Here is a 53,325-nt window from a genome sequence, read left to right on the forward strand (position 1 = left end):
TCCAAGGCTTCACCCGATTGCCCTGGAAGGCGGCCCCACTTCGGTTGACACGGCTCCAGGAGGCCCGGCGATGTCCATTTCCTCGATCATGGCGACCGCGCGCAGCGGCCTGATGAGCACCCAAAGCGCGATTGCGGTGACCTCCACCAATATCGCCAACGCCGATACCGAGGGGTATTCGGCCAAGACCGCGCGTCTTGCGACCACGATCGTGGGCGGTCGGGCCACCGGCGTGACCGTGGTCGGGATCTCCACCACGGTCAACGAGGCCGTGTTCGCGCAATCGGTCAAGGCCACCTCGCGCGCCGCCGAGGCCGAAACCACCGCCGCCTACCTGGAAACCGTGTCGGCGTCCCTTGGATCCAGCGAGGACGGGGCCGCGCTTGAGGACGCGATGACCAGCCTGATGAGCGCCCTCGACGACGCGATTGCCGCCGGCGGCGACAGCACCTCGTCGCAGTCGCTGGAAGAGGCCCTGGAAACCTGGACCGATACCCTGGCCTCGGCCTCGGCCTCGGTGCAGGCGGCCCGCACCGCCGCCGACGAGGCGATCACCGACGCGGTCGAGGACATCAACGCCCTGTTGACCACGCTGGACGATCTGAACGACCAGATCGCGCGCGCCTCCGCCCAGGGCTCTTCCACCGCCGACCTGCAAGACAGCCAGCGCGTCGCGCTCGATGCCCTGGCCGGGCTGGTCGACATCACCACCTTCACCACCTCCAGCGGCGAAATCCGGGTGTACACCACCGGGGGCCAGCCCCTGCTGACCTCGACCGCGCACACCCTTTCCTATACCCCGGCCGGACGCCTGAGCGCCGACAGTACCTATGACGCCAGCGGCGGCGGCGCGATCGGGGGCATCGTGGTCGATGGCGCCGACGCGACCGCCAAGCTGACCGGTGGCAGCCTGGGCGCCCTGGTCGAGGCCCGCGACGAAACCCTGCCCCAGGTGCAAGCCGCCCTGGATGGCCTGGCCGTTGACGTCGCCAACGCCGTCAACGAAGCCGCCAGCACCGCCTCGCCGGTGCCCGCCCCCGCCACCTTGAGCGGGACCACAAGCGTTGATGCCTCCGCTCCCTTCAGCGGCTCGGGCACGCTTTACGTTCTCGCCGTGAACGAAGACGGGACGGTGGGCGAAAGCACGGCCCTGGACCTGTCCACCTTTTCCACCTACGGCGACCTCGTGACGGCCCTGAATGGCGCCGCCGGCGTTTCGGCCACCTTGGACGCCAGCGGGAACCTTGTCTTGCAGGCCACCAACAGCGGCCAGGGCGTGGTGTTGAGTGGCGATACCTCGGTGGGGGCCGACGGGTTCAATCTGGCCCACGCCCTGGGGATCAACTGCCTTCTGGAAGGCGACGGCGCCGACACCATGAGCCTGAGTTCCACCCTGGAAAGCCAGGGGGTGCCCGTGACCGTCGCCGCCGCCACCACCGTGGGCGAAACCGCCCTGGTCGAAGGGGCCAGCGACGGCTTGCGGGCCGTTTGGAGCGCGCTCGATTCCCCGATCGCGTTCGATGCCGCCGGCGGCCTGCCGGCGGCCGAGCGCTCGGCCCAGGCGCGCATCGCCGCCCTGATCGACGACGTGGCCGACCGCGCCGGACACGCCACCGACGCCGCCGACCTGGCCGGCGACACCCGCGACAGCCTGGCGGCCCAGTTTTCCAATTCAAGCGGGGTCAACGCCGACGAGGAAAGCGCCAAGTTGGTGGCGCTGGAACAGTCCTACCAGGCCATGACCCAGATCGTCAGCACCGCCCAAACCATGTTCAACAGCCTGATGACGATGATGGGCTGAGCGGTTTTCCTGGATCGCGGGCCGGAGCGCATTCCGATCGAAACGAATCAGCGAATGCGCTCTAACTGTTTGATTTTTCGCATTTTCGGACCGCCGAAACGGTGCCATTCCGGCTGAAAATGCTCTATTATCGCGGGAGTTCCTGCCATGCGTGTCGCCACCCACACCATGAACACCATGCTGCGCACCCAGGCCCTGACGGTGCAAGGCTCCTACACGAATGCCCTGATCCAGCAGGGAACGGGCTTGAAAAGCGCCACGCTGTCGGGGCTTGACGGCGCCGCCGGCACCGTGATCAGCCTGCAAGGCGACCTGAAGGCCTCGGCCAATCTGGCGACCCGGGCCTCGGCCGCGCGCTCGCAGGTGGAAGTCGCCTACGGCGCCGTCGCCAACATCGCCGACGTGGTCGAAAAGGCCCGGGTGGCGATCACGGCCGCGATTTCCGGATCCGTCACCGACACGTCCACGCTGGCGGCCTCGGCGCAAGGCTGGCTGGAGGACGTGGCCAGTCAGCTCAACACCGACATGGGGGGCCTGCCCGTGTTTGGTGGCACCAGCGCCGGGGGCAACCCCGTGGACCTGGAGGCGGCCGGGTACACCCCCGTGAGCACGCCCAGCACCGCCGACACCGGCTATTACCAGGGCTCGGGCGCGGCGCGGGTGTTGATGGTCGATGGCTCGGACGGGCTGACCTATGGCGTGCAGGCCGACGACGAGGGGTTTGAAAAAACCCTGCGCGCGCTGGCGGAACTGGCGTCCATGACCACCTCGCCCCCCGACACCGAAACCCTGCAAGCCGCCTACGACCTGCTGGGCGAAGGCCTGACCCGGCTGGGCAAGGTTCAAGAAAACCTTTCGGACCAGGCCCAGACCCTGGACGGCCTGATTGACTCCCAGACCGAGTTCCAGCTGTACGCCGAAAGCGCGCTGGAAAGCGTGCGCTCGGTCGATGTCGCCGAGGCCACCAGCCGCGCCGCCCAGCTGGAAGTGGTTCTCCAGGCGTCGTTTTCGGCCCTGTCGTCGCTCAGCCGCCTGTCCCTGGCCGAGTACCTGCGATAGGGCATTCTCGATCGGTGGGACCGACGACGGGGGCCGCCCGCTTCACGCTGAAACCGGCAGACCTTGCATGCCTTTGTTTGAGCCTGTTTGTCGGGGAAAAGCGGTGCTCCCTTTTTCCCGACAGCCTCTACTCCGCAAGGGGCGGAAACCAACCGCGCTCCGAGCCGAAGTTATAAGCGGCGATCACCGTGGTACCCACCACGACGAGAGCGCCATACACCCCGGGAAGCTCGGGAATGAAATCCAAAATCAGAAAATAATGCTCGGCAAAAAGCCGCCCCTCGGCGGCAAGGCTCAAGGCGGCTCCCGCCACGTTGGCCATGAGAACATACTTCGAGAACAGGGACATGATCCCCGCCACGAATACAAAATGAAAAACACCAAACAGCATGAAAAATAAATTATCCAGACGCCACCCGAAATAAATATTCCCGGCATTTGCCGCAACATATAGAAACGCGACCCCCATCAGAAACGAAAAACCAATGAACTGGAAAAGTCCAGCCCGGGGCGCCGACCCGGAGAACGCCGCAAATAATAAATGAATCGAAACATAAGCTTCAGCCACAACAAGAAAAACGAAAGACCACCCACCTGACGACACCGCATATAGCGGTTGAAACATGTCAAAAGATTCCACAAGAAAAACACTTTTATCCACAGCAAAACAAGCGAATAGAGCCGTACCGACCGCGATGAAAATATCTTTTTGCATATTTTTGCGAACGACCGGGCTTTCTGCGGCATAGCGCATGACGCTCGACAAAATCATATACGGCATAAGAATAATAACCAAGATTAACGCAATCATCATGCCCCCCTGGATCTTGAACAAGACGACTTCGTTTGGCGATGGGCCGCGACTGAACCACACAACCCGTTGCGATACTATTCTTAATAGAGCTGCTCTTCAGAGTCTGCCTGCTTCACAGGAGAACAGACAGACTCTGTACTGATTTTTTCTACTTCATCGCTCCCGGAAAAGAGAGGCGCTCTTTTCCGGGAGCGACTCTCGTGTGTCGCATTCCCCTGGACCGAGAAAAATTCCTGACCAGCGCCCCCAAGGATACCGGAACAGTAGCCCGAAGGCACGAATCAAGGACACCTGCCCGAAAAATCAGCCCAAGGTTGCTTTCATGCGCTCGACATCCAGTTCCTTTTCCCAGCGCGAGACCACCACGGTGGCCACCCCGTTGCCGATGAAATTGGTCAAGGCACGGGCTTCCGACATGAAGCGGTCGATGCCCAGGATCAGCGCGAGGCCGGCAACCGGCACCGAGGGCACCACGGCCAGGGTCGCGGCCAGGGTGATGAACCCGGCTCCGGTCACGCCCGACGCGCCCTTGGACGTCAGGATGGCCACGCCCAGCAAGGTCAATTCCTGGCCCAGGGTCAGATCGATATCCAGCGCCTGGGCCACGAACAAGGCGGCCATGGTCAGATAGATGTTCGTTCCGTCCAGATTAAAGGAGTACCCCGAGGGAACCACCAGGCCGACCACCGACTTGGAACACCCCAGCCGCTCCAGCTTGCCCATCAGGGGGACCAGGGCCGACTCGGACGACGACGTTCCCAGCACCGTCAGCAGCTCTTCCTTGATGTAGACGATAAAGCGGAAAATGCTGAACCCGGTCATCAGGGCGATGGCGCCCAACACCAGCACGATGAACAAAATACAGGTCAGGTAAAAACTGCCCATCAGGGTGGCCAGGGGCGCCAGGGCCCCCACCCCGTACTTGCCGATGGTGAACGCCATCGCCCCGCCGGCACCGATCGGGGCCAGTTTCATGATCACGTTCATCATCGAAAAAAAGATGTGCGAACATTCCTCGATGAAGCGGTGCACCGCCTGACCCGCCGGCCCCAGGCGCATCATCGCGTAGCCAAACAACACCGAGACCAGCAAGACCTGCAACAGATCCCCGTTGCCGGTGAAGGCATCGGTAAAAGTCCGGGGGATGATGTGCAAAATGAAATCGGCCGTTGATTGTTCACTGGCCGCCTTGGCGTATTTGGCGACCGCCTGCGCGTCCAGCTGAGCCGGATCGGCATGGAATCCCGATCCCGGCTTGATCAGGTGCATCACCACCAGGCCGATCAGCAAGGACAAGGAGGAGACGATCTCGAAGTACAACAAGGCCTTGCCGCCCACCCGGCCGACTTTTTTCATGTCGCCGGCCCCCGCGATTCCCAACACCACCGTGCAGAAAATTACCGGGGCAATCAGCATTTTAATCAACGAGATAAAACCGTCTCCCAGGGGTTTGAGGCTGACCCCGAGATCTGGTTGAAGATAGCCCAGAAACCCGCCGGAGAAGATGGCGAGAACAACCCAAAAGTACAAATGACCGGTAAGGCGTCTCATTTATGGACCTCAATGGCACGCATGCAACAAGAAGAACCGGGGCGCCATCCGGTAAAACCGGACCATGGCACCGCAAGAATCCAGCCCGTTGAGGGAGGGAGAGACGCGCATCCTGTCCGATCACAACACGGGTTTCTAGTTGCTTTCCCGTGCGGAAAGTCAGATTTTTTGCAAATACTGCGAAATAGTGAAGCCCAGGCGAGCAAATAATCGCGTGATCCGCAATTCAGGTGGAGCCTTGCCCGCCCCTGTTGCAACGCAACATGCCAGGGCGAGACAACGCGAGACCAAAGGAGTCCGCGGCGCTCCCTCCCTCGTTCTTCAGTCGAAAAGCGCGGCGCCCCCCTCGTCGATGAAAGGGGCGGCAAGGTCCAGCAGCCGGTCATACACCGCGCTGGCCTGATCGCGGCTCACCCAGGCCGGACGCACCCGCCGGAACGCGCACCCCAGCGCCAGAACCCGACGCACCACGGGAATGGTCCGCGCCGAAACCGTGTGCGGAAAGGCGAGCACGGCTTCCATCACCTCCCACGCCTCGGCGGGAGAAAGGCTCCCGATCAAGGGAGCCAGATCCTCGGCCAGGGCCTGGGCCATGCGGGGATCGCACGCCCGCCCGGGCACGGTTTGATACCCCACCAACACCTCTTCCACGAAGGCACCCGGGGCCTGCCACAGCAAGCCACGTTGGGCCGGCCCGTCCTCGCCCTTGTAACGCGCGGGAAAAAGCGTTTCCCCACACAAGGCGCGCCGGGTCACCAGGGTACTGAGCAAGAAGGGGGAATGGACCAGCGAAAGCCAGGCCATGTCCACCGGCGCGAGCCGGGGCCGCCGTTCGGCCAGGATCTGGCCGCCGGCGCCTAGCATCCGGTACCACGAGCCCACGCACCCCAGCGCCGGCTCGGCTTCCAGCACCCGCACCTGGTGTTCGATCCGGTGGGGCACACAGGTGTCGTCGGCATCGAGAAAGGCCACGTAGGGAGCCCGGGCCTGGGCAAGGGCCTTGTTGCGGGCCACGCCCGGGCCCTGGTTGCGCGCCATCCCGATCAGGGTCAGGGCAATCCCGGGATGACGCCGTTGCCAGGCGCGGACCACACCGGCCGAGTCGTCGGACGACGCATCGTCGACCACCAGGATTTCAAGCTGGGGCGCCAGGGTTTGGGCGGCCAGGGCATCCAGCGCCCGACCCACGCAGGCCGCGCCCTGGTACACCGGCACGATAACAGAAACCAGGGGAAGGGCGCCCGCCGCCGTCATGGGACCCAGGTCCGGAGGCGGCGCATGCCCCGGGGCCCGCTAGAGCATTCCCGGCCGAAACGGGTACCGTTTCGGGGGTTCGAAAATGCGACGCTTCAAGAAGAGAGAACGCATTCACGAATCCTTTTTAACCGGAATGCGCTCTAAAGTCTGTCCGTTTCAGGTAGAAGCAGGCAGACTCCGCATCCCTTTACTTGAGTTTGCCGGGGAAAAGCGGTGTCCACTTTTCCCTGACAAACTCTAATCGCGCGGTTTCTGGGCCACCGAGCGCACCAGTTCGGTGAAGGTCACGCCGATCTTGTCCCCATCGGTGATGATCACCTCGCCGCGCGCGATCAGCACGTCGTTGGCATATATTTCAACCGGCTCGCTAATTTTTTGTTCCAGCTCGACCACGGCGCCACGGCCCAGCTTCAAAAGCTGGTTGACCCGCAGCACCGCCTTGCCCAGCACCACCGAGATCTCCACCGGCACGGAGTAAACCGCTTCCCGGGGAAGGCGCTTGTCGTCCTGATCGTCGGCCATCGCGGGTTCCTGAAGTCAAGCCAAGGGAAAAACGGGACCTTCGGACATCATGCCAGCCTTGGGTTAAATTTTCATCCCTTCGCGCGGGGGGATTCATGTCCCACGCCGGGATCCAGGGCCGCCGCCAGCAGGGCCTGGGTATAGGGATGGGCCGGGTTCTCGAAGACGGTCGCCGCCGGCCCGGCTTCCACCACCTGGCCCGCCTTCATCACCATGATGTCGCATGCCAGGGCCCGCACCACCCGCAGGTCGTGGCTCACGAACACGTAGGCCAGGCCGTGACGCTCCTGCAAGGCGCGCAACAGGTCCACGATCTGGGCTTGCACCGTGACATCCAGGGCGCTGGTCGGCTCGTCGAGCACGATCAGGGCGGGCTTGAGCACCAGGGCCCGCGCGATCGAAACCCGCTGGCGCTGCCCGCCCGAGAATTCGTGCGGGTAGCGGTCCTGGTGCGCGGGATCCAGCCCGACCTCGGCCAGAACCTGGGAAACCAGCGCGCGGCGCTCGGCCCGGGTGGAGGCCAGGCCATGAAGCGCCAGCCCCTCGCCCACGATCTCGCCGATCGACAGGCGTGGCGACAGCGACCCGAACGGGTCCTGGAACACGATCTGCATGCGCTGACGCAAGGGACGCAGGGCCCCCGCCTTCAGGCCGTCCACGCGCTGGCCCTGGAACACCACCAGCCCCTCGGCCCGCACCAGGCGCAGCAGCGCCAGCCCCAAGGTGGTCTTGCCCGATCCGCTTTCCCCGACCACGCCCAGGGTCTCGCCGGCGCGCACCCGCACCGACACGCCATCGACGGCACGGACCACCGCGCGCGGCCGCCCAAGAAAATCGCGCCCCAGCGGAAAATGCACGCGCAGGTCCCGGGCCTCGATCACCACCGGCGCGTCGGGACGACGGGCGGGCGGCGTGCCCCGGGGCGTGCTGGCCAGGAGTGTTTGCGTGTAGGGATGGGCGGGCGCGGCGAACAGGGGCGCCGTCGCCCCGCTTTCAACGATCCGCCCGTCCTTCATCACCGCGACCCGATCGGCCAGCCGGCGCACGATGCCCAGGTCATGGGTGATGAACAACAGCGCCATGCCAAAGCGCCGGCGCAGATCGTCCAGCAAGGTCAGGATCTGCGCCTGGATGGTCACGTCAAGGGCGGTGGTCGGTTCGTCGGCAATCAGCACGTCGGGTTCGTTGGCCAGCGCCATGGCGATCATCACCCGCTGGCGCTGCCCGCCCGAGAGTTCGTGCGGCAGGGCGTTCAAGCGCCCGGTCAAGTCATCCAGCCCCACCAGATGCATCAGCTCGATGACCCGCCCGCGCCGGGCCCGCCCCTCCAGCCCCTTGTGCAGGCTCAAGGTTTCGCCGATCTGGCGTTCGATCCCATGCAGCGGGTTGAGCGAGGTCATCGGCTCTTGGAAGATCATCGCCACCCGGTCGCCCCGGATCTGGCGCAGCCTTCGTTCCGACGCCTCCATCAGGTTCTCGCCCTCCAGCCACACCGCGCCACCGGGATGGCTGGCCTGGGGATAGGGCAGCAGGCGGGGAATCGACAAGGCCGTGGCTGATTTGCCCGAGCCGCTTTCGCCCACCAGAGCCAGGGTCTCCCCCCGGTCCAGGGTGAACGACACCTCGCGCACCGCGTCCACGGCCCCCGCCCCGGAGCCAAAGCGCACCGAAAGCGACTCGACCGCAAGCAGGGGCCGGCTCATCACAAGCCCCCCTTGCGCGGATTGAAGGCGTCGCGCACCGCCTCGCCAATGAACACCAGCAGCGTCAGCATGGTGGCCAGAACCAGGAAACCGGTGATCCCCAGCCAGGGGGCTTGCAGGTTTTCCTTGCCCACCCGCAACAGCTCGCCCAGCGACGGAGAGCCGGGCGGCAGGCCCAGCCCCAGGAAATCCAGCGACGTCAGGGCGGTGACCGAGCCCGACAGCAAGAAGGGCGCGAAGGTCAAGGTGGCGACCATGGCATTGGGCAGGATGTGGCGGGTCATGATCCGCCCATCCGACAGCCCCAGCGCGCGGGCGGCGCGGACGTAATCAAAGTTGCGCGTGCGCAGCACCTCGGCGCGCACCAGCCCGACCAGCGCGGTCCACGAAAACATCAGCATGATCCCCAGCAAGCTCCAAAAGCCGGGTTCGATCAGGCTCGCCAGGATGATCAGCACGAAAAGCTGCGGCAGCCCGCCCCAGATTTCCATGAAGCGCTGGGCCAGCAGATCGATCAGCCCGCCGAAATAGCCCTGGACCACCCCCGCCGCCACGCCCACCACCGACGAACTGATGGTCAGCATCAGGCCGAACAGCACCGACAGGCGAAAGCCGTACAGAAGACGCGCGAACACGTCGCGGCCCTGGTCGTCGGTGCCCAGCGGGTTTTCCCAACTGGGGGGCGCGGGAAACGGCCTGGTGGAATCGCGGTTGACGGTGTCGTCGGCGTAGCGCACCAGCGGCCACACCATCCAGCCCCTGGCGGTGATGGCTTCTTCAACGAACGGGTCGCGGTAATCGGCCGGGGTGGGGAACAGGCCGCCAAAGGTGGTTTCGGGATAATCGCGCAGCACCGGCATGTAGAAGGCGCCATCGTAGCGCACCAGCAAGGGCCGGTCGTTGGCCACGAACTCGGCCCCCAGGCTGACCGCGAACAAGACCAGGAACAGGCGCAGCGACCACACCCCGCGCCGGTTGGCGTTGAACACGGCCAGGCGGCGGCGCGATAGCGGGGAAAGCGTCAAGGCCGGCAAGCGGCCTCGCACGGCGGCGAACGGGGAAGGCAGCGGCATCGGTCACGTGTCCCGGCGCTCGAAGTCGATCCGGGGATCGACCAGGTGGTAGGTGAGATCACTGGCCACGGCCAGCAGAAGGCCGATCAGGCCGAAAATGTACAAGGTGCCGAACATCACCGGATAATCGCGGCGCATGGTGCTTTCAAAGCCCAGAAGCCCCAGGCCATCCAGGCTGAAGATCACCTCGATCAACACCGATCCCGTGAACAGCATCGACACCAGGACGGCCGGAAAGCCGGCGATGATCAGCAGCATGGCATTGCGAAACACATGGGTGCGCAGCAAGTGCCCCTCGCTCAGGCCCTTGGCGCGCGCGGTCACCACGTATTGTTTGTGAATTTCCTCAAGGAAGCTGTTCTTGGTCAGCAAGGTGAGGCTGGCGAAGCCGCCAATCACCATGGCGCTGACCGGCAGCACCATGTGCCAGAGATAATCCGCGATCCGCTGGGGCCAGGTCAGGCTCTCCCAGTTGGCCGAGGTCAGGCCCTGCAACGGAAACCAGTCCAGATACCGCCCCCCCGCGAACACGACGATCAGCAAGACGGCGAACAGGAAGGCAGGCACCGCGTAGCCGATGACCACGGCCCAGCTGGTGAGAATGTCAAAGCGCGACCCGTCGCGCACCGCCTTCCAGATCCCCAGCGGAATCGAAACCCCGTAGATGATCAGGGTGCTCCACAATCCCAGGGAAATCGAAACCGGCAGTTTTTCCAAGATCAGATCCAGGACCGACTGACCGCGAAAAAAAGACTCTCCCAGATCAAAGGTCGCGTAGTCGGCGATCATGGTCAAAAAGCGCTCGACCGGGGGGCGATCAAAGTGAAACTGCGCCTCCAGGCGGGCGATATAGGCCGGATCCAGGCCGCGCGCGCCGCGATACAGGCTTTCCTGGCGGGTGGGATCACTGCCGCGCGTGCCGCCCACGGTTTCGCCCTGGGCCTGGCCGGAAAAGCGCGCGGTGGCCGACACGGCCGAGCCCTGGGTTTCCGCCAGAAGCTGCTCGATCGGCCCTCCGGGGGCGAACTGAACGATCACGAAGTTAACCAGGATGATCCCGAACAAGGTGAGCGGAATCAGAAGCAATCGGCGCAGGACATAGGCACTCATGACCGGCGGTATCCGTTCGGGAAAAAGGCGCGCAGGCAAGGGGGCGCCACAGGCAGGGCGGGCCGGGATGGGGCTCCTTCTCCGACCCCGCCGGAAAAGGAGCCCCGCGCAACGCCTCTAGAAGACGGCGTTCGTGAACGAAGTCGGCGCGGCCTCCACCTGGGAGGACCCGTCGCGGGTGACCTCGCGCACCGCCATGCCCCGTTCCACCGTGCCATCGGCCCGGAAGCGGAACAGGCCGCCCACGCCGACAAAGCCTTCCGGATTGCGCACGGCGTTGACGGTGAAGGATCCGGGACCGCCCCGCGAGAGCACGGCGGCCAGGGCGGTGGCGTCGTAGCCCAGGCCAGCCAGCACCGGCGGCACGGCGCCATAGGTGTCGCGGTAATGGCCACGGAAGGTTTCCAGGGCGCTTTCGTCGGCGGCGGGATAGCGCGCGCCCACCAGCATGGCCTCATGCCCCAGCGAGGGATCCTCCTGCCAGACCATGGTGCCCAGGATCATCACCTGCCCGGGCTGCAAGCCGGCGCCCGGCAGCAGCGAGGCCACGGTGCGCAGCGACATGCCATCGTCGGCGATCAGCAGGGCATCGAACGGCCCGCCACCGGTCAGCCGCGCGATGGCGGCCCCGGCGTCGCGTCCTTGCGCCGCGTAGGTTTCCACCGCGCTGATCCGCAGGCCCAGGGCGGGGGCCAGCTGACGCGCCGCGTCCGCGGTCACGCGCCCCAACGGCGTTTCGGGCGCCAGCACCGCCAGGGTGGTGCGTCCCTGGTTCTTGGCATGGACCAGGATGCGGCGCACCTGCTCGGCCTGGGTAAAGCCCATCACGTTGACCACGCCGCCGGCCACGGCGGTTTCGGTGGAAAAGGCGATGACCGGCACGTTCGCCTGGGCCGCCAGCGGCGCGATCGCCCGCACCGAGTCCGCGAACAAGGGCCCGACGATCAGCCCCGCCCCCTCGCCCAGGGCGCGCTGGGCGGCGGCCTTGGCCCCCGTCGGCGTGCCTTGGGTGTCGTAGGGCTGCATCACGAAGGTGTTGGTGCCCACGTCGATGACGGCGATCTGGGCGGCGTTCAGCAGCGCCTGCCCGACCGAGGCCGCGCGTCCCGACAGGGGCGCGAGGAAGGCGGCGCGGGTCTTGTCGCCGGCCCGGGTGGACATCAGCCCGGGCGCGTCCAGGCTTTCCGCCTCGACCCGCGCGGTGGGATGGGCCGCCGGAGGGGGCGGCTCGATGCTTGACGTCGATGCGGAGGGCGGCCCAGGATTGCGCGCGCACGCCGCGAGACTGGCCAGTAGAACCACGGTCAGCGCCAGGCGCGCAAGGCCGCGGCGATGTCCGTTGGCTTCAGGAAACCTTAGCACCGGTGTCCTCCCTTGGTGACAGACCGAGATCTGGATCAGCAGCCTACCGATACCCCGGCGGGAAGTCCATTGGCCCCCGGCCTTTATGTGGTGGGAACCCCCATTGGCAATCGGGGCGACATCACCGCGCGCGCCCTCGACGTTCTGGCCCGCGCCGACGTGGTGGCCTGCGAGGATACCCGCGTCACCGGCGGCCTGCTGCATCACTTGGGCATCCATGCCCGCCTGACCGCCTACCACGAACACAACGCCGATTCGGCGCGCCCCGCCCTGCTCGCCCGGCTCCAGGCCGGCCAGGCCGTGGCCCTGGTCAGCGACGCCGGCATGCCCCTGGTCTCGGATCCCGGGTTCAAGCTGGTGCGCGCCTGCCACGAGGCCGGGCACATGGTGACGGCCGCCCCCGGCCCCTCGGCGGTGCTGACCGCGCTGGCCCTTTCCGGGCTGCCCACCGATCGCTTCTTGTTCGCGGGCTTTCCGCCGTCGCGCCCCGGGCGCCTGGCCACCTTTTGCGCCGAGATGGCCCCGATCCCCGCCACCTTGGTGTTGTTCGAGGGTGTTTCGCGCCTGGACCGCACCCTGGCCGCCCTCGCCCAGGCCCTGGGCCCGCGCGAGGCGGCGGTGTGCCGCGAACTGACCAAGCTGCACGAGGAAGTGCGCCGCGCCCCCCTGCCCGACCTGGCCGCCCACTACGCCACGGCCGGCCCCCCCAAGGGCGAGGCGGTAATCGTGATCGCGCCCCCCGCGCCTGCGCCGCCCCCCGAGGACGAGGTGATCGAGGATCGGTTGATGGCCCTGCTCGACTCCGGCGACAGCGTGCGCGAGGCCGCCGCCCACTTGGCGCGGGAAACCGGCCTGCCCCGACGCGACCTCTACCGCCGCGCCCTGGATCTGACCCGCGAGGCGAACGACGACGCCGACGGCGACGACGAAACCAAGGACGACTCGCCCGCCCCCCGGTCATGACCAGGCCCCCCTCCCCCTCTCGAACGTCGGAACGCCCGGCACGACAGCGCGCGGCCCGGGGAGCCGAGGCCCGGGAAGCCGAGGCCCGGGGAGACGAGGCCCGGGCGCGCATGGCCCGGGGACGCGTGGCGTGGCGTGCTGGCCGCTGGGCCGAAACCCTGGCCGCCTGGCGCCTGCGCCTTGCCGGCTGGCGGATCGTGGCCCGGGGCTGGCGAACCGGCCGGGGCACCGGGGCGGGGGAGATCGACCTGATCGCCCGGCGGGGCCGGGTGCTGGCCTTCGTCGAGGTCAAGGCGCGCGGCGATGGCGACCCCACCGGCGAGGCCTTGGGGCCAACGCAGCGCCGCCGCCTTGCGCGCGCCGCCCAGGTGTTCCTGGCCCGCCACCCCCTGGCCCCCGCCGAGATGGCCCGCTTCGACGTGATCCGCGTGGGCCCCGGCTGGCGCGTCCGCCACCTCCCCGACGCCTGGCGCCCCGACGCCTGAGCCCAAACCCTTGGCGCCCCGGCGGCGCGGGGCTACCATGAACAGCCTCGCAGGGGCCTTGACCCGGGGGGGATCCCTTATTTCTTTTGCCCGTGCAGGAGGTCCGATGTCCGCCCCCGGCGACCAAGAGCTGCGCGCCTTGCTGGCCGACCTGGAATCCGATCGCTGCGAACGCAAGCAGGCGTGGACCAAGGAGGTGGCGGACAAGGCCCGACAGGCCATTTGCGCCTTCGCCAATGATCTGCCGCACCACGGCGTGCCGGGGGTCCTGGTCATCGGCGTGCGCGACGACGGCCGTCCCGCCGGCCTGGAGGTGACGGACCAGTTGCTGCTTTCCCTTGCCGACATCAAAACCGACGGCAAGATCGTGCCGCCCCCATCGATCAGCGTGGAAAAACGGCACCTGGACGGCGCCGAGATCGCCGTGGTCACGGTCGAACCCGCCGACGCCCCCCCGGTACGCTACGACGGCCGCATCTGGATTCGCATCGGTCCGCGTCGGGGCATCGCCACCGCCCAGGACGAACGAATCCTGAACGAAAAGCGCCGCTTTCGCGATGCCCATGCCGAGGCGTGGCCGGTTCCGTCCAGCACCCTGGCCGACCTCAGCCGGCTGGTTTTCGAGCAGGAATACCTGCCGCAGGCGGTGGCCCCCGACATCCTGGCAGCCAACGAGCGCACCTACGAACAGCGTCTGGCGTCGTGTGGCATGGTCGTGTCGGCCGACGAACCCACCCCCACCGTTCTGGGGCATCTGGTTTTGGGGATCAGCCCCCGCACCTGGATTCCCGGGCACTCCATCCAGTTTTTGCGCCTGCAAGGTACCACGCTCGCCGATCCGGTGATCGACGAAACGGAAATCGATGGCACCCTGGCCACCGTGTTGCGTCGCCTGGATGAAAAGCTCAAGGCCCACCTGAGCACGTCGGTCGCGTTTGCCGCCACCGATCGCGAGGTGCGCCAGAGCCCCTATCCCCTGGTCGCGTTGCAACAGTTGATCCGCAACGCCGTGATGCACCGGACCTACGAGGCGACCAACGCCCCGGTACGGGTGTACTGGTTCACCGACCGGATCGAAATCCTCAGTCCCGGCGGCCCCTATGGGTGCGTCACCCGCGAGAACTTCGGCCGGCCGGGCTGGACCGATTACCGCAACCCGCAACTGGCCTCGGCCTTCAAGACCCTGGGGTACGCGCAGCGCTTCGGGGCCGGAATCGACCTCGCGCGCAGGGCCCTGAAGGACAACGGCAACCCCGCGCCCGTGTTCGAGGTGGACGATAATTTTGTCCTGGTCACCGTGGGAGTGCGGCCATGAGCACGCCGGTTCTGACCTTGTTCAACAACAAAGGGGGGGTGGGGAAGACCTCCCTGGTTTTTCATCTCGCCTGGATGCTTTCCGAAATGGGCAAGACCGTGGTCGCCCTGGACCTGGATCCCCAGGCCAACCTGACCTCGGCCTTTCTCCCTGAGGAATCACTGGAAGAACTTTGGCTTGATGGAGAAGAAAAAAATGGAGAAGCCCATACTATTTATCAATGTCTTATCCCCCTGACCAAGGTTGGAGATATTCTTTCCCCATCCATGAAAAAATTTAACGACAACCTTTTTCTTGTCCCTGGGGATTTGTCCCTGGCCGGATTCGAGGATTTCTTGTCGCGGGAGTGGCCCAATGCCCTGGGATCCTCCGATCTCTACCGGCCGTTCCGGATCCTGTCGTCGTTCTGGCTGGTGGGACAATTGGCTGCCCGGCAGGTCAAGGCGGACCTGATCCTGGCCGATGTCGGGCCCAACCTTGGGGCCATCAACCGTTCGGCCCTGATCGGAACCGACGCGGTTCTGATTCCCCTGGCAGCCGACCTGTTTTCCCTTCAAGGGCTGCGCAACCTTGGCCCCACCTTGAACCGCTGGCGTGCCGACTGGACCAAGCGCCTGCAAAACTGGGCCGATCCGGCGTTCGATCTGCCGCAAGGGACAATGCGCCCGCTCGGCTATGTCCTGATGCAGCATGGGGAACGGCTGTCGCGTCCGGTCAAGACCTATGAAAAATGGGTCGAGCGTATTCCGTCCGCCTACGACAGGCTGCTGCGGGAAAACCACCTTGATCCCGATCCCGACCCCTGCCTTGCCTTGATCCGCCACTATCGCAGCCTGGCCCCCCTGGCCCAGGAAGCCCGCAAGCCGATCTTCAAGCTGACCAGCGCCGACGGCGCCATCGGATCCCATGCGCAGGCCGTAAGCCAGGCCCGGGAGCACGTCGCCGAGCTGGCCCAACGCGTTCTGGAGCGTCTCAACCTTTAGAAAAGGCGCCTCTTTTACCGTCTTTCCAACCTCCGGAACGCCAGCCCCGCGCCCGTCAAGGCTTGCGCGAACGCGCGCGGGTCCCTTTCTTCTGGTCGGTTGCTTTTTCCACGCGCCTCGGTTTTTCGAGGCCACACCCCAACGGAGACCCGCCATGCCGGCGCGCGCCTTTTCTCCCGCCTTGTCCGTGAAGGGCCGGCGGGCCGTGATCCTGACCCTTGGCCTGGGCCTGGTGCTGTCGGCCGGAGCCTGCGTGCCCGCCGCCCTGGTGGGTGCCGGGGCCGGCACCGCGAGCGCCGCCAGCGAGGAACGGGGCTTCGGCGGCTTCGTCGATGACGCCGCGATTCAAACCGCGCTGAACGGCAAGCTGTTCACCACCAACGAGCGCCTGTTCACCGCCGTCAACCTGACGGTCCGCGAGGGCCGGGTGCTGATGACCGGCTCGGTCGCCACCAACGAAGACCGGCGCACCGCCACCCGCCTGGCCTGGGAAGTGGACGGCGTGCGCGAGGTCCTGAACGAGCTTACCGTCAACAACGGCGAGGACATCCTGGACGCCGGCCGTGACGAGATCCTGGCCAACCGCCTGAAAGCCTCGATGCTGTTTGATTCCTCGGTCGCGTCGCGCAACTACACCGTCGACGTGGTCAACGGCGTGGTCTACGTGATGGGCGTTGCCGCCGACACGGCCGAGCGCGAGCGCGTGCTGGGCTATGCCCGCGCGCTCCCCCATGTCCGCCGGGTGGTGGATTACACCCGCCTGCGTGGCCAGCCCCTGCCCGCCCAAGGAGCCCCCCGCTCATGAGCACCCCCGCCGGCCGCCCCTTGCGGGTGGCGATCCAGATGGATCCCATCGAAACCATTAACATCACCGCCGACAGCACCTTTGTCCTGGCTCTCGAAGCCCAGGCGCGCGGCCATGCGCTGTATCACTACCTGCCCCAGGCCCTGGCCCTGGAGGATGGCGTGCTGAGCGCGCGCGCCCATCCCTTGCAGGTGCGCCGCGAGGCCGGCCGCCATGCCACCTTGGGCCCGGCCGTGACCTTGGACCTGGAACGCGACGTTGACGTCATCTTGATGCGCCAGGATCCGCCGTTCGACATGGCCTACATCACCGCCACCCACCTGCTGGAGCGCGTGCATCCGCGCACGCTGGTGGTCAACGATCCAGCCTCGGTGCGCAACGCGCCCGAAAAGCTGTTCGCCACCGATTTCCCGGCGCTGGCGCCCCCCACCCTGATCACCATCGATCGCGCCGCCATCGCCGCCTTTCGCGAAACCCACCACGACATCATCGTCAAGCCCCTGTACGGCAACGGCGGCGCCGGGGTGTTCCACATCGCGCCCGGCGACGAGAACCTGAATGCCCTTCTCGACCTGTTCGCCGAGCGCTCGCGCGAGCCGGTGATGGTGCAGCGCTACCTGCCGGCGGTGCGGGCCGGCGACAAGCGGATCATCCTGATCGACGGCGAGCCGGCCGGGGCGGTCAACCGGGTACCCGCCGCCGGCGAGGCCCGCTCCAACATGCATGTCGGCGGCCGGCCCGAGAAATGCGCCCTCACCGCCCGCGACCGGGAAATCTGCGCCGCCCTTGGTCCTGTTTTGCGCGAAAGAGGCCTGATTTTCGTAGGGATTGACGTTATCGGGGACTATCTGACCGAAATCAACGTGACCTCGCCCACCGGCTTGCAGGAAATCAACCGTTTCGACGACACATGCCTGGAAGCCCGGGTGTGGGATGCGATCGAGGCCCGCCTGTCATGATCGGATGGCCCCGGCGCCGCCGCGCCCGCCCGGCGGACACGGGCGATATCCCCTCCTTGTCCGCGCCCGACGCCCCCCCGGCGCCGGGCACGGATCCGACCACCGGGGGGGTGCGCTTCGACGGCGTGCGCGTTGAGACCCCCGAGGGCCGGGTGTTGCTGGCCGACCTCAACGTGACCCTGAGCGAACCCCGGATCGGCCTGATCGGCCCCAACGGCGCCGGCAAGAGCACCTTCCTGCGCCTGATCAACGCCCTGGTGCGCCCCACCCAGGGCCGGGTGTGGGTGGACGGTCTCGACGCGGGCCGCGAAACCCGGGCGGTGCGCCGGCGGGTGGGCTTCTTGTTCCAGGCCCCCGAGGCGCAGATCATCATGCCGACCCCGGCCGAGGACGTGGCCTTCGGCCTGGAGCCCCTGCGCCTGGGGCGCGCGGCCACCCGGGAGCGCGCCCTGGCGGCACTGGCCCGCTTCGGGCTGGCCGAACGCGCCGATCAGCCGGCCTTTGCCCTGTCGGGGGGCGAAAAACAGCGCCTCGCCCTGGCCGCCGTGCTCGCCCTGGACCCCGCCTTGGTGCTGATGGACGAGCCCACCACCCAGCTGGACCTGGCCGGCCGGCGGATGTTCGCCCGGGTGCTGGGGGGGCTGGCCCAGCGGGTGATCCTGGCCACCCATGACCTGGACCTGCTGAACACCTTCGACCGGGTGCTGGTGATCGACCAGGGCCGGATCGTCTTCGATGGCCCGCCCGCCCCGGCCCGGGCGGCCTACGAGGCCCTGGTGCTGGCCCGCGAGGCCGTAGATCCGGGCGCGGCCCCGGCCGACACCCTGGAGGCGCGGGCGTGATCGGGTCCCTTCATGTGCCCGGGCACTCGCTGCTGCACCGGCTGCCGGCCGGGGTCAAGCTGCTGGGCCTCAGCGCCCTTGGCCTCGCGCTGGTGTTCACCCCCGATCCCTGGATCTTGCTGGGCGCGCTGGGGGTCGTGTTCCTGGCCTACCCCCTGAGCGGCCTGGGCTGGCGCGCCCCCGTGCGCCAGGGGCTGGGCCTTTTGCCCCTGATCGCGCTCATCGCCGGCACCCAGGCGTGGCTGGTGGGCTGGCAGGATGCCGTGATGGTGTCGGCACGGCTGGCCGCCCTTCTTCTGTCGGCAACCCTGGTCAGCCTGACCACGCCGCTTGCCGCGACGCTCGCGGTTCTCGAACGCTTGCTGGCGCCGCTGGCCTGGCTGGGCCTGGCCCCCCGCGCCGTGGCCTTTGCCCTGGGGCTCACCATCCGCTTCGTGCCCGTGCTGGGCGGCCTGCTGCGCGAAACCCGCGAGGCTGCCGCCGCGCGCGGACGCGACCGCGTGGCCTGGGCCCTGCTCGTGCCCCTGATCCTGCGCGCCTTGCGCCTGGCCGATCAGGTGAGCGAGGCGGTCGAGGCGCGCGGCCTGGAAACGCACGCCGAACGGGCCCACCGTCCGCAATCACACCTGGACGACGGGACCGGCCAGACGGCATGATGGCGGTTCTTGCCGGTTTGTCCCGGTTGGCGTTGGGGAGAAACGGGATCTTGCGCCGCCAGGCCCCTTTTCCCACGGCCCCCTGCCCCGGGCCCGCCCTCCGTGGCCCTGTCCGCCCCGACGCCGGTTCCCTCCTTGCCGGAGAGTTCCCCCTCCATGGTTCGTCCCGTTCTCTCGCTCAGCGTCCGTGATCTGGTCTTGATGGGCCTGTTCGCGGGCGTGGTTGCCGCCTTGGGCCTGCTGCCCAAGATCACCTTGCCGCTGGGCGTGCCCATCACCGCCCAGTCGATGGGCCTCATGCTGGCCGGGGCCATCCTGGGCGCCCGCCGGGGGGCTGGCGCCATGCTGTTATTTCTGCTCATCGCCCTGGCTGGCCTGCCGGTGCTGGCGGGCGGGCGCACCGGCCTGGGCGCCGTGTTCAGCCCGACCGGGGGCTTTTTCCTGGGCTTTCCGGTGGCGGCGGCGGCCGTGGGCCTGATCGGGCAGGCGCTGGGCCGCCCGGGCTCGCCGATTCGCGCTTCCCTCGCCTGCCTGCTGGGGGGCGTGGGCGTGCTGTACCTGTGTGGCGTGCCTTACTGGATCGCCATGACCGGCCAGCCGGTGCTGGCGGTGCTGGGCAACGCGGCCTTGTTCCTGCCCGGCGACATCCTCAAGGCGGTTTTGGCCGGGCTGGTCGCGGCCACCGTGCACCGGGGCCTGCCCGCCCTCGGCACCCGTTAACCCCGCCCGGCAAAGGAGACACTCATCATGCCTGAAGCGGTCATTCTTGCCGCCCGACGCACGGCGGTGGGCCGCGCCGGCGGACAATTTCGCGCCCGGAGCGCCTCGCACCTGCTGGGCCCGGTGCTGCACGCCCTTCTGGACGACTGCGGCTTGCAGGAAGCCGAGGTTGACCGGGTCATTATTGGCAACGCCCGCGAGGGCGGCAACATCGCGCGCCTCGCCGTGCTGGAAGCCGGCTTCCCTCCCGAGGTCCCGGCCTCGACCGTTGATGTTCAATGCGCCTCGGGCCTGGAAGCGATCTTGCAAGCCGTCTGGATGGTGCAAGCCGGCGCGGCGCGGGTGGTGCTGGCGGGCGGCGTGGAAAGCGCCAGCACCGCGCCCTGGCAGGTGGAACGCCCCCGCTCCGCCACCGCCATGCCGCGCTTTTTGATGCGCACGCCGTTTTGTGGCGACGCCGCCGCCGACGAGGCGGTGGCCACGGCGGCCGAGGCGGTGGTGCGGGCCTGTGGCATCGACCGCGCCCGCCAGGATGCCTACACCGCCCAATCCCATGCCCGCGCGGCCACCGCGCACAAAGACGGCCGCTTCGAGTTCGAGCTGGTGCCCCTCCTGGGGGGCGAGCCGGAATGCGACGAGGGGCCGCGCGCCGGCCTGAGCGAGGAACGGCTGGCCCGCCTTTCGCCCCTGGTGGACGATGGCACGGTGACCACCGGCAACAGCGCGTTGCCCGCCGATGGCGCGGCGGCGGTGATGGTGATGGAAGCCACCATGGCCCGGGCCCTGGGCGCCACCGGAGCCTTGCGCCTGATCGATGGCGTGGCCGGCGGCGTCGATCCCGGGCTGACCGGCCTGGGCGCGGTACCGGCGGCCCGGCGCCTGAGCCGGCGCGTGGGCGACCTGCCCCTGGAAAGCCTGGCCCAGATCGAGATCAACGAGGTGTTCGCGGGGCAGGCCCTGGCCTGCATCAATCAACTGTCGCTCGATCCCGAGCGGGTCAACCCCGGTGGCGGCACCCTGGCCTTTGGCCACCCCGTGGGCGCGGTCGGGGCTTTCCTGGTCGTGCGGTTGTTCCACGATCTGATGAGCGCCCCCGATCAGCGTGGCGCGGTCTTGCTGTCCAGCTCGGCCGGGCTGGGGCTGGCCGCCTTGTTTGAAACCGGGGCGCCATGAGCACCGGGCCCGCGCCATCCCGCCTCGCGGCCCCGGCGTGGGCCCTGTTCGACTTCGCCAACTCGGCCTATCCCACCGTCATCGCCACCTTCGTTTTTTCCGCCTACGTCACCAAGGCGGTGGCCCCCGATCCGATCACCGGGACAACCGCGTGGGGCTATGGCATGGCGGCCTCGGGGCTGCTCATTGCCCTGATCGCGCCGCTGGGCGGCATCCTGGCCGACCGGGGCGGGCGGCGGCTGCCCTGGCTTCTGGGCTTTACCCTGGCGTGCGTCGGCCTGACCGCCGCCCTCGTCACCATCCAGCCCGATCCCGCCTTCCTGCTGCCCGCCCTGGTGTTGGTTGCCTTGTCCAACGCGGCGTTCGAGGGTGCCACGGTGTTCTACAACGCCTTGCTGCCCGCCATCGGCACCCCCCACGCCCTGGGGCGGCTGTCGGGCTGGGCCTGGGGGTTGGGCTACGCCGGCGGGCTTCTCTGCCTGGTCGTGGCCCTGTTCGGCCTCGTCCTGGCCCAGCCGCCACCCTTTGGCCTGGATCCGGCCCAGGCGGAACCGGTGCGCGCCAGCGCGCTGCTGGTTGCCGTGTGGATGGTGGTGTTCGGCTGGCCCGTGTTCGTGTTCGTGCGCGAACCCCGGCCGGCGGCCGGATCCCCGCGCCTGGGCGAAAGCCTGCGCGACACCCTGGCCACCGTGCGCGCCCTGCCCGGCCTGCTGCGCGCCCGGCCGGGCCTGGGCTGGTTCCTGCTCGCGGCCATGGTCTACACCGACGGCATCAACACCTTGTTTGCCTTCGGGGGCATCTACGCCGCCGGCACCTTCGACCTGGACATGGCCGAAATCATCCAGTTCGGGATCGCGCTCAACGTCACCGCCGGCATCGGGGCGGCCTTGTTTGGCTGGATCGACGACCGCCTGGGCTCGCTCGCCACCGTGGCCCTGGGGCTGGGCGGCCTGATCGTGTTCGGCACGGCGGTGTTGCTGGTTGATGATGTGCGCTGGTTCCTGGGGCTTGCCATCACCATGGGCCTGTTTTTTGGCCCGGTGCAGGCGGCCAGCCGCACCTGGCTCGCGCGCGAGGCCCCGGCCGACGCCCGGGGCGAGGTGTTTGGCCTGTTCGCGCTCAGTGGCCGGATCACCGCCTTTGCCGGCCCCCTCGCCGTGGGCGTGCTCACCGACCTGTCGGGCAGCCAGCGGGTCGGCATGGGAGCGATTATTGTCTTCCTGGTCGTCGGGCTGGTGTTGCTGGGGGTCGCCTGGAAGACCCGCTCGCCCACCCCCTGAAGCCCGTCGTTCAGGCTTCCGGCGGGCGGGGCAGCAAGGAAAGCGGCGCCACCTCGGCCACGGCCGCGACCACCCGCGCCATGAGGGCGCGCAGGGCGCCAAAGGAAGCGAGCGGGATGTGGGTCTGCTCGTCCATGTACAGGCGCCGGGACAATTCGATCTGCAAGGCGTGGACGCCCTCGGTCGGGCGCCCATAGTGGCCGGTGGTGTACCCCCCGGCATAGGGTGCGTTGCGGGCCACGCGCAGCCCCGCGCCGGACAGAACACGCGCCGCCACCTGGGTCAGCTCGGCGGCGCACGACAAGCCATGCCGATCCCCCAACACCACGTCGGCCCCCTGCACGGCGGCATCGGGCCCGGCCGAGGGCATGGAATGGCAATCCAGCAACACGCAGTAGCCAAAGCGCGCCCGGGTTTCGGCGATCAGGGCGGCGAGCGTCGCGTGGTAGGGGCGGTACAGGGCTTCGATGCGCCGGCGCGCCTCGGCAAACGGCAGGGGCTGGCGATAGATCAAGGCCCCGGCCCCGACCAGGCGCGCGATGGTGCCCAGGCCCGCCGCCACGCGCGGGCTGGTGGTGTTGGCGTAAGGGGGCAACGGGTCCGAGAACATGCCGGGATCCAGCTCGTAAGGTTCCCGGTTCACATCAACATAGGCGCGTGGATACAAGGCGCACAGCAACGGCGCCCCCAGACCGGGGGCATCGGCGAAAAGACCATCGACAAAGGTGTCCTCGGAGCGGCGCAAGGTGTCGCGATCGAGCGCCGCCTGGGCCAGGAAGGCCGGCGGATACCAGGTTCCGGAATGGGGTGAGGCAAGGACAAGAGGAACCGTCTGGCGCTTCGGGCGAAGCACCGTGCAGGCGGGGGGGGAGTTGGGACCTTCCGCGGCGGGGGCATCCATGAGAGTCACTATAGGCGGCCGGTCGGCCCGCCGCCACCGGGGAAACGAGATCCGGGAGCGAGCAAAAAAAATGACGGATCGAAGAAAAAGGCTCTTGCCAGCCCCGCCGGCAATGGGTAAAAACCACTCCTCCGCAGCGGTGAGGGCGCGTAGCTCAGCGGGAGAGCACTACGTTGACATCGTAGGGGTCACTGGTTCAATCCCAGTCGCGCCCACCATTCAGAAAGCCGCCAACCTCGACAGGTTGGCGGCTTTTCTGTTGTTGGCATCCACCCCGAAAGCCGGACAGAACCGCGCGCGACTTCAGAACCCTACCTCACGCCCGACCCCGAGCGCATGACAAAACAGCCCCAGGATTACCCCCGAGGCTGACGCTCCAGCTCATCGTGCGTGAAATCGGATTCAGGCACGACGCTCTAGTAGCCAAGCTCTTTTTGATGCCTGAAAGCCAGAATGCATACCGTATCGTCGGCCGGTTCGTAGCGATACAGGGCCACACAGCCGGAATCCCCGAAGGCAATCACCAACTCGCGCAGTTCGGGCATTTCAGGGAACGGCCGGCCGATGTCAGGGGTCGTCTCCAGCAGCAAAAAGTGCTGCTCAATGGCTTGGCCGGCTCGTCTGGCGATGTCCGTCTTGCCGGCCAAGAACCGCCGGCATCGCTCCAAGCCTTCCGCGGCCCCCTCGGTGACGATTACTTGTGGCACTCAGGCAGCGCCGCTTCGTCATCGCTCCCCCAGCCCTTCAACCAAGTGCGCACTTCCTGGCCGGTCAGGTGGCGGTCGGTTTCCTTGTAGGCCGCCCAGGACGCCAGGGCTTCCTGCTTGAAGTTTTCACGGGCTTCTTCGCGTTCGACGTACTGCTGGATCGCCTCAAGCATAATCCCGTGGGGCGAGCGATGGCGCTGGTTGGCGAGGCGCTGGACGCGACCTTTCAGTGCGTCGTCGATCTTGAGAGACGTCGCCATGGCGAACCTCTTGTCACTGAGCAATACCTCGTGACAATAAGCTCTCCCCGCCCCCCCCGAAGTCCATCCCGCTCCCCGTGCGGGATCCCGGTGGTGGAAGCAGGAAAAACACCCTGAACTTTTGGAAGAAGGATGGCGTCCCCAACGGGAATCGAACCCGTGTCTTCAGCGTGAAAGGCTGATGTCCTAGGCCTCTAGACGATGGGGACGCTGAGAGCGAAGGGGAAAAGATCCCTTGCCCGGCCCGCGCCAACCGGGGTTCTCGCGGGAGAGCCGCTTTCTAACGAACCCAAGCGCGCATGGCAAGCGTTAGCGATGAGGACACGTGATTTCAGAGGAAAAACGCGGCGTTGCCACCGCAGAGGATCAGCATCCCACCCCGAACGCACAACAAAACAGCCCCAGGATCACCCCGAGGCCGACAACACACATATATATAAGGTGTGAAAGGAGGGGAAAGCAGGAAAAGTACCCTGACCTTCCGGAAGAAAGATGGCGTCCCCAACGGGAATCGAACCCGTGTCTTCAGCGTGAAAGGCTGATGTCCTAGGCCTCTAGACGATGGGGACGCTGAGAGCGAGGGAGGAAGATCCCTCGCCCAGCCGCGCTAACCGGGGTTATCGCGGGAGAGCCGCTTTCTAACGAACCTGGGTTCGTCTGGCAAGCTCTTTTTTTGCCGTGTCGGCAAAATAAATCAGAGCGGCTTCAGACCGGCGGCGGCCATCTTGCCGGTGCGGCCACGCTCCAGCTCGAACGACACCTTCTGGCCCTCACGCAGGCTATCCATGCCGGCCTGCTGAACGGCGGTGATGTGCACGAACACGTCGTTCGAACCATCATCCGGCTCGATGAAGCCATAGCCCTTGGTGATGTTGAACCACTTAACGGTGCCAGTGGACATGCATCTGCTCCTGATCTGGCGTTTGCTCCGCGCCCCATGCTGCGGAACATCAATTCTTCGTCAACGGTCAGACCATGAGCCGGCCAGATCGGCAGCCGCGGTAAGCCTAGGCGAAAATCGATCCAGGGAACATGGCTGAATTTTGGGGGGCGCGCAAGGAAAAGCCCTGAATCGTTGACGTGCCCCCTTCTTTACGTAGCGTCACGGCGCCCTGGCCGGGTCCGCCCGACCGGGCCGCGCCCCGGGAACCCTTGGGCCCGGGGTTCGCCCGGGACGCGATACGGTTCCGAGTCGCGACGGGTGCCGGGATCGATTCGTTTTCGCTAAAAAAGGGGAGGCGCGAAACGCCCCCCCCTGGACGCTGGCGGCCGTCAGTCCTTCATCACCAGCAGCAGGTCCTTGGCCTCGACCGCCGTGCCCACCGGCACCACGATGCGCTCGATCACCCCGTCGCGATCGGCGCACAGGGCGGTTTCCATCTTCATGGCCTCGATGGTGAGCAAGGTATCCCCGGTTTTCACCGCCTGCCCGGCCGACACGGTGAGGCTGGACACCAGGCCCGGCATGGGGGCCGGGATGTGGCGCGGGTTGCCGGGATCGGCCTTTTCGCGGGTGGCCACCGTGGCGCGGGCCGAGCGGTCGGGCACCCGGATGACCCGGGGCTGGCCGTTCAGTTCGAAGAAGACCTTCACCATGCCTTCCTCGTCCACGTCGCCGATCGCCTGGCAGCGGATGATCAGGGTCTTGCCCGGCTCCAGATCAACCGAAACCTCCTGGCGCGGCTTCATGCCATAGAAAAACACCGGCGTGGGCAGCACCGAAACCGGCCCGTTTTCCTCGTGGTGGCGGACATAGTCCACGAACACCTTGGGGTACATCAGGTACGATTGCAGGTCATCGGCGCCGATGGCATGGCCCACCTTGCCCTCGGCCTCGGCCTTGAGGGCATCCAGATCGGCCGGAGGCACGCCCTCGCCCGGGCGCCCGGTGAACGGGGTTTGCCCCCGCAGCACCTTGGCCTGCAACGCGGGCGGGAAGCCGCCCGGCGGCTGGCCCAGGTCGCCGCGCATCAGCTGCACCACCGATTCGGGAAAGCTGATGTCGCGGGCCGGATCGGCCACGTCCTCGGGCGTGAGGCCGGCGCCGACCATGTACAGGGCCATGTCGCCCACCACCTTGGAGCTGGGCGTCACCTTGACGATGTCGCCGAACAGGCGGTTGACCTCGGCATAAGCGCGGGCCACCTCGTGCCAGCGGCTTTCCAGGCCCAGGGCGCGGGCCTGTTCCTTGAGGTTGGTGAACTGGCCGCCCGGCATTTCGTGCAGGTACACTTCCGAGGCCCCGGCGCGCAGGTCGCTTTCAAAGGCCGCGTACTGCCGGCGCACCGCTTCCCAGTAATCGCTCACCTGGCGCAGCACCGCCGGATCCAGCCCGGTCTCGCGCTCCGAGAAGCGCAGGGCCTCGACCAGCGAGCCCAGGCACGGCTGGCTGGTCAGGCCCGAGAGGCTGTCCATCGCCGCGTCCACCGCGTCCACCCCGGCCCGCACCGCTTCCAGCACGCTGGCCGCCGACAGGCCGCTGGTGTCGTGGGTGTGGAAGTGCACCGGCAGGCCGGTTTCCTCCTTCAAAATCCGCACCAGCTCGAACGCGGCGCGCGGCTTGACCAGCCCGGCCATGTCCTTGATGCCCAGGATATGGGTGCCGGCCTTTTGCAGTTCCTTGGCCATGCCGACGTAGTATTTCAGGTCGTACTTGGCGCGGTCGGGGTCGTGAATGTCGCCGGTGTAACATACCGTGGCTTCCAGCAGCCGGCCGGTTTCCAGCACCGCGTCCATCGACACGCGCATGTTTTCAACCCAGTTGAGCGAGTCGAAAACCCGGAACAGGTCCACCCCGGCCTCGGCGGCGGCGTGGACGAAGCCCTTGACCACGTTATCGGGATACACCGTGTAGCCCACGCCGTTGGCACCGCGCAGCAACATCTGGAACAGCACGTTGGGAACGCGCGCGCGCATCTGGCGCAGCCGCTCCCAGGGGCATTCGTGCAAGAAGCGCAAGGCCACGTCGAAGGTGGCGCCCCCCCAGCATTCCAGGCTGAACAGCTGCGGCAGGTTGCGGGCGTAGACGTCGGCGACCTGGAGCATGTCGAACGAGCGCAACCGCGTCGCCAGCAAGGACTGGTGGGCGTCGCGCCAGGTGGTATCCGTCACCAGCACCGGCTTTTGCGCCAGCATCCAGTCGGCGAAGCCCTTGGGCCCCAGGGCGTCCAGGCGCTGGCGGGTGCCGGCCGGCGGCTCCTGGTTCAGCACCATGGGCACCCGGGGCACCGGGCCCGGGGTGGGCAGGGCGCGGCCCTTGACCTCGGGGTTGCCGTTGACGGTCACGTCGGCAATGAACGACAGCAGCTTGGTCGCGCGGTCGCGGCGCTTTTCAAACCGGAACAGCTCGGGCGTTTCATCGATGAAGCGCGTGGTGTAGCTGGCGTCGCGAAAGCGCGGGTGGTTGATCAGGTTTTCCACGAAGGCCAGGTTGGTGGCCACGCCCCGGATGCGGAATTCGCGCAAGGCCCGGTCCAGGCGGGCAATGGCCTCGGCCGGGGTCGGCGCCCAGGCGGTGACCTTTTCCAGCAAGCTGTCGTAGTAGCGGGTGATGACCGCGCCCGAATACGCGGTGCCGCCGTCCAGCCGGATTCCAAAGCCGGTGGCGCCGCGATAGGCGGTGATGCGGCCGTAGTCGGGAATGAAGTTGGCTTCCGGATCCTCGGTCGTCACCCGGCACTGGATGGCGTGGCCCTTGAACTGGATCTCTTCCTGGGCCGGGATCCCCGTTTCATCGACCACGCCAATGCGCCCGCCTTCCAGCACCAGGATCTGGGCCTTGACCAGGTCAAGGCCGGTGATTTCCTCGGTTACCGTGTGCTCGACCTGGATGCGCGGGTTGACCTCGATGAAATAGAAGGCGCCGGTGTCGGCATCCATCAGGAACTCGGCCGTGCCCGCGCACACGTAGTGCGCCGCCCGGGCCAGACGCAAGGCGGCCTCGCACAGCTCGGCGCGGCCGGCGTCGTTCAGATAGGGGGCCGGGGCGCGCTCGACGACTTTCTGGTTGCGTCGCTGCACCGAGCAATCACGCTCGAACAAATGAACCAGGGTGCCATGCTGGTCGCCCAGCAGCTGGACTTCAACGTGGCGGGCACGCTGCACCAGCTTTTCCAGGTAAACCTCGCCGTTGCCGAAGGCGGCCTCGGCCTCGCGCCGGCCGGCGGCCACCTGGGCGTCCAGCTCCTGCGGGCCGGTGATGACGCGCATCCCGCGCCCGCCGCCGCCCCACGACGCCTTCAGCATCACCGGATAGCCCACCTCCTCGGCCAGACGACGCACCTCGGCCGGATCATCGGGCAACGGCCCGGTGGCCGGCATCACCGGCACCCCGGCCGCTTCCGCCAGGCGGCGCGCCGACACCTTGTTGCCCAGCGCGCGCATCACCGTGGGCGGCGGCCCGATGAAGATCAGCCCGGCCGCGAGGCAGGCTTCGGCGAACTCGGGGTTCTCGGACAAAAAGCCGTAGCCCGGATGAACAGCATCCGCCCCGCAGGTGCGCGCGACCCGCAACACTTCATCGATCGACAAATAGGCCCGGACCGGCCCCATGCCGGTGCCGATCAGGTAACTTTCATCAGCCTTGAAACGGTGAAGGGATAGCTTGTCTTCCTCGGTATACAAGGCAACGGTACGAATGCCCAGTTCATTGGCGGCGCGAAAAACACGAATGGCGATTTCGCCTCGGTTGGCGACCAGGATCTTGCGAATCTTGCGAGGAAGGACGGAGCTCACGGGCGAATTCTCCACACAGAGAGGGGGACACCGCGCCATTACTCATCTGGGGCAGGGATGGGCGTCGGCGCAAGACTGCAATAAGCCTTCTGGCGCCGATTTGCCACAGCTCTTTTTCGCCCACGGGGGCGGTTTTTTCGCCCGTTCCGTCCATCGCAACCGGCTACCCCACGCCCCCACTTTCCCCAACGTCAGGCCCCAACGTCAGGCCCCAACGTCAGGTGCTTCGGGCTCCCCCGTTGGTTTCCTCGGGAAAACTGCCCTGGAGCTGATGGGTCCACAAGGTCGCGTAGGCCCCCTGGCGCCTGAGCAGATCGTGGTGGGTGCCTTGTTCAATCACCCGCCCGGCATCGATCACCGCGATCTGATCGGCATCGACGATGGTGGAAAGGCGGTGCGCGATGATCAAGGTGGTCCGGCCCGTGCGCACCTGACGCAAGGCGGCCTGGATTTCCTTTTCGGTCGCGCTGTCGAGCTGGCTGGTCGCCTCGTCGAACAACAGCAGGGCCGGATTCTTCAAGATGGTCCGGGCGATGGCCACCCGCTGCTTTTCGCCCCCCGACAGCTTCAGGCCACGCTCGCCCACGCGGGTGTCGTAGCCGTCCTTCAGGCTGGCCACGAAGTCGTGAATGGCGGCGAGGCGGGCCGCCTCCTCGATCTCGGCCTGGGTGGCGCCGGGGCGGCCATAGGCGATGTTGTAGCCGATGGTGTCGTTGAACAGCACCGTGTCCTGGGGCACGATCCCGATGGCGCGACGCAGCGAATCCTGGGTCACGGCGCGCAGGTCCTGATCATCGATCAGCACCCGCCCCGCCGTGGGGTCGTAAAAGCGAAACAGCAGCCGTCCCAGCGTGCTCTTGCCCGCCCCCGAGGCCCCGACCAGGGCCAGGGTGCCGCCGGGGGGAATGTCCAAGGTGACATCGGTCAGGATGGGCCGGTCGGGCGCGTAGGCAAACGACACCGCCTCGAAGCGCACATGCCCCCGCCCCACCCGCAAGGCCGGGGCCCCGGGGCGGTCGGCCACCTCGGGCGGCGTGTCGCCCAGGGCAAACAGCACGGCGATGTCGATGAGGGCCTGCTTGATCTCGCGGTACACCACCCCCAGGAAATTAAGCGGCTGATAGAGCTGGATCAGGTAGGTGTTGACCAGGACGAAATCGCCCGCGCTCATCTCGCCTTGCACAATGCGTTGGCCGGCCATCAGCATGACCACGATCAGGCCCCCGGTGATGATCACGCCCTGGCCCATGTTCAAGGTGGACAAGGAAACGTGCGAGCGCACCGCCGCGTCCTCGTAGGCCGCCAGGGCCCGGTCGAACCGCCGGGCCTCGTGCTCCTCGTTGCCGAAATACTTGACGGTTTCGTAGTTCAGCAGGCTGTCGATCGCCTTGGTGTTCGCCTCGGCATCGAATTGGTTCATGGTCCGGCGAAAACCCATGCGCCATTCGGTCAGGCCCAGGGTCCACAGGATATAAACACCAATGGTGCCGGCGATGGTCAGGGCGAAGACCGGATCGTACAAGGCGCCCAGCACCGCGCAGACCATGGCCAGTTCCAGAAGCGACGGCCCGGCGCGAAAGGCGAACAGGCGCAAAATCACATCAATGGCACGGGTGCCGCGCTCGATGGCGCGCGACAGGCCACCGGTCTGGCGCTCCAGGTGAAAGCGCAGCGACAACCCATGCAGATGGCGGAAGGTGCGCAGACCGATGACGTGAATGGCCCGCTCCACCACCCGGGCAAACACCAGGTCGCGCAGCTCGTTGAAGGCCTGGCTGCCAATGCGCGCCAGGCCATAGGCCAAGATGAGCCCCACCGGCACCGCCGCCCAGCCGGCAAGGCTGGCGTCGGGATGCGACAGGGCGTCGATCGCGTGCTTGAAGAAGACGGGCGTGGCGACCGTGGCGACCTTGGCCGCCACCAGCAAGAGGCCAGCCCAGATCATGCGCCGGCGCAACGCGGGCTCGCCCGCCGGCCACAGGTGGGGAAGAAGACGCCCAAGGATCCGCCAGTCGTGGGCGAGACCTTCGGGAACGGGAGGGGGAATGTCGGCGGGACGTCGTTTCACGGCCAGGGCTTTCGTCCAGGGAGGGGCGTCCGTCCGGGTCTAGGCCGGATGGCGCCGCGACGCAAGACGAACGCCCGGAAACCTCAGAGCAATCGGGTAAATTGATTGTCCTGGAGTTTTTTCGATGCCCTCAAGTACCCTATGCGCACTCCGTGCGTCTGGCTCTCGCGGCAGGGGCCGCGCGCCGCCGTCGCGGCGTCGGGGAGCCCTTTTTCAAGGGCGCCCAGGACTGCACCCGGTTGGCCCGTTGCCCCCCCGCGCTCAGTCGTCGGCCCGCGACATGGCGTTGAGCAGATCCACGAAACACCGCCGCATGGCCTCGTCGGGCAGATCCCAGAACGCCCGCGCCAGTTCGATGCTCTGCCTGTGCTCCATCGGATCGCCGCCGCCCGCGTCGTCCCCGATCAGGCCACGCAATCCCCGCATCAGGGCCGCGTTCTTGCCGGGGTCGCCGTTTTCCAGGTCGCGGAAGAAAAAGTCGATGCCCACCCCCAAGGCGCGGGCCACATCGAACAACCGGCTGGCACTCACCCGGTTGGTGCCTCGTTCGTATTTCTGAATTTGCTGAAACGACACCCCCACCCGCCGCGCGAGGGTCTCTTGATCCATGTTCAGGGCCATCCGGCGCTGGCGGATTTTCTGGCCGACATGGGAATCCACGAAGTGGATGGCGGTGGCTTCCTGATCCGACATGGGCAAGTCAACCGAGCAAGAACATGACCCCGGTCCTGGGCGCGCGCACGCAAGAGGTGACAGCACAACCCCGCATAGGGAACACGCCAATATTTACCTTATAAGGCTGTGCTCGTCGAGCCTTTCGATTATCAAATTGATAAAAATACCTAAGCGTGTATCAACGCCCGGAAGGAAGCCCTGGGATCGCGACAATCGATCCGGGCGAACATAGGAGGCGGCAAGGGCAACCCGGCTCATCAATCAACGTTCACTATAGTCTTGCACCCCCGGCCTGCGCACTGTCTTTTCCCTCGCAAACCGCACGAGACGGGAAGGCCCAGGGCATGGCACGGCCAAGACCCGAAAAGGGGGACCCCGCCTTTCGGATGCGTCGAACGTCGGAACAAGAAGTGAGAACACCGTGCCCGGATCCGGCTCGGCGCACGGTGCCCAAGGGGCCGCGACGGCGCCGCAAGCGGAGTCGGACGGACACCGCCTGATTTCCTGGCGTGTTTTTCGCAGGCAGGGGAGAAAGGAGGAAACGGGCCCCGTCCCGGGGCTGTTCCCGACCTTCGGCGGCGGAGCGCGAAGGTCAGGTCCCGCCCCTTCCGAACGCGCGGGACGCGCGCGGAAGGGACGGGACGAAAAACCGGCCGATCAGGCGTGACCGACCGGCGGCGCGTCTTCCGGACCCTGGGCCTGGGCGGCCTGGAAGCGGTTGCGATACATGGCCGCGAAATCCAGCGGCTGCAGCATCAGGGGCGGGAAACCCGCGTCGCGCGTCGTGTCCGACAAGATGTTGCGGGCGTAGGGGAACAGCAGGTGCGGCACCTCGATCAGCAGCATCGGGCGCACGTGTTCCTCGGGGACGTGCACCGACACCACCGCCGCGTACTTCAGTTCAACCAGGAAAGCCACGGTGTCGCCAATCCGGCTGTCGACCTCGAAGTGCAAGATGACCTCGAAGACGTTTTCCTGGACCGGCTCGACCTTCACGTCAACGTTGATCGAAATCTCGGGCTGCTTGGTGAACTGGGTAAAAATCTGGGGCGTGTTGGGCGCCTCGAACGACAGATCCTTGGTATACTGATGGCTGATCATCAGCGGCGCTTGCGGCCGGGCGCGGTCGGCACCGGCGGCGGGCGTATCCTGGCTCATGGGGGCCTCGTCTGGGCTTGAAAACAAGGAGGGCACGCCGTGGGCGCGACCCGGCCGAACCACAAGGCCGGCCGGGCCCGCTCAGGCGTAGCACACCCCAGGCGCTGCCCTCAACCGTCCGCCGGCGGCTGGCCGGCGCCGCCCTTGCCCCACGGGTTGCCCTTCGACGACGGCGAGCCCGAGGTCGTGGTCTCGCCTTCCACGTCGACCGTTACTTCCACGTATTCGGCGTCGATCACCTGCGGGCCACGGGCGCCATCCTCGTTGGAAGCGGCGCGCGCGCCCATGGGGGTCACGACCATCCCGGGATGGCGATCGAGCCAGCCGCGCAGGGCGTCGCGCACCGGGGCAATCAGCAGCAAGACGGCCAGGATATCGCTAAAAAAGCCGGGCAGCACCAGCAGGAAGCCCGCGATCAGGATGCACACCCCGTCGAACAGCTCCTTGACCGGTAAAATGCCGGCATTCACGGCTTCTTGCGCCTTGTTCAAGGTGGAAAGCCCCTGATGGCGGACCACCGCCGAGCCCGCCACGGCGGCCAGCACGACCAGCGCCAGGGTCGGCACCACGCCGATCGCCCCCCCCACCTTGATGAACAACGCGATCTCGATCACCGGAAACCCGATGAACAAGGCAAGGAGAACGGCGAAGGGAAGCCCCATGACTTGCTGTCCTTTCCTGAGCACCCTATGTGTGAAAAAGCTGTTGCGTCTTGTCCCTCATACTACCGCCCCCTGGCCCTGGCGCAACGACGAAGCACGACGAAACGCCTTCCCGGGCCCTGCCGGGGTTTTTCCCCGCCCCGGGGGGGCCAAAAACCCCCGCGCCAGCCCCATGGGTGGTGGTGCCGGCCGCCCGGATCGGGTAGGCTGCCCGGATCTTGTACCCTTTCCAGGCCAATGCGGACATGAACGACGGTCTCCAGTATATCGACATCATCTTTATCGCCATGGTCGCCGCCTTCCTGGTTTTGCGCCTGCGCGGCGTCCTGGGCCGGCGGACCGGCGACGAGCAGGACCGCCCGCCGATCATCTCCCCCTCGTCCGAGCGCACCGACAACGTGATCGACCTGCCGCCCCGGGTCCCCACCGGCGCCGCGCCCCTGGAGGGCACCCTTGCCGGCGGCCTCACCCGGCTGCGCCAGGTCGATCCGTCGTTCTCGCCCGATGCCTTTTTGGACGGCGCGCGCTCGGCCTTTCAAATCATCCTGATGGCCTTCGCCAAGGGCGATCGCGACACCTTGCAGCCCCTGCTGGCTCCCGACGTGATGCGCAATTTCTCCGCCGTCATCGACACGCGCGAACGCAAGGGCGAGACCATGGAAACCGATCTGGTCGCTTTCCGCTCGGTCGCCTTCGAGGCCGTCGAGCTGCGCGGCCGGGACGCCCTGGTCACCGTGCGCTTTGTCACGGAGCAGGTGAACGTCACCCGTGACGCCGCCGACGCCATCGTGGAAGGCGACCCCAACCACGTGGATGACGTGACGGACATCTGGACCTTCCGCCGCGACGTCACCTCCCCGGATCCTAACTGGGAACTCGTCGCGACCCGGGTCCCCGAGGAGGATTGACCATCGTGATCCCACGCGCGACGCGCGCCTTGGGCCGCCTCACGGCGGCCGGGATGCTGGCGGTGATGGCGGCCTGCGCCCAGGGGCCCCAACCCCGCGAAGGGGGCGACGGACAGGTGCACTACCGCCCGGTCCCCATTGAAAGCCTGCCGGGCTGGGACACGGACACCGTCGCCGAGGCCCTGCCCGCCCTCACCCGCTCGTGCGCCCGCCTGGCCACCCTGCCCGGCTCCACCCCGGTGGGGCCGCGTGCCTTGGGCGTGCGCGCCGCCGACTGGGCGCCGCCGTGCGCCGAGATCACCCGCGTGGCCGCCCTGGGCACCGGAACCACTGGCCTGCGCCAGACCCTGGCCCAGGCCTTCCAGGCCTGGCAGGTGATCGGTCCCGACGGCCCCAACGGCCTGTTCACGGGCTATTACGAAACCACCCTGGACGCCTCGCCCACCCGCTTGCCCGGCTACACCACGCCGCTTTATGCCCTGCCGCCCGGCTGGGAGACCCCGGCCCCGCGCCCCGACCGCGCCGCGATCGAGGACGGCGCGCTGAACGGCGTGGCGACCGTCTTGCTGTGGGCGCGCGATCCCATCGACGCGTTTTTCCTGCACATCCAGGGCTCGGGGGTGGCGCGCCTGCCCGACGGGCGCCGGGTTCGGATCGGCTATGCCGGCAACAACGGCCACCCCTTCGTGGGCATTGGCGGCCTGATGCGCCAGCGCGGCCTGGGGGACGGCTCGTCCATGCCCGCCATTCGTGCCTGGCTGCGCACCCACCCCGAGGAAGGCCGCGCCCTGATGCGCGACAACCCCCGCTACATCTTTTTCCGCTTCGTGAACGAGGACGGGCCGATCGGAGCCCAGGGTGTGCCCCTGACCGCCGGGCGCAGCCTGGCCGTGGACCGCGATCACATTCCCCTGGGCGCGCCGGTGTGGCTGGACACCACCGACGCCCACGGCGGCCGGGTCAGCCGCCTTCTGGTCGCCCAGGATACCGGCTCCGCCATTCGCGGGGCCGTGCGCGGAGATCTGTTCTGGGGCACGGGAGAGGAAGCCCTGTATCACGCGGGAGGCATGAAATCCCCGGGCAGGCTGTGGATCCTGCTGCCCCGCGCCGCGGTTGTCGCCCGCGCCTGCCCGTCCGCCGCCCCAGCCCCTTGCCAAGCTCAAACCCGTTCGTCATCCTAGAGGGGGAGGCCGCGTTTCTTCCCCTTCAAGGGGGAAAAACGGGGCTCCCTTTCTTTCCCTGCCCCTTCCTTCCCCTGAGCGTGGCGTCGGTTTCCCATGAACGAGTCTCCGCCCGGCCCCCTGGTGGGCGTCTTTGTCACCTGCCTTGTGGATCTGGTCCGCCCGACCGTCGCCCTGGCCACCGTGCGCCTGCTCGAACAGGCCGGGTGCCGGGTTTTCGTGCCCGGGCGCCAGACCTGCTGCGGACAGGGCGCCTTCAACGCGGGGGCGCGCGCCGACGCCCAGGCCCTGGCCCGGCAGGTCATCACCCAGTTCGCCGACGTGGATCATGTGGTGGTGCCGTCGGGCAGCTGCGCGGCCATGATCCGCGTGCACTATCCCGAGCTGCTGGCCGACGATCCCGAATGGGCCGACCGCGCCCGCGCCCTGGCCGCGCGCACCTGGGAACTGACCGCCTTCCTGACCGATGTCCTGAACTGGGACGCGGTGGACAGCCGGTTCGACGAAACGGTGACCTATCACGATTCCTGCTCGGGACGGCGCGAGCTGGGGATTGTCGATCAGCCGCGCCGCCTGCTGGCCCGGGTCGAGGGCCTGACCTTGCGCGAGATCGCCCCGGAGCCGGCCCAGGAGTGTTGCGGATTCGGCGGCACGTTTTCCACCACCTTCCCCGAAGTGTCCCAACGCCTGGCCCACGACAAACTGGCCGACGTTCTGGCCACCGGGGCGACCACCCTTCTGGGCGCCGACCTGGGATGCCTGGTCACCCTTGCCGCCGCCGCCCAGCGCCAGAACGCCCCGGTGCGGGTCCGCCATGTCGCCGAGGTTCTGGCCGGTCTGACCGACGGCCCCGCCGTGGGCGAGATTTCGCCCGCCCCGGGGCCCTGAACCGCCCGGAACCGCTCTCATGCACCCCACCTGCTTGAACTTTCCCGCCCAGGCCCGCGCCGCTCTTGAAAACGAGACCCTGCGCTTTTCCCTGGGGACCATGAAAACGGGCTTTCGCCGGAACCGGGCGACGGCGGCAGGCGCGCTGCCCGAGTTCGAGGCCCTGCGCGACGCGGCCGCCGCCGTGCGCGCCCATGTCCTCGACCACCTGGACGCCTGTCTCGACGCCTTCGAGGCCAAGGTGATCGCCCAGGGCGGTCATGTGCACTGGTGCCGCGACGCCGCCGAGGCCCGCGAGACCGTTCTGGCCCTGTGCCAGGCGGCGGGGGCGCGCACGGTCACCAAATCCAAATCCATGATCGCCGAGGAAATCGCGCTCAACGATCACCTCCAGGCCCATGGCGTGCGCCCGGTGGAAACCGACCTGGGCGAATACATCATTCAGCTGCGCGAGGAACCGCCCAGCCACATCATTGCCCCGGCCATCCACCTGCGCAAGGAACACGTGGCCGACAGCTTCCGCGCCGCCCATGCCCACCTTCCCGCCGGGCGCCCGCTCGACACCCCGCCCCAGCTTCTGGCCGAGGCACGCGCGGTGTTGCGCGATGCCTTCCTGAACGCCGACGTCGGCATCACCGGCGCCAACATGCTGATCGCCGAAACCGGCTCGGTGGTGATCGTCACCAACGAAGGCAACGCCGACCTGACCCGCCTGCTGCCCGCGACCCACATCGTGCTGGCCAGCATCGAAAAGGTCGTGCCCACCCTCGACGACGCCATGACGGTGCTGCGCGTGCTGGCACGCTCGGCCACCGGCCAGGACATGAGCGTGTACACCTCGCTCGCGTCGGGCCCGCGCCCGGCCGACGACCCCGACGGCCCGTCGGCCTTCCATGTCGTGCTGATCGACAACGGGCGCTCGGCCCTCCTGGGGTCGGCCTCGCGCGACATTTTGCGCTGCATCCGCTGCGCCGCCTGCCTCAACCACTGCCCGGTGTACGGCGTGCTGGGCGGACACGCCTATGGCTGGGTGTATCCCGGCCCGATGGGCTCGGTCCTGACCCCCGCCCTGCTCGGCCTGGAAAACGCGCCCCGCCTGCCCGATGCGTGCACCATGTGCGGGCGCTGCGCCGAGGTCTGCTCGGTGCGCATTCCCCTGCCCGCCTTGCTGCGCACCGCGCGCGAGGCCGCCTGGTCGCGCGCCCTGGTGCCGCCCGGCAAGCGCCTGGCCCTGACCGGCTGGCATCTCGCCGCCCGCCACCCGTCCGTCTACGCCCTGGGAGCCCGCCTTGGCGCGCGCGCCTTGCGCGAGCTGGCGCGCCGCCCCGCCTTGCGCGCCCTTGCCAGCCGCCTGCACCGCGACCGTGCCCCGGCCGTGCTGCCGGTGCCCGAGGGCGATACCTTCCGCGCGCGCTGGGCCCAACGGCTGCGCGCGAGCCCTTCGCTCCACCGTTCACCCCCGGGGGGCCCCCATGCCTAACGCCGTCTCCCGCGCCCGCCTGGAGCGCGAAAAGCACGACATCGAGCTGCACGCCCGCCTGCGCACCGCCCATGAAAACGGGCTGGTCCTGGTGTACACCAACTTCACCCACCTGAACCGGGGCGGCTCGCCCGTGTTCAGCGTGGCCGACAACGTGGGGCCGCTGCTGATCATGCTGCTGGGCAGCGTGGCCTTCCTGTTCGTCAACGTGTTCGTGGGGTTGACCGCGCTGCTGGGGGCATCGCTGTTTTATGTGTTCGGCGTGCGGCCGTGGATCGCCCGGCGTCTGCGCGAGCGCACCATCCGCATGATGTTCACCAACATCTATCACTGGCGGGCGCTGTGGCAGTTCGGGGGGGTGATCATCGCCCTGGCCGCCAACCCGCGCATCGGTTGCCCGGCTCCCGATGCCGACTGGCGCGCCATCGCGCGCAAGTTCGTGGCCCGTGCCCATGGTCCCGGCCTGGGGGTGGCCGGCGGCGGCCTCCCGACCCGCCTGGGCGAGGATCTGGCCCCCGAATAACCCGCCCGCATCACCCGCCCGAGTAAACCCGCTTAACAGGCCGCTTCATGTCCAGCACGTCCTCTTCCCACCCCACGCCCCAGCCGGCCCCCCTTTCGCCTTCCCCCGACGCCCCGGGGCGCCTGGCCGTGCGCGCCGCCGTGCGCGCGGCGCTGGGCCGGGATCCGGCGACCGAGGCCGCCGCCCGCGACGCCATCGTCGCCCGCCTGGCCACCCCCGGGCCCGGCCCCGTGCCCACCCGGGCCCGACCCGACGACGCCGGGCGGGTGGACGCGTTCATCGCCCGGGCCCGCGCGGCCGCCGCCGAGGTCAGCGTGGTGCCCGGCGGCTCCACCACCGACACCAGCGTTTTGCCCGACGGCTCCACCGCCGACACCAGCGTTTTGCCCGGCGGCTCCGCCGCCGGCCTTCCGGCCCGCCTGGGGCACCTGATCGCCGAGTGGCTTCGAGGCCACGGGCTGCCCCCGGTTCTGGTCACCGACGACGATCCCTTTCTCGCCGCGCTCGACGGGGTGTCGGGCCTTTCCCTGCGCCCCGGGCGCCCCAGCCCCACCGATCGGGTTTCCCTGTGCCGGGGCCTGGCGGGCGTGGCCGAGACCGGCTCGGTCCTGCTCGACAGCCGGCCGGGGCGGGCCGCCACCCTGGCCGTGTTGCCCGAAAACCAGATCGTCGTGCTCGACCCCGCCGACGTGGTGGGGGGCCTGAACGACGCCGTGACCCGGCTGCGCGCCGGCTTTGGCACGACCCTGCCCGCCTCGGTGATGATCGTCACCGGGCCCTCGCGCACCGGCGACATCGAACAGACCTTGCAAATGGGCGCCCATGGCCCCTTGCGCCTTCACATCATCCTGGTGGACAGGCCGGTGCCCGACCGGCCATGAAACGACGCAAGCCGGATCTGTCCGACGCCGACGCCCAGGTCTGGCGTCAGCTGTCGCGCTCGGTCAAGCCCCTGGGCCAGCGCGCCGACCGGGTGACCGTGACCACCCCCATGACCGGACGCCCCCGGCCCGCCCCCGCCTCGGACACGGCGCCGGCCCTGCCGGCCCTGACCCCCCAGGGCATTCCCGTCCAGAAGCGGCCCCCGCCGCGCCCGTCGCTGGCTCGCCTGGATCCGCTGGCCCAGGGGGGCCATCTGCGCGACATGGACGCGCGCACGGCCCGACGCCTGCGCCAGGGCCGCACCGCCTTGGACGCAACGCTGGATTTGCACGGGCTGACCCAGATTCACGCCCACGATGCCCTGGCGTCGTTCCTGCGCAAGGGCCAGGCGCGGGGGTGGCGTTGCGTTCTGGTGATCACTGGCAAGGGGTTTCGCGCCGGCGAGCCGGGCGTGCTGCGCCAAGCCCTGCCCGGCTGGCTGGACGGCCCCGGGCTGCGCCCGCTGGTGGTGGGCTACAGCCCGGCCCGCATCGAGGACGGAGGCGCCGGGGCGGTGTACGTGCTGATCCGTCGCCTGCGCGACTGAACCACGCGCGCCCTGGGCGCCTCCTTTCGATCAGCGGTCGGTGAAGCTGGGCTGGCGCTTTTCGATGAACGCGGCCATGCCTTCCTTCTGGTCGTCGGTGGCGAAGGTGGCGTGGAAGGTCCGGCGTTCGAAGTGGATGCCCTGGCTGAGCGTGGTTTCATAGGCGGTGTTGACCGCCTCCTTGACCATCATGGTGATGGGCAGGCTTTTGTCGGCGATGGTTTCGGCGATGCGCATCACGGTCTCGCGCAGATCGTCGAGCGGCACCACCCGGCTGACCAGACCGCATTTCCAGGCCTCGTCCGCGTCCATCATGCGCCCGGTCAGGCACATGTCCATGGCCTTGGATTTCCCCACGAAGCGGGTCAGACGCTGGGTACCGCCGGCGCCCGGCATGGTGCCCAGGTTGATCTCGGGCTGGCCGAACTTGGCGTTGTCGGCGGCAATGATCATGTCGCACATCATGGCCAGCTCGCAGCCTCCGCCCAGGGCAAAGCCGGCAACGGCGGCGATCACCGGCTTCCGGCACACCGTGACCCGTTCCCAACCCTGGGTGATGAAGTTCTGCAGGTAGGCATCCATGTAGGTTTTTTCGGCCATTTCCTTGATGTCGGCCCCGGCCGCGAAGGCCTTGTCGGATCCCGTCAGAACGATGACCCGCACGTCGGGGGCGGCCTCGAACGCATCCAGGGCGGCGCCCAGATCCCGGATGAGGCCGGACGACAGCGCGTTGAGGGCCTTGGGCCGGTTCAGGGTAATAACCCCGACCTGGCCGCTGGTTTCGACGAGGATGTTGTCGTAGGCCATGATGCCTGCTCCGTGGTGGGGAGTGGGGAAGGACCGGAGGGACGCCCGCAGGTCGGACGAAACCGCCCGCCCGGAAAACGAACGTCCCCCCCTTGGGAAAAGGAGGGGTCGGCGCTCAGCCGCCAGGGGCCAGCGAAAAGCGCACCGTGAGGGTGGAGGCGCCGGTGGTGAAGTCGAGATCAAGCACCTCGCCATCGCGGGCAAAGGAGTTGGGCCCCTTCACCCGCCATCCCAGTTGCGGCAGGGTGTCGCGGTAAAAGGCCAGCACATCGGCCGCGCGCACCGCCCCGGTGGCATAGGCTTCGATCAGCCGGCCGCCAGGACTGTCGAACACCATGCCCGTTCCGGCCAGGGGGCGCAGGGCGGGCATCAGGGGAAGGTCGTCGGTGCCGGAGACGAAAGCGGGGGCGTCGCCCGCCCGGACGGGCGCGCACAGCCCCGCCCAACCGCCAAGGACCACCGCCAGGGCCAGGGCCACGAGGCCCCCCCGGCCGCGCGCGCCGCACGGGCCCAAAAAGCCCGCCTTGCCCCGCTGACGCGAAGCCAGGGGCTTGGTACGACAAGGCGCGGCCACGAGACAGGCGGGTTCTGGCGTCATCATGCGGGCGATCCTACACCATCACCCTTGGCGGCGGGGACAGAAAAACGTCGAGCGGCCGGCTTGAATCAGGCGACGAATGCCTCCCTCGCCGGCCGGGCAGTCACACGTGGGGCAGGGTTGCCCCTCTTTCCCATACACCGAAACATTTAACTGGAAGTATCCGGAAGAGCCGTCGACATGGCGGTAATCGCGCAGCGAAGCGCCGCCGGCCGCCAGGGCATCCTCCAGCACCGCCCGGATGGCCGCCACCAGACGCGCGGCCTCGGGCGCGTCCAGGCTTTCGGCCGGACGCAGGGGCGAGAGGCCCGCGCGGTACAAGGCCTCGCACACGTAAATATTGCCAAGACCCGCGATCACGCGCTGATCCAGCAACACGGTCTTGAGCGGCCCGCGCCGGCCGGCCAGGCGACGGGCCAGGGCGGGGCCATCGAAGGCCGGATCCAGGGGCTCGGGCCCCAGGCCGGCCAGCAACGGCGACTCCTCCCCGGGCTCGGCCAGGGCGATGAGGCCGAAACGGCGCGGATCGTGAAAAACCAGCCGCTGGTCGTCGTCGGTGTCGATCAGAACGTGATCATGCACCCCGGGGTCGCCGGCCTGGGCCCGGGGCCCCAAAGTGAGGCGTCCGCTCATGCCCAGGTGCAGAAGGACCCGGGGGCCGTCTTCCAAGGTGGCGATCAGGTACTTGGCGCGCCGGCCCAGGTCAACGACGCGGGCCCCCTCCAGGCGGGCCGCGAGATCGACGGGCAGCGGGCGGCGCAGATCGGGCCGACGCACCCAGACCCGGCTCAGGCGACGGCCGACCAGCAGCGGGAACAACCCCCGACGAACAGTTTCAACCTCAGGCAGCTCGGGCACGGGCGCACTCGATGGAGACAAGAAGACGACGAAAAGAAGGGCGGGCGCGGCCCGGCCTTCCCTGGGAAGGTTCCAAAACATGCGGGCCCGGGCCTTCCCGTGCAAGCCCTGGCCGGGGCTTGGTGCAAAAAGCAGTTTCTCCGCCCGGTCGGATGCTCTAAGACCAGGGCGAGATGAGAGCCTCTCATCGGGATCCGCTTGGGCGCAAAACGCCCGCGCCCCCGTCGGACCGCCCCCCTGGTTCGGGTGCCCGCCGGCCGGCAGGGGTTCCGTTGATCGGTTCCGATCGGCGGAGCTTGGGACAAGGTGCACGCATGACGCAAGACAACGAGACGACTCATTTCGGTTTCCAGACCGTGAAGACGGCTGAAAAAGCCGGCATGGTGCGGGAAGTCTTCGATTCCGTGGCCCCGCGCTACGACTTGATGAACGACCTGATGAGCGGGGGCGTCCACCGTTTATGGAAGGACGCGTTCGTTGACTGGCTGGACCCCCGGCCCGGTCGCGATTACCTGGACGTGGCCGGCGGCACCGCCGATATCGCCTTTCGCATCCTGAACCGCGCCAACCGCCACATGAGCGTTGGCACCCGTCCGGCCAACGTGACGGTGAGCGACATCAATTACGAGATGCTGTCGGTGGGACGCAACCGCGCCCTTGATCGCGGCCTCGTCGAGGGCCTGTCGTGGGTGGTGGGCGACGCCGAGCACCTGCCGCTTCCCGACCGCAGCATGGACGTCTACACGATCGCCTTTGGCCTGCGCAACGTCACCAACATCGACAACGCCATCGCCGATGCCTACCGCGTGCTGCGCCCGGGCGGGAAGATGATGATCCTGGAGTTCAGCCGGGTGGTCATTCCCCTGTTCGACCAGCTGTACGACACCTATTCCTTCAAGGTGCTGCCCCTGATGGGCCGCTACATCGCCCACGACGAGGAAGCCTACCGCTACCTGGCCGAAAGCATCCGCCGCTTCCCGCCCCAGGACGAACTGGCCCAGCGCATGGCCGCCAAGGGCTTCCGTCAGGTGCGGTATCGCAATCTTTCGGGCGGCATTGCCGCCATGCATACGGGCTGGCGCCTTTGACATGATCGGCCACGCACGCAACCTCGCCCGGCTGCTGACCATTGCCCGGGTTCTCGCCCGCCACGACGCCCTGTTTCCGCTGGAATCGATCGCCTTGTTGCAGCCGGTGGTGCTGGCGGCCCGTGCCGTCAGCCGCCGGCGCGTCGAAGGGCGGCCGGGCCAGAAACTGGCGGCGGCGTTCACCGAACTGGGCCCCACCTTCATCAAGCTGGGGCAGGCGCTCTCGATCCGCGCCGATCTGCTGGGCGAGGAGGTGGCGGCCGATCTCGCCGAGCTGCAAGACGCCCTGCCTCCCTTCCCCTTCGCCGAAACGCGCAAGGCGGTGGAGACGGAGCTGGGGCAGCCGCTGGAAACCCTGTTCAGCGCCTTCGATGAACGCCCGGTGGCGGCGGCCTCGATCGCCCAGGTGCACTTTGCCGTGACCACGCCCGACGCCGAGGGCCGCACCCGCGAGGTGGCGGTCAAGGTGCTGCGCCCGGGGGTGGAGGAAGCCTTCCAGCGCGACGTTGAACTGATCCACTGGCTGGCCCGCCTCGCGGAAACCGCCCAGCCCGGCACCCGGCGCCTGCGCCCGGTGGAGACCGCCCGCGCCTTCGAGGACGCGGTGGTCATGGAAATGGATCTGCGCTTCGAGGCGGCGGCCGCGTGCGAGGTGGCCGAGAACTTCGCCGACGACGACACCTTCCGGGTGCCGGAAATCGACTGGACGCGCACCGGACGCCGGGTCATGACCCTGGAGCGCGTTCACGGCACCCCCATGTCGGACCGCGCCGGGCTGGCCGCGGCCGGGCACGACCCCGTGGATCTGGTCACCCGGGTGTCCAATGCCTTTTTCCGCATGGTGTTCCGCGACGGCTTCTTCCACGCCGACCTGCACCCGGGCAACATCTTCGTCGCCGACGACGGCACCATCGTTGCCGTGGACTTTGGCATCATGGGCCGGGTGGACCGCCAGACCCGGCGCCACCTGGGCGAAATGCTGCTGTCGTTCCTGACCGGGAACTACCGCCGCGCCGCCGAAATCCACTTCGAGGCGGGGTGGGTTGGCCCCGACCAGTCGGTTGACGCCTTCACCCAGGCGTGCCGGTCCATTGCCCAGCCCATTTTCGGCCGCCCCCTGGCCGAGATTTCGATCGCCCGCCTGCTGGGCCAACTGTTCCACGTGACCGAAACCTTCAACATGCACACGCAGCCCCAACTTCTGATGCTGCAAAAAAGCATGCTGGTCACGGAAGGCGTCGGGCGGACCCTGGCCCCCGATGTCAACATGTGGGAGCTGGCCCGGCCCTTGATTGAATCCTGGATGGCGGACAATCTGGGACCGCAGGCGCGGATCAAGGACGGCCTGACCGTTCTGGGCGACTCGGTGGACCGCCTGCCCCGGATCCTGGCATCGGCGGAATCCGTCCTGACCAAGATCCAAAACAAAGGCGTTTTGCTGGACGCGGATTCCGCACATGCGTTACGCGGAAACCGTCGGTCCTTCATGCAGGTTCTGCCCTGGATTTTGGTCCTGGTTCTCGCCGTGCTGCTTTATTTCAACTAACTCCAACCTAACACTTCCCGTTTACCCGCTTTTTCCCCCGGCTCTCACTCGATTGGGGCACGCAGCTCTTGCCAGAGAGCCGGGAATGGTGTTCCTATGGAGGGGGAGGTTTCGACTAGGAACCCGCGAGATCGAACGCATCTTGTCGAAACTGCTTGACCCTTCGCTCCGGAGCCCCGGCCCCCCTCGCTGGCGACTCCCCGAGCCCGGCTTGAGTCCGACGCCCCCCAGGCTTCGGAAACGGGCCGGTTCCCCCGTGGATGGAGTCCCGGGACGTGAACGGCAGTCGCATACTCTTGATTGTGGCCGGCGGCATCGCGGCCTACAAATCTCTTGAGCTGATCCGTCGTCTGCGCGATCGCGGCGCGCAGGTGCGGTGCGTGCTGACTCCGGCCGCGACCCATTTCGTCACGCCGCTCAGCGTGGCCGCCCTTTCGGGGCATCCGGTTCACGAAGCCCTGTTCGATCCCCAGACCGAAGCCGCGATGGGCCATATCCGCCTGTCGCGCGAAAGCGATCTGATCGTGGTGGCCCCGGCCACCGCCGACCTGCTGGCGCGCATGGCCACGGGCCAGGCCAACGATCTGGCCTCGGCGGTGCTGCTGGCGGCCACGGCGCCGATCCTGATCGCGCCCAGCATGAACCCGCAGATGTGGGCCCACCCGGCGACCCAGGCCAATCTGGCCACCTTGGAATCCCGGGGCGTGATCCGCGTTGGCCCCGGCACCGGCGACACCGCGTGCGGCGAGGAAGGCCAGGGCCGCATGGCCGAGGTTCCGGTGCTGATCGAAGCCATTGCCACCGCGCTTGCCGCGAACGAAGCCCGGGCCGGATCCCAAGGCGATCCTGAGCAGGCCGCCCCCCTGTGCGGGCGCCATGCCCTGGTGACCAGCGGCCCCACCCACGAGCCCATTGATCCGGTCCGCTACATCGCCAACCACTCCTCCGGCCGCCAGGGGCATGCCATCGCCGCCGCCCTGGCCCGGCTGGGCGCGCGCGTGACCCTGGTCAGCGGCCCCGTGACCCTGGCCGACCCCGAAGGCGTGAGCGTGGTGCGCGTGACCACGGCCCGCGAGATGCTGGCGGCCTGCCAGGCTGCCCTTCCGGCCGACATCGCGGTGTGCGCGGCCGCCGTCGCCGACTGGTCGGTGGCGGCGCCGGCGTCCCAGAAGCTGAAAAAGGCCGAGGGCCCCACCCCGGTGCCGGCGCCCGTGCTGACCCTGGAACCCAATCCCGACATTCTGGCCACCCTGGCGGCGCCCGGCCCGCGCCGTCCGTCCCTGGTGGTCGGCTTCGCGGCCGAAACCGAAGCGGTGGTCGACCACGCCACTGTCAAGCGTCGCCGCAAGGGCTGTGACTGGATCGTGGCCAACGACGTTTCCGCCCAGGGCAACGGCGGGCGCGGCGACACCTTTGGCGGCCGCCAGAACACGGTACATCTCATCACGTCCTCGGGGTGCGAGGACTGGCCGACCATGGACAAGGAAGCGGTGGCGGCGCGTCTGGCCACGCGCATCGCCCGGATCCTGGCCGACCCCTTTGTCCGGAAGGTGGGACCATGACCCACTTTTTCAGACTTTCCCCTCCGGCGGTCGAAACCGCTCGACCGCACGGGGCTTCGGTGAAAGGCGGGCTGCAATGATCAGGCTGTCGAAAAAGATGCTCTTTGCCATCGAGGCGGTGCTGGATATTGCCTATCACGCCGGCGGCGAACCCGTGCAAAGCCGCGAGATCACCCGCCGCCAGGGCATTCCCCGGCGCTACCTTGAACAAACCCTGCAACATCTGGTGCGCAGTGGCATCCTCATGGGCGTGCGCGGTCCGCGCGGCGGCTACCGGCTGGCCCGGGAACGTCGGCGGATCACGGTGGGCGAGATCGTCCGCGTGGTTGCCGACCTGGAAACCCCCGAGGAGCAGGCCCAGGACCTGCCCGGGTCGGAACTGGGCCGGTTCGTGGTCCGGCCGTTGTGGAGCGAACTGCACGACCAGATGATGGCCCGCCTGGACGCGCTCACCGTCGATGACCTGTGCACCCGGGCCTTCCAGGGTGGCATCGTGAGCGAAGCCGAAAGGAACCTCGATTTCGTGATCTGAACCCTCCCGGCGCGCCTTGCGTCGAGGGCGTTGGAAAAACATCCCAAGCCGTGCCAGGATCCGTTCAGGGTCCCGGCGCGGCTTTTTTGTTGAATGGGATGGACGCCGGGCCCGGAACGGAGCCCCTGATCATGAGCGTGTTCGAAGGCCTCTCCCCGGAACCCGTGTGGCGCCATTTCGCCACCTTGTGCGCCCTCCCCCGCCCCAGCGGACACGAGGAAGCCGTGCGCGATGCCCTGGCCACCTGGGCCCGGGAACGCGCCTTGGCGGTGGAGAAGGACGGGGTGGGCAACCTGCTGATCCGCAAGCCCGCGAGCCCGGGCCGCGAGGGGCACCCGGGCGTGATCCTTCAGGGTCATCTCGACATGGTGGCCGAGGCGCGGGCCGGATCGTCCCACGACTTCCTGCGCGATCCCATCCAGCCCAGCCTGGACGACGGCTGGCTGGTGGCCCGCGACACCACGCTGGGCGCCGACAACGGCCTGGGGGTGGCGCTCGCGCTCGCCGTGCTGGAGGCGCCCGACGCCAAGCATCCCCCGCTGGAAGTCCTGCTGACGGTGGACGAGGAACGGGGCATGACCGGGGCCCAGGGACTGGCCCCCGGCTGGCTCAAGGGAACGCGCCTGCTGAACCTGGATACCGAGGGCTGGGGCGAGTTTTACCTGGGCTGCGCCGGCGGCGTCGATGTGAATGTCACCCGTGCGTTCACCCTGCGCCCCGCCCCCGCCGGACACACCGGGGCGCGGATCACCGTGGGCGGGCTGGCCGGTGGACATTCGGGGTGCGACATCGCGCTGGGGCGCGGCAACGCCAACAAGATCCTGGTCGGCGTTTTGCAAACCCTGGCCGAGCACGGCGCCCGCCTTGGGGGCCAGCTAGCCGGGGGCAGTGCCCGCAACGCCATCCCCCGCGATGCCTGGGCCACCGTCAGCCTGCCCCCCGGCCTTGAGGAAGGACTGGACACCCTGCTGGGCACCGCGCAAGAGCGCCTGCGGGCCCTGCTGCCGCCCGAGGACGCCGGGCTGGGCCTGTCGGCCACGCCGGCGGACGTGGAAACGGTGATGGACCCGATCGACCAGGAGACGTTGCTGGCGGTCCTGGCGGCGGCGCCGTGCGGCGTGCACGCGATGAGCCCCGCCTTCGCCGGCGTGGTGGAAACATCAAACAACCTGGGGGTGCTGCGCCTGGAAAACGGCGCGTTCCGGGCCAACCTTCTGGCGCGCTCGCTGATCGATGCCCAGACCCGCCGGTTGGCCGACACCCTGACCGAGGTGTTCCACGCCGCCGGGTTCACGGCCACCGCCGCCGGCTTTTATCCCGGCTGGACCCCCAACCCCGCCTCGCCCCTGCTCGCGACCTGCCGCGCCGTGTACGCCCGCGCGTTCCAGGCCGAGGCCGGGCTTCAGGTGATTCACGCCGGCCTGGAATGTGGCCTGATCGCCGCGCGCTATCCCAGCCTCGACATGATTTCGTTCGGGCCCACCATCCAAGGGGCCCACGCCCCCGGCGAACGGGTCGATGTCGCCTCCGTGGGCCACGCCTGGCGCCTGCTGCGGGCCCTGCTCGCGGCGTTGTAGGCCCTGTCTGGCGGGGGCTTTCAGCCCCCGCCCCTCCAAACGAGGGCGCGAAAGGGTATCGCGGCCCCATTTTCGGCAAATTTTCATCCGTTCGACCATTGCAGCGCATGGGGAGGACTTGCCATCTCATGGAACGGAAGCTCCCATGCGGCGATGGCGTGGCTCCTCGCCGGTTCCCCTACAGCCGGGATTTCGGCCGGACCTTTCCTTCGGACTCCCCCTGTCCGACCGACCCGCGCCCTATCGTGTGCTTCCATAACAACGGCAAGGCCATGCCTCTGCCGGTTCTGGAGCCGCGGACATGAAAATCACTCCCTATCGCGTTGCCCGCTTATCTCTTCTTGGCATTTTCACGACATCCATCGCCCTGATAGCTCTTATTTATTTTGTTGGGCATGAAAAATGGATAGATGGCGCCGTCGCGGTTCTCCTTCTTGTCGCTATTTTTCTTCTCCAACGCCTGGACCACGCCGTGCGCGAACGGCAGCATTGGTATGAATCGATTATCGACGCCATCCCGCTGCCCCTTTCGGTTACCGACAGTGACATGCGCTGGACGTTCGTCAACAAGGTGGTCGAAGACTTATTGGGGAAGAAGCGCCCGGATATCATGGGGATGGAGTGCCACAACTGGGGCGCCAACATCTGCCGGACCGAAAACTGCGGCGTTGCCTGTCTGCGCCGAGGGCAGACGCGCTCCATGTTCCATCAGTGGTCCCGTGATTTTACCGTGGATACCCATTACTTGCTCAATCTCACGGGCCAGCGGATCGGTCATGTTGAAGTCGTGCAAGACGTCTCCGAGCAAAAGGCCCTGGGCGATCTGATGGCCAAAATCACCAGCTATTCCAAACTGCTCGTGAACAACGCGGCGACGCTGTCCAATGCGTCGCAGCACATTTCCTCGACCGGAGATCAGGTCTCGGTCGAAACCAGCAGCATTTCCGCCGGCATGGAGGAGCTGGCGCAAACCATCACCGCCCTCGCCAGTGCGGCCGAAGAGGTTTCCGCCAACCTCCAAGGCGTTTCGGCCGCGTTGGAACAAACCAGCCGGTCGATCGAAAGCATCGCCGAGAACGCCCGCCACGGCACGGATCTGGCGGCGCGGGCCAACCAGCTGGCGGAGCAGGCCAGCGGCATCATGGGCGAACTGGGCTCGGCGGCGGCCGAAACCGGCACCGTGACCGAGATCATCAAGGGTGTTGCCAGCCAGACCAACCTGCTCGCCCTCAATGCCACCATCGAGGCCGCCCGCGCGAGCGAAATGGGCAAGGGCTTTGCCGTGGTCGCGGGCGAGGTGAAAAACCTGGCCAATCAGAGCGGCCGTTCCGCCGACGACATCGTGACCCGCATCAGCGGCATGCAGGAGATTTCCTCGAAGGCGGTGAACGCGATCGGTGATGTGAACGGGGTCATCGCCACCGTGGCCGAGGCCATGGCCCACATCAACGAGGCCATTTCCCAACAGCGCGCCGCCACCGGCGAAGTGGCGGGCAACCTGCAGCAGGCGAGCCAGGGTAGCAGCGAGTCGGCCGAAAACATCACCCAGGCGTCCAGCGCCATCCAGGAAATGAGTGCCAGCATTCACAAGATCAACGATGCCGCGCGCGGCAACGCCGAGGCCCTGCGCAGCGTCAACGGCTCGGTCAAGGAAATGAGCCGGATCGCCGGCGAACTCGACGCGATCATTCGCACGCACACCAAGCAGGCCTGAAACCCGGGGGAGGAGAACGGGAACGCGGAGGAGAAGGGGGGAGGGACACGAAAGGCCACGCGGGAAGCATGGCAAGCAGGAGCCCCGCCGCCCCTCCCTCCCGATATCCCGAAAGGGATGCCTACGCGAAGCCACCGTTCACGCGCAGGATCTGCCCGTTGACCCAACCGCCATCCGGCCCGGCCAGAAAGGCCACGGCGGCAGCGATGTCTTCCGGGGTGCCCAGGCGCTCCAGCGGCGGCAGTGCCGCCAGAGCATTGATTTCCTCCTGGCTTTTCCCATGCAAGAAAAGCTCGGTGGCGACGGGACCAGGGGCCACGGCGTTGACGGTGATGCCTCGGCCCCGCAGCTCGTTCGCGAGCACCCGCACCAAGCCCTCGACCCCGAGCTTCGAGGCGATGTAGGCGCCATAGCCTGGAAAATTCTTGGCGGTCACGCTGGTGGAAACGGCGATGAACCGCCCCCCCTCGCCCAGCCAGCGCCGCGCTTCGCTCATGGCAAGCCATGTGCCGCGCAGGTTGGCGGCGATCACCCGATCGAAACTCTCCCGTGCATCACGGCCGATCGGAGCCAGTTCCATGATTCCGGCCGCGTTGACCACGACGGCAAGGGTGCCCCGAGCCCCGGCCTGCTCGAAAAGCCGCGCCACGTCGCCCTCGTCGGCCATGTCGGCCTGGAGCGCAAAGGCGTGACCCTTGCCCGCGTGGATCGCGGCCACCACGGCATCGGCGGCGCCTTGCCCCTTGTGGTATTGCACCGCAATCGTGAATCCCTGGGCGGCAAGACGTCTTGCAATGCTGCCGCCAATCCCTCCGGAGCCGCCGGTCACCAGGGCAACATGTGTCGTGGTCATGGCCTCACCCTTTCTCGTGCCATGCCCGGAGCATCCATGACCCGGGCCAGGGTCGGATATTGGGCGCGCGCGGGAAGGAAACCAGAGGAGTTCAGCCCGATCACACCGTCAAGGGCTCCCAAGAGAGCCTGCTGACAACCTGGGGCCCGTCGGCAAGACCATGGGCCGTGCCGACGGGCCCCAGATCCTTGTGGGAGGCCTCAAGGCGAGGGACCGGAGAAACCTCGCCCGCCCCCCACAACGTGAGTCAGCAGGGATCGGTGCCCGTCACGCGCTCAGAAGGAGACCGTGGGCACCCCCGAAAATTTAGTCCCACGTAAAGCCATTGTCGTGCAGGTAAATGTTGCTCACCTTGCACCAATCGACTTGATACTGCTCGGTTTCATAGCCAATCCAGCTCACCCGGAACGGAACCACGCAATCCCCTTCATTGCTGTTCCAGTCCATGTCTGCGTATTCACCGGGTTTGATGGTCTCGTCCAACCAGTTGGCACTCCATTCCCCGTCCTCGTACGTCTTGAAGCCGTTGACCGTGTATTGGGTCGTCATGTTGTAAAGTTTAAACTTATAATCACTGGCCGAGGCGGGTGTGATTCCACTCCCGACCACGCAGGCCACCCCCAAGGCGCCAGCAAGCGCCAGGCTTCTTGCCACCATCCTTGCGACCATTCCTGTACTCTCCCGCATCCGTGGCCCCACTGGAGCCGCTTGCATTGCTGTTTTCCGGCGTCCGCCCCGAGGGAGGCCTCTGTCACACTCGAAGCGCCCGGTTCATGATCGTGAGCCTGTTTTCAGATCTCCATCAAGCCTAAAATCATTCCAGAAAAAAGAAAAACCAAAATACAACCCACAAAAAACATCAACCAATAAGGTTATCTGTATTTTCAATGCGCCGCAGAAACAAAACAAAATATAAACATCACGCCATGAATAGCAAGCGATCCATGAACCTAAAGTATTGATTTATTGTACTAAAAATGATAAAATTATTTTCATGCAATTAAATTCTGATTTTTTCCATATTCACCATTACCTAATGCCATATCACGGCTGTATATTTTCGAAAAAAAAAACAACACTGAAACCACCACCTAAATAAACGGCATCAATACGCAATAAATAGAATCTCACCAGAAAAAATCATGAGAAGAGAAACATCAATACAAATAATTTTTTCACGGAGGGCTCTTCGATTGACGAAAATCATTCCCGCAATCACCCCCGAGCCAGCCCATCAAATTACAGACTTTTGTCTAAAATCCGATTTTCCCGATATCAATCCGGTCTTCTTCCCGCTCGATGGATGGCGCTTCGATTATCGGAATACCATCATATAGTGCCAAAACACCACCAGACCTTCCCCCAAAAGGACCTTTTCGAAAGTCGGCCGATTGCCTTTGAGGCCTTGGGGTCGGGCGAAGGGGCACCGGAACCCTTTGCCAAGTTTCAAAGGAAGCCGCTATTCGCGCGGGAATCGGCAAGATGGAAATCGGGGGTGGAAAGCGCAAACACCAACCTCAAGAATCGACCCCGGGCCTGCCCCCTGCCCCCCCGTCGCCTTGTTCACCTTGGAAAGCGGGACGACCTGCCGCGTCTTCCTTCAACGCCTCTTCTCGAAAAGCGGCGCCCCCTTTTCCCTGACAAATCCTAATGCGCATTGACATACCCCTTTCACCGCCGACATCCTGGCCTTTTCACACGGAGGCCGGGTCGGCTTTCCAAACACAACAAAAGGGGGGAAACAATGCATCGAGGTCTTGCACTTGCTGGATGGCTTCTGATTCCAACCGCAGCCTTCGCTGCCGGGGAAGAGGCGATGGCAACCCGCTTTGGCAACACCGTCGTCGTTCACGAAACCATGGCCACGTCCCGTCTTTGGTTTCAGCCCGATCACACCTTCAAGGGCTCCAACTGGCTGCTGGACGTCAGTGGCACCTGGTCCGTGCAGGATGGTTCCATCTGCCTTCATTTTGACGAAACGCCCCCATTGCGCTCCAACCCCGAATGCGGCCGGCTGAGCGCCCATCAGGTCGGCGATACATGGGAGGAAAATGGACGGACCTATGAACTTCTCGAAGGCATCCACCATTAACCCCACGCACACGAAAACGCCGCCGGCCTTATGGGGCTGGCGGCGGGGGAAT

General features: G+C 67.1%; 49 protein-coding genes and 3 tRNA genes. 28 read left to right on the forward strand and 24 right to left on the reverse strand.

Features of this window, described 5'->3' with window-relative positions:
* Positions 1 to 70: 70 nt before the first annotated feature.
* Complete coding sequence (gene flgK, locus ROR02_RS04865; protein ID WP_147162893.1) at positions 71 to 1,801, forward strand: flagellar hook-associated protein FlgK; 1,731 nt, start codon at positions 71 to 73, stop codon at positions 1,799 to 1,801.
* Between the two features lie 147 nt (positions 1,802 to 1,948).
* Positions 1,949 to 2,860 carry a flagellin gene (locus ROR02_RS04870; protein ID WP_147162894.1) on the forward strand — a complete coding sequence of 304 codons (912 nt, stop codon included), beginning with the start codon at positions 1,949 to 1,951 and terminating at the stop codon, positions 2,858 to 2,860.
* Between the two features lie 127 nt (positions 2,861 to 2,987).
* Here the strand turns inward: ROR02_RS04870 and ROR02_RS04875 are convergent, their stop codons facing one another.
* The 8 genes from ROR02_RS04875 to ROR02_RS04910 all read right to left on the reverse strand — a co-directional run bounded on the left by ROR02_RS04875 (position 2,988) and on the right by ROR02_RS04910 (position 12,252).
* Positions 2,988 to 3,695, reverse strand: coding sequence for a hypothetical protein (locus ROR02_RS04875; RefSeq protein ID WP_147162895.1), 708 nt, complete (start codon positions 3,693 to 3,695; stop codon positions 2,988 to 2,990).
* A 282-nt stretch (positions 3,696 to 3,977) separates the two neighbouring features.
* Positions 3,978 to 5,225: a dicarboxylate/amino acid:cation symporter gene (locus tag ROR02_RS04880; protein ID WP_147162896.1), complete on the reverse strand. Its 1,248-nt coding sequence runs from the start codon at positions 5,223 to 5,225 to the stop codon at positions 3,978 to 3,980.
* A gap of 321 nt (positions 5,226 to 5,546) precedes the next feature.
* The gene (locus tag ROR02_RS04885; protein ID WP_147162897.1) at positions 5,547 to 6,479 is read right to left on the reverse strand and encodes a glycosyltransferase family 2 protein; all 933 of its coding nucleotides are present in this window, start codon (positions 6,477 to 6,479) and stop codon (positions 5,547 to 5,549) included.
* 240 nt (positions 6,480 to 6,719) lie between these two features.
* Entirely contained in the window at positions 6,720 to 7,004 is a 285-nt protein-coding gene (locus tag ROR02_RS04890; RefSeq protein WP_147162898.1) for a FliM/FliN family flagellar motor switch protein, read from the reverse strand.
* 71 nt (positions 7,005 to 7,075) lie between these two features.
* The gene (locus ROR02_RS04895) at positions 7,076 to 8,707 is read right to left on the reverse strand and encodes an ABC transporter ATP-binding protein (protein WP_147162899.1); all 1,632 of its coding nucleotides are present in this window, start codon (positions 8,705 to 8,707) and stop codon (positions 7,076 to 7,078) included.
* Complete coding sequence (locus ROR02_RS04900) at positions 8,707 to 9,780, reverse strand: ABC transporter permease (RefSeq protein ID WP_147162900.1); 1,074 nt, start codon at positions 9,778 to 9,780, stop codon at positions 8,707 to 8,709. Before ROR02_RS04900 ends, ROR02_RS04895 begins: the two co-directional genes overlap by 1 nt.
* Positions 9,781 to 9,783: 3 nt before the next feature.
* Positions 9,784 to 10,890 carry a microcin C ABC transporter permease YejB gene (locus tag ROR02_RS04905; RefSeq protein WP_147162901.1) on the reverse strand — a complete coding sequence of 369 codons (1,107 nt, stop codon included), beginning with the start codon at positions 10,888 to 10,890 and terminating at the stop codon, positions 9,784 to 9,786.
* A gap of 117 nt (positions 10,891 to 11,007) precedes the next feature.
* On the reverse strand, positions 11,008 to 12,252 hold the full coding sequence (locus ROR02_RS04910) for a penicillin-binding protein activator (protein WP_246135406.1): 1,245 nt from the start codon (positions 12,250 to 12,252) through the stop codon (positions 11,008 to 11,010).
* Between the two features lie 15 nt (positions 12,253 to 12,267).
* On the opposite strand from ROR02_RS04910, the gene rsmI reads away from it, so the two are divergent.
* The 11 genes from rsmI (at position 12,268) to ROR02_RS04965 (ending at position 22,433) form a co-directional block, all read left to right on the forward strand.
* Positions 12,268 to 13,215, forward strand: coding sequence for a 16S rRNA (cytidine(1402)-2'-O)-methyltransferase (gene rsmI, locus ROR02_RS04915; RefSeq protein ID WP_147162902.1), 948 nt, complete (start codon positions 12,268 to 12,270; stop codon positions 13,213 to 13,215).
* Positions 13,216 to 13,325: 110 nt separating this feature from the next.
* Positions 13,326 to 13,700, forward strand: a complete 375-nt coding sequence (locus ROR02_RS04920) for a YraN family protein (RefSeq protein ID WP_147162939.1) — start codon at positions 13,326 to 13,328, stop codon at positions 13,698 to 13,700.
* A 106-nt stretch (positions 13,701 to 13,806) separates the two neighbouring features.
* Positions 13,807 to 15,015 (forward strand): ATP-binding protein, encoded by a 1,209-nt coding sequence (locus ROR02_RS04925; RefSeq protein WP_147162903.1) that lies wholly within the window; start codon positions 13,807 to 13,809, stop codon positions 15,013 to 15,015.
* Positions 15,012 to 15,998, forward strand: a complete 987-nt coding sequence (locus ROR02_RS04930) for a ParA family protein (protein ID WP_147162904.1) — start codon at positions 15,012 to 15,014, stop codon at positions 15,996 to 15,998. Before ROR02_RS04925 ends, ROR02_RS04930 begins: the two co-directional genes overlap by 4 nt.
* Positions 15,999 to 16,152: 154 nt before the next feature.
* Complete coding sequence (locus ROR02_RS04935; protein WP_147162905.1) at positions 16,153 to 16,803, forward strand: BON domain-containing protein; 651 nt, start codon at positions 16,153 to 16,155, stop codon at positions 16,801 to 16,803.
* Positions 16,800 to 17,762: a glutathione synthase gene (gshB, locus tag ROR02_RS04940; RefSeq protein ID WP_147162906.1), complete on the forward strand. Its 963-nt coding sequence runs from the start codon at positions 16,800 to 16,802 to the stop codon at positions 17,760 to 17,762. The genes ROR02_RS04935 and gshB overlap by 4 nt, the downstream gene beginning before the upstream one ends.
* On the forward strand, positions 17,759 to 18,604 hold the full coding sequence (locus tag ROR02_RS04945; protein WP_147162907.1) for an energy-coupling factor ABC transporter ATP-binding protein: 846 nt from the start codon (positions 17,759 to 17,761) through the stop codon (positions 18,602 to 18,604). The genes gshB and ROR02_RS04945 overlap by 4 nt, the downstream gene beginning before the upstream one ends.
* Positions 18,601 to 19,260, forward strand: a complete 660-nt coding sequence (locus ROR02_RS04950; RefSeq protein WP_147162908.1) for an energy-coupling factor transporter transmembrane component T family protein — start codon at positions 18,601 to 18,603, stop codon at positions 19,258 to 19,260. The genes ROR02_RS04945 and ROR02_RS04950 overlap by 4 nt, the downstream gene beginning before the upstream one ends.
* A gap of 156 nt (positions 19,261 to 19,416) precedes the next feature.
* On the forward strand, positions 19,417 to 19,980 hold the full coding sequence (locus ROR02_RS04955; protein WP_147162909.1) for a biotin transporter BioY: 564 nt from the start codon (positions 19,417 to 19,419) through the stop codon (positions 19,978 to 19,980).
* Positions 19,981 to 20,007: 27 nt separating this feature from the next.
* On the forward strand, positions 20,008 to 21,153 hold the full coding sequence (locus ROR02_RS04960) for a thiolase family protein (RefSeq protein WP_147162910.1): 1,146 nt from the start codon (positions 20,008 to 20,010) through the stop codon (positions 21,151 to 21,153).
* On the forward strand, positions 21,150 to 22,433 hold the full coding sequence (locus ROR02_RS04965; protein WP_147162911.1) for an MFS transporter: 1,284 nt from the start codon (positions 21,150 to 21,152) through the stop codon (positions 22,431 to 22,433). Before ROR02_RS04960 ends, ROR02_RS04965 begins: the two co-directional genes overlap by 4 nt.
* A gap of 10 nt (positions 22,434 to 22,443) precedes the next feature.
* Here the strand turns inward: ROR02_RS04965 and ROR02_RS04970 are convergent, their stop codons facing one another.
* Complete coding sequence (locus ROR02_RS04970; protein ID WP_147162912.1) at positions 22,444 to 23,334, reverse strand: N-formylglutamate amidohydrolase; 891 nt, start codon at positions 23,332 to 23,334, stop codon at positions 22,444 to 22,446.
* A gap of 143 nt (positions 23,335 to 23,477) precedes the next feature.
* Here ROR02_RS04970 and ROR02_RS04975 point away from each other — a divergent pair.
* Positions 23,478 to 23,552 (forward strand) — tRNA-Val (locus tag ROR02_RS04975).
* A 198-nt stretch (positions 23,553 to 23,750) separates the two neighbouring features.
* Here the strand turns inward: ROR02_RS04975 and ROR02_RS04980 are convergent.
* From ROR02_RS04980 to ROR02_RS05025, 10 genes are all read right to left on the reverse strand, one after another.
* Positions 23,751 to 23,981: a type II toxin-antitoxin system RelE/ParE family toxin gene (locus ROR02_RS04980; RefSeq protein ID WP_246135407.1), complete on the reverse strand. Its 231-nt coding sequence runs from the start codon at positions 23,979 to 23,981 to the stop codon at positions 23,751 to 23,753.
* 47 nt (positions 23,982 to 24,028) lie between these two features.
* The gene (locus ROR02_RS04985; protein ID WP_147162914.1) at positions 24,029 to 24,301 is read right to left on the reverse strand and encodes a CopG family ribbon-helix-helix protein; all 273 of its coding nucleotides are present in this window, start codon (positions 24,299 to 24,301) and stop codon (positions 24,029 to 24,031) included.
* A gap of 133 nt (positions 24,302 to 24,434) precedes the next feature.
* Positions 24,435 to 24,510, reverse strand: a tRNA-Glu gene (locus ROR02_RS04990).
* A 284-nt stretch (positions 24,511 to 24,794) separates the two neighbouring features.
* Positions 24,795 to 24,870, reverse strand: a tRNA-Glu gene (locus tag ROR02_RS04995).
* A 125-nt stretch (positions 24,871 to 24,995) separates the two neighbouring features.
* On the reverse strand, positions 24,996 to 25,202 hold the full coding sequence (locus ROR02_RS05000) for a cold-shock protein (protein ID WP_147162915.1): 207 nt from the start codon (positions 25,200 to 25,202) through the stop codon (positions 24,996 to 24,998).
* 371 nt (positions 25,203 to 25,573) lie between these two features.
* Positions 25,574 to 29,035 carry a pyruvate carboxylase gene (gene pyc / locus ROR02_RS05005; RefSeq protein WP_147162916.1) on the reverse strand — a complete coding sequence of 1,154 codons (3,462 nt, stop codon included), beginning with the start codon at positions 29,033 to 29,035 and terminating at the stop codon, positions 25,574 to 25,576.
* A gap of 217 nt (positions 29,036 to 29,252) precedes the next feature.
* Positions 29,253 to 31,103 carry an ABCB family ABC transporter ATP-binding protein/permease gene (locus tag ROR02_RS05010; RefSeq protein WP_147162917.1) on the reverse strand — a complete coding sequence of 617 codons (1,851 nt, stop codon included), beginning with the start codon at positions 31,101 to 31,103 and terminating at the stop codon, positions 29,253 to 29,255.
* 261 nt (positions 31,104 to 31,364) lie between these two features.
* Positions 31,365 to 31,796 (reverse strand): helix-turn-helix domain-containing protein, encoded by a 432-nt coding sequence (locus tag ROR02_RS05015; protein WP_147162918.1) that lies wholly within the window; start codon positions 31,794 to 31,796, stop codon positions 31,365 to 31,367.
* 639 nt (positions 31,797 to 32,435) lie between these two features.
* The gene (gene secB / locus ROR02_RS05020) at positions 32,436 to 32,936 is read right to left on the reverse strand and encodes a protein-export chaperone SecB (protein WP_147162919.1); all 501 of its coding nucleotides are present in this window, start codon (positions 32,934 to 32,936) and stop codon (positions 32,436 to 32,438) included.
* 110 nt (positions 32,937 to 33,046) lie between these two features.
* Positions 33,047 to 33,598: an FxsA family protein gene (locus tag ROR02_RS05025; RefSeq protein WP_147162920.1), complete on the reverse strand. Its 552-nt coding sequence runs from the start codon at positions 33,596 to 33,598 to the stop codon at positions 33,047 to 33,049.
* Between the two features lie 245 nt (positions 33,599 to 33,843).
* Here ROR02_RS05025 and ROR02_RS05030 point away from each other — a divergent pair, with 245 nt between their 5' ends.
* The 7 genes from ROR02_RS05030 to ROR02_RS05060 all read left to right on the forward strand — a co-directional run bounded on the left by ROR02_RS05030 (position 33,844) and on the right by ROR02_RS05060 (position 40,046).
* Complete coding sequence (locus tag ROR02_RS05030; RefSeq protein ID WP_147162921.1) at positions 33,844 to 34,506, forward strand: Tim44/TimA family putative adaptor protein; 663 nt, start codon at positions 33,844 to 33,846, stop codon at positions 34,504 to 34,506.
* Between the two features lie 5 nt (positions 34,507 to 34,511).
* Positions 34,512 to 35,687, forward strand: coding sequence for a murein transglycosylase A (gene mltA / locus ROR02_RS05035; protein ID WP_246135408.1), 1,176 nt, complete (start codon positions 34,512 to 34,514; stop codon positions 35,685 to 35,687).
* A 96-nt stretch (positions 35,688 to 35,783) separates the two neighbouring features.
* A complete protein-coding gene (locus tag ROR02_RS05040; protein WP_147162922.1) occupies positions 35,784 to 36,575 on the forward strand; it encodes a (Fe-S)-binding protein in 792 nt (263 codons plus the stop codon).
* A gap of 19 nt (positions 36,576 to 36,594) precedes the next feature.
* Positions 36,595 to 38,055 (forward strand): lactate utilization protein B, encoded by a 1,461-nt coding sequence (locus ROR02_RS05045; RefSeq protein ID WP_147162923.1) that lies wholly within the window; start codon positions 36,595 to 36,597, stop codon positions 38,053 to 38,055.
* On the forward strand, positions 38,048 to 38,578 hold the full coding sequence (locus ROR02_RS05050) for a hypothetical protein (protein WP_147162924.1): 531 nt from the start codon (positions 38,048 to 38,050) through the stop codon (positions 38,576 to 38,578). Before ROR02_RS05045 ends, ROR02_RS05050 begins: the two co-directional genes overlap by 8 nt.
* Positions 38,579 to 38,625: 47 nt before the next feature.
* On the forward strand, positions 38,626 to 39,459 hold the full coding sequence (locus ROR02_RS05055) for a LutC/YkgG family protein (protein WP_147162925.1): 834 nt from the start codon (positions 38,626 to 38,628) through the stop codon (positions 39,457 to 39,459).
* A complete protein-coding gene (locus tag ROR02_RS05060; protein WP_147162926.1) occupies positions 39,456 to 40,046 on the forward strand; it encodes a Smr/MutS family protein in 591 nt (196 codons plus the stop codon). Before ROR02_RS05055 ends, ROR02_RS05060 begins: the two co-directional genes overlap by 4 nt.
* A gap of 30 nt (positions 40,047 to 40,076) precedes the next feature.
* Here ROR02_RS05060 and ROR02_RS05065 read toward each other — a convergent pair whose 3' ends face one another.
* From ROR02_RS05065 to mutM, 3 genes are all read right to left on the reverse strand, one after another.
* Positions 40,077 to 40,853 carry an enoyl-CoA hydratase gene (locus ROR02_RS05065; RefSeq protein WP_147162927.1) on the reverse strand — a complete coding sequence of 259 codons (777 nt, stop codon included), beginning with the start codon at positions 40,851 to 40,853 and terminating at the stop codon, positions 40,077 to 40,079.
* Between the two features lie 115 nt (positions 40,854 to 40,968).
* Positions 40,969 to 41,454, reverse strand: a complete 486-nt coding sequence (locus ROR02_RS05070; protein ID WP_246135409.1) for a hypothetical protein — start codon at positions 41,452 to 41,454, stop codon at positions 40,969 to 40,971.
* Positions 41,455 to 41,472: 18 nt separating this feature from the next.
* Positions 41,473 to 42,309, reverse strand: coding sequence for a bifunctional DNA-formamidopyrimidine glycosylase/DNA-(apurinic or apyrimidinic site) lyase (mutM, locus tag ROR02_RS05075; RefSeq protein ID WP_147162928.1), 837 nt, complete (start codon positions 42,307 to 42,309; stop codon positions 41,473 to 41,475).
* Positions 42,310 to 42,623: 314 nt separating this feature from the next.
* Here mutM and ubiE point away from each other — a divergent pair, with 314 nt between their 5' ends.
* From ubiE to ROR02_RS05105, 6 genes are all read left to right on the forward strand, one after another.
* Positions 42,624 to 43,397 carry a bifunctional demethylmenaquinone methyltransferase/2-methoxy-6-polyprenyl-1,4-benzoquinol methylase UbiE gene (ubiE, locus tag ROR02_RS05080; RefSeq protein WP_147162929.1) on the forward strand — a complete coding sequence of 258 codons (774 nt, stop codon included), beginning with the start codon at positions 42,624 to 42,626 and terminating at the stop codon, positions 43,395 to 43,397.
* 1 nt (position 43,398) lies between these two features.
* Positions 43,399 to 44,943 carry a 2-polyprenylphenol 6-hydroxylase gene (gene ubiB / locus ROR02_RS05085; RefSeq protein WP_147162930.1) on the forward strand — a complete coding sequence of 515 codons (1,545 nt, stop codon included), beginning with the start codon at positions 43,399 to 43,401 and terminating at the stop codon, positions 44,941 to 44,943.
* A 260-nt stretch (positions 44,944 to 45,203) separates the two neighbouring features.
* Positions 45,204 to 46,505 carry a bifunctional phosphopantothenoylcysteine decarboxylase/phosphopantothenate--cysteine ligase CoaBC gene (gene coaBC / locus ROR02_RS05090; RefSeq protein WP_147162931.1) on the forward strand — a complete coding sequence of 434 codons (1,302 nt, stop codon included), beginning with the start codon at positions 45,204 to 45,206 and terminating at the stop codon, positions 46,503 to 46,505.
* Between the two features lie 76 nt (positions 46,506 to 46,581).
* Positions 46,582 to 47,037: an RrF2 family transcriptional regulator gene (locus ROR02_RS05095; RefSeq protein WP_147162932.1), complete on the forward strand. Its 456-nt coding sequence runs from the start codon at positions 46,582 to 46,584 to the stop codon at positions 47,035 to 47,037.
* Positions 47,038 to 47,168: 131 nt separating this feature from the next.
* Positions 47,169 to 48,614 (forward strand): aminoacyl-histidine dipeptidase, encoded by a 1,446-nt coding sequence (locus ROR02_RS05100; RefSeq protein ID WP_147162933.1) that lies wholly within the window; start codon positions 47,169 to 47,171, stop codon positions 48,612 to 48,614.
* Positions 48,615 to 48,915: 301 nt separating this feature from the next.
* Positions 48,916 to 50,328 carry a PAS domain-containing methyl-accepting chemotaxis protein gene (locus ROR02_RS05105; RefSeq protein ID WP_147162934.1) on the forward strand — a complete coding sequence of 471 codons (1,413 nt, stop codon included), beginning with the start codon at positions 48,916 to 48,918 and terminating at the stop codon, positions 50,326 to 50,328.
* Positions 50,329 to 50,449: 121 nt separating this feature from the next.
* Here ROR02_RS05105 and ROR02_RS05110 read toward each other — a convergent pair whose 3' ends face one another.
* Positions 50,450 to 51,181 carry an SDR family oxidoreductase gene (locus ROR02_RS05110; RefSeq protein WP_147162935.1) on the reverse strand — a complete coding sequence of 244 codons (732 nt, stop codon included), beginning with the start codon at positions 51,179 to 51,181 and terminating at the stop codon, positions 50,450 to 50,452.
* A 306-nt stretch (positions 51,182 to 51,487) separates the two neighbouring features.
* A complete protein-coding gene (locus tag ROR02_RS05115; RefSeq protein WP_147162936.1) occupies positions 51,488 to 51,850 on the reverse strand; it encodes a hypothetical protein in 363 nt (120 codons plus the stop codon).
* A gap of 1,147 nt (positions 51,851 to 52,997) precedes the next feature.
* On the opposite strand from ROR02_RS05115, the gene ROR02_RS05120 reads away from it, so the two are divergent.
* Positions 52,998 to 53,273 (forward strand): hypothetical protein, encoded by a 276-nt coding sequence (locus ROR02_RS05120; RefSeq protein ID WP_147162937.1) that lies wholly within the window; start codon positions 52,998 to 53,000, stop codon positions 53,271 to 53,273.
* The last annotated feature ends 52 nt before the right edge of the window (positions 53,274 to 53,325 follow it).

Origin of the sequence: Pararhodospirillum oryzae, from assembly GCF_007992075.1 — a bacterium.
Lineage (GTDB): Bacteria > Pseudomonadota > Alphaproteobacteria > Rhodospirillales > Rhodospirillaceae > Pararhodospirillum > Pararhodospirillum oryzae.

Coding starts and splice junctions, on each gene's coding strand:
- flgK (WP_147162893.1), top strand. CDS start 71: ATGTCCATTTCCTCGATCATGGCGACCGCGCGCAGCGGCCTGATGAGC.
- ROR02_RS04870 (WP_147162894.1), top strand. CDS start 1,949: ATGCGTGTCGCCACCCACACCATGAACACCATGCTGCGCACCCAGGCC.
- ROR02_RS04880 (WP_147162896.1), bottom strand. CDS start 5,225: ATGAGACGCCTTACCGGTCATTTGTACTTTTGGGTTGTTCTCGCCATC.
- ROR02_RS04885 (WP_147162897.1), bottom strand. CDS start 6,479: ATGACGGCGGCGGGCGCCCTTCCCCTGGTTTCTGTTATCGTGCCGGTG.
- ROR02_RS04890 (WP_147162898.1), bottom strand. CDS start 7,004: ATGGCCGACGATCAGGACGACAAGCGCCTTCCCCGGGAAGCGGTTTAC.
- ROR02_RS04895 (WP_147162899.1), bottom strand. CDS start 8,707: ATGAGCCGGCCCCTGCTTGCGGTCGAGTCGCTTTCGGTGCGCTTTGGC.
- ROR02_RS04900 (WP_147162900.1), bottom strand. CDS start 9,780: ATGCCGCTGCCTTCCCCGTTCGCCGCCGTGCGAGGCCGCTTGCCGGCC.
- ROR02_RS04905 (WP_147162901.1), bottom strand. CDS start 10,890: ATGAGTGCCTATGTCCTGCGCCGATTGCTTCTGATTCCGCTCACCTTG.
- ROR02_RS04920 (WP_147162939.1), top strand. CDS start 13,326: ATGGCCCGGGGACGCGTGGCGTGGCGTGCTGGCCGCTGGGCCGAAACC.
- ROR02_RS04925 (WP_147162903.1), top strand. CDS start 13,807: ATGTCCGCCCCCGGCGACCAAGAGCTGCGCGCCTTGCTGGCCGACCTG.
- ROR02_RS04930 (WP_147162904.1), top strand. CDS start 15,012: ATGAGCACGCCGGTTCTGACCTTGTTCAACAACAAAGGGGGGGTGGGG.
- ROR02_RS04935 (WP_147162905.1), top strand. CDS start 16,153: ATGCCGGCGCGCGCCTTTTCTCCCGCCTTGTCCGTGAAGGGCCGGCGG.
- gshB (WP_147162906.1), top strand. CDS start 16,800: ATGAGCACCCCCGCCGGCCGCCCCTTGCGGGTGGCGATCCAGATGGAT.
- ROR02_RS04945 (WP_147162907.1), top strand. CDS start 17,759: ATGATCGGATGGCCCCGGCGCCGCCGCGCCCGCCCGGCGGACACGGGC.
- ROR02_RS04955 (WP_147162909.1), top strand. CDS start 19,417: ATGGTTCGTCCCGTTCTCTCGCTCAGCGTCCGTGATCTGGTCTTGATG.
- ROR02_RS04960 (WP_147162910.1), top strand. CDS start 20,008: ATGCCTGAAGCGGTCATTCTTGCCGCCCGACGCACGGCGGTGGGCCGC.
- ROR02_RS04965 (WP_147162911.1), top strand. CDS start 21,150: ATGAGCACCGGGCCCGCGCCATCCCGCCTCGCGGCCCCGGCGTGGGCC.
- ROR02_RS04970 (WP_147162912.1), bottom strand. CDS start 23,334: ATGGATGCCCCCGCCGCGGAAGGTCCCAACTCCCCCCCCGCCTGCACG.
- ROR02_RS04985 (WP_147162914.1), bottom strand. CDS start 24,301: ATGGCGACGTCTCTCAAGATCGACGACGCACTGAAAGGTCGCGTCCAG.
- ROR02_RS05000 (WP_147162915.1), bottom strand. CDS start 25,202: ATGTCCACTGGCACCGTTAAGTGGTTCAACATCACCAAGGGCTATGGC.
- ROR02_RS05015 (WP_147162918.1), bottom strand. CDS start 31,796: ATGTCGGATCAGGAAGCCACCGCCATCCACTTCGTGGATTCCCATGTC.
- secB (WP_147162919.1), bottom strand. CDS start 32,936: ATGAGCCAGGATACGCCCGCCGCCGGTGCCGACCGCGCCCGGCCGCAA.
- ROR02_RS05025 (WP_147162920.1), bottom strand. CDS start 33,598: ATGGGGCTTCCCTTCGCCGTTCTCCTTGCCTTGTTCATCGGGTTTCCG.
- ROR02_RS05030 (WP_147162921.1), top strand. CDS start 33,844: ATGAACGACGGTCTCCAGTATATCGACATCATCTTTATCGCCATGGTC.
- ROR02_RS05040 (WP_147162922.1), top strand. CDS start 35,784: ATGAACGAGTCTCCGCCCGGCCCCCTGGTGGGCGTCTTTGTCACCTGC.
- ROR02_RS05045 (WP_147162923.1), top strand. CDS start 36,595: ATGCACCCCACCTGCTTGAACTTTCCCGCCCAGGCCCGCGCCGCTCTT.
- ROR02_RS05050 (WP_147162924.1), top strand. CDS start 38,048: ATGCCTAACGCCGTCTCCCGCGCCCGCCTGGAGCGCGAAAAGCACGAC.
- ROR02_RS05055 (WP_147162925.1), top strand. CDS start 38,626: ATGTCCAGCACGTCCTCTTCCCACCCCACGCCCCAGCCGGCCCCCCTT.
- ROR02_RS05060 (WP_147162926.1), top strand. CDS start 39,456: ATGAAACGACGCAAGCCGGATCTGTCCGACGCCGACGCCCAGGTCTGG.
- ROR02_RS05065 (WP_147162927.1), bottom strand. CDS start 40,853: ATGGCCTACGACAACATCCTCGTCGAAACCAGCGGCCAGGTCGGGGTT.
- ROR02_RS05070 (WP_246135409.1), bottom strand. CDS start 41,454: ATGATGACGCCAGAACCCGCCTGTCTCGTGGCCGCGCCTTGTCGTACC.
- ubiE (WP_147162929.1), top strand. CDS start 42,624: ATGACGCAAGACAACGAGACGACTCATTTCGGTTTCCAGACCGTGAAG.
- ubiB (WP_147162930.1), top strand. CDS start 43,399: ATGATCGGCCACGCACGCAACCTCGCCCGGCTGCTGACCATTGCCCGG.
- coaBC (WP_147162931.1), top strand. CDS start 45,204: ATGGAGTCCCGGGACGTGAACGGCAGTCGCATACTCTTGATTGTGGCC.
- ROR02_RS05095 (WP_147162932.1), top strand. CDS start 46,582: ATGATCAGGCTGTCGAAAAAGATGCTCTTTGCCATCGAGGCGGTGCTG.
- ROR02_RS05100 (WP_147162933.1), top strand. CDS start 47,169: ATGAGCGTGTTCGAAGGCCTCTCCCCGGAACCCGTGTGGCGCCATTTC.
- ROR02_RS05105 (WP_147162934.1), top strand. CDS start 48,916: ATGAAAATCACTCCCTATCGCGTTGCCCGCTTATCTCTTCTTGGCATT.
- ROR02_RS05110 (WP_147162935.1), bottom strand. CDS start 51,181: ATGACCACGACACATGTTGCCCTGGTGACCGGCGGCTCCGGAGGGATT.
- ROR02_RS05115 (WP_147162936.1), bottom strand. CDS start 51,850: ATGGTCGCAAGGATGGTGGCAAGAAGCCTGGCGCTTGCTGGCGCCTTG.
- ROR02_RS05120 (WP_147162937.1), top strand. CDS start 52,998: ATGGCAACCCGCTTTGGCAACACCGTCGTCGTTCACGAAACCATGGCC.